This is a genomic window from Paenibacillus sp. S150, assembly GCF_019352175.1.
Classification (GTDB): Bacteria; Bacillota; Bacilli; order Paenibacillales; family Paenibacillaceae; genus Paenibacillus_AQ.
This window is the reverse complement of record NZ_JACBYI010000049.1, coordinates 1-55677: the sequence shown is the minus strand read 5'-3', so window position 1 is coordinate 55677 and position 55677 is coordinate 1. Positions and strand designations below refer to the sequence as shown.

General features: G+C 54.1%; 51 protein-coding genes and 1 pseudogene. 39 read left to right on the top strand and 13 right to left on the bottom strand.

Features of this window, described 5'->3' with window-relative positions:
- Positions 1–468: 468 nt before the first annotated feature.
- On the bottom strand, positions 469–1248 hold the full coding sequence (locus tag HYD27_RS28025) for a carbon-nitrogen family hydrolase (RefSeq protein ID WP_219220848.1): 780 nt from the start codon (positions 1246–1248) through the stop codon (positions 469–471).
- A 174-nt stretch (positions 1249–1422) separates the two neighbouring features.
- On the opposite strand from HYD27_RS28025, the gene HYD27_RS28020 reads away from it, so the two are divergent.
- The 8 genes from HYD27_RS28020 (at position 1423) to HYD27_RS27985 (ending at position 8189) form a co-directional block, all read left to right on the top strand.
- Positions 1423–1851 carry a MarR family winged helix-turn-helix transcriptional regulator gene (locus HYD27_RS28020; RefSeq protein ID WP_219220847.1) on the top strand — a complete coding sequence of 143 codons (429 nt, stop codon included), beginning with the start codon at positions 1423–1425 and terminating at the stop codon, positions 1849–1851.
- Positions 1852–1893: 42 nt separating this feature from the next.
- A complete protein-coding gene (locus HYD27_RS28015) occupies positions 1894–2529 on the top strand; it encodes a nitroreductase family protein (RefSeq protein ID WP_219220846.1) in 636 nt (211 codons plus the stop codon).
- A 169-nt stretch (positions 2530–2698) separates the two neighbouring features.
- Positions 2699–2995: a putative quinol monooxygenase gene (locus tag HYD27_RS28010; RefSeq protein WP_219220845.1), complete on the top strand. Its 297-nt coding sequence runs from the start codon at positions 2699–2701 to the stop codon at positions 2993–2995.
- A gap of 28 nt (positions 2996–3023) precedes the next feature.
- Positions 3024–4208 carry a pyridoxal phosphate-dependent aminotransferase gene (locus HYD27_RS28005; protein WP_228745393.1) on the top strand — a complete coding sequence of 395 codons (1185 nt, stop codon included), beginning with the start codon at positions 3024–3026 and terminating at the stop codon, positions 4206–4208.
- 178 nt (positions 4209–4386) lie between these two features.
- A complete protein-coding gene (locus HYD27_RS28000) occupies positions 4387–4782 on the top strand; it encodes a hypothetical protein (protein ID WP_219220841.1) in 396 nt (131 codons plus the stop codon).
- A gap of 148 nt (positions 4783–4930) precedes the next feature.
- Complete coding sequence (locus HYD27_RS27995) at positions 4931–5257, top strand: ArsR/SmtB family transcription factor (protein WP_219220840.1); 327 nt, start codon at positions 4931–4933, stop codon at positions 5255–5257.
- Between the two features lie 107 nt (positions 5258–5364).
- Positions 5365–7140 carry a SulP family inorganic anion transporter gene (locus HYD27_RS27990; protein ID WP_219220838.1) on the top strand — a complete coding sequence of 592 codons (1776 nt, stop codon included), beginning with the start codon at positions 5365–5367 and terminating at the stop codon, positions 7138–7140.
- A 347-nt stretch (positions 7141–7487) separates the two neighbouring features.
- Positions 7488–8189, top strand: a complete 702-nt coding sequence (locus HYD27_RS27985) for a DUF1361 domain-containing protein (RefSeq protein ID WP_219220837.1) — start codon at positions 7488–7490, stop codon at positions 8187–8189.
- Here the strand turns inward: HYD27_RS27985 and HYD27_RS27980 are convergent.
- Positions 8165–8503 (bottom strand): MGMT family protein, encoded by a 339-nt coding sequence (locus HYD27_RS27980; protein ID WP_219220834.1) that lies wholly within the window; start codon positions 8501–8503, stop codon positions 8165–8167. The two genes, HYD27_RS27985 and HYD27_RS27980, sit on opposite strands and share 25 nt — an antisense overlap.
- A gap of 314 nt (positions 8504–8817) precedes the next feature.
- Here HYD27_RS27980 and HYD27_RS27975 point away from each other — a divergent pair, with 314 nt between their 5' ends.
- From HYD27_RS27975 to galU, 9 genes are all read left to right on the top strand, one after another.
- Positions 8818–10368, top strand: coding sequence for a spore germination protein (locus HYD27_RS27975; protein ID WP_219220828.1), 1551 nt, complete (start codon positions 8818–8820; stop codon positions 10366–10368).
- On the top strand, positions 10365–11519 hold the full coding sequence (locus HYD27_RS27970; RefSeq protein ID WP_219220827.1) for a Ger(x)C family spore germination protein: 1155 nt from the start codon (positions 10365–10367) through the stop codon (positions 11517–11519). The genes HYD27_RS27975 and HYD27_RS27970 overlap by 4 nt, the downstream gene beginning before the upstream one ends.
- Before the next feature lie 7 nt (positions 11520–11526).
- Entirely contained in the window at positions 11527–11730 is a 204-nt protein-coding gene (locus HYD27_RS27965) for a hypothetical protein (protein WP_219220825.1), read from the top strand.
- A 27-nt stretch (positions 11731–11757) separates the two neighbouring features.
- Positions 11758–12864 (top strand): GerAB/ArcD/ProY family transporter, encoded by a 1107-nt coding sequence (locus HYD27_RS27960; RefSeq protein ID WP_219220823.1) that lies wholly within the window; start codon positions 11758–11760, stop codon positions 12862–12864.
- A 229-nt stretch (positions 12865–13093) separates the two neighbouring features.
- A complete protein-coding gene (locus HYD27_RS27955) occupies positions 13094–13720 on the top strand; it encodes a hypothetical protein (RefSeq protein WP_219220822.1) in 627 nt (208 codons plus the stop codon).
- 47 nt (positions 13721–13767) lie between these two features.
- On the top strand, positions 13768–14589 hold the full coding sequence (locus HYD27_RS27950) for a phosphotransferase family protein (RefSeq protein ID WP_219220820.1): 822 nt from the start codon (positions 13768–13770) through the stop codon (positions 14587–14589).
- Between the two features lie 264 nt (positions 14590–14853).
- Positions 14854–16959 carry a glycosyltransferase family 39 protein gene (locus tag HYD27_RS27945; RefSeq protein ID WP_219220818.1) on the top strand — a complete coding sequence of 702 codons (2106 nt, stop codon included), beginning with the start codon at positions 14854–14856 and terminating at the stop codon, positions 16957–16959.
- Positions 16960–16990: 31 nt separating this feature from the next.
- On the top strand, positions 16991–17974 hold the full coding sequence (locus HYD27_RS27940; RefSeq protein WP_219220816.1) for a glycosyltransferase family 2 protein: 984 nt from the start codon (positions 16991–16993) through the stop codon (positions 17972–17974).
- A 23-nt stretch (positions 17975–17997) separates the two neighbouring features.
- Positions 17998–18927 (top strand): UTP--glucose-1-phosphate uridylyltransferase GalU, encoded by a 930-nt coding sequence (gene galU / locus HYD27_RS27935; protein WP_219220814.1) that lies wholly within the window; start codon positions 17998–18000, stop codon positions 18925–18927.
- Between the two features lie 175 nt (positions 18928–19102).
- On the opposite strand, the gene HYD27_RS27930 is transcribed toward galU, so the two are convergent.
- The 3 genes from HYD27_RS27930 to HYD27_RS27920 form a co-directional block, all read right to left on the bottom strand.
- Positions 19103–19669: an FAD-dependent oxidoreductase gene (locus HYD27_RS27930; RefSeq protein WP_219220813.1), complete on the bottom strand. Its 567-nt coding sequence runs from the start codon at positions 19667–19669 to the stop codon at positions 19103–19105.
- Positions 19670–19760: 91 nt separating this feature from the next.
- Positions 19761–21497 (bottom strand): sensor histidine kinase, encoded by a 1737-nt coding sequence (locus HYD27_RS27925; RefSeq protein WP_219220812.1) that lies wholly within the window; start codon positions 21495–21497, stop codon positions 19761–19763.
- Positions 21494–22180 carry a response regulator transcription factor gene (locus tag HYD27_RS27920; RefSeq protein ID WP_219220811.1) on the bottom strand — a complete coding sequence of 229 codons (687 nt, stop codon included), beginning with the start codon at positions 22178–22180 and terminating at the stop codon, positions 21494–21496. Before HYD27_RS27920 ends, HYD27_RS27925 begins: the two co-directional genes overlap by 4 nt.
- A 473-nt stretch (positions 22181–22653) precedes the next feature.
- On the opposite strand from HYD27_RS27920, the gene HYD27_RS27915 reads away from it, so the two are divergent.
- From HYD27_RS27915 to HYD27_RS27905, 3 genes are read left to right on the top strand one after another with little or no spacing between them, the layout of a single operon-like run.
- Entirely contained in the window at positions 22654–23817 is a 1164-nt protein-coding gene (locus tag HYD27_RS27915) for a glucose-1-phosphate adenylyltransferase (protein WP_219220809.1), read from the top strand.
- Positions 23818–23840: 23 nt separating this feature from the next.
- Entirely contained in the window at positions 23841–24944 is a 1104-nt protein-coding gene (glgD, locus tag HYD27_RS27910) for a glucose-1-phosphate adenylyltransferase subunit GlgD (RefSeq protein WP_219220807.1), read from the top strand.
- A 45-nt stretch (positions 24945–24989) separates the two neighbouring features.
- The gene (locus HYD27_RS27905) at positions 24990–27422 is read left to right on the top strand and encodes a glycogen/starch/alpha-glucan phosphorylase (RefSeq protein ID WP_219220806.1); all 2433 of its coding nucleotides are present in this window, start codon (positions 24990–24992) and stop codon (positions 27420–27422) included.
- Positions 27423–27511: 89 nt separating this feature from the next.
- Here the strand turns inward: HYD27_RS27905 and HYD27_RS27900 are convergent, their stop codons facing one another.
- Entirely contained in the window at positions 27512–27994 is a 483-nt protein-coding gene (locus HYD27_RS27900; protein WP_219220805.1) for a GAF domain-containing protein, read from the bottom strand.
- Between the two features lie 231 nt (positions 27995–28225).
- Here HYD27_RS27900 and HYD27_RS27895 point away from each other — a divergent pair, with 231 nt between their 5' ends.
- The 3 genes from HYD27_RS27895 (at position 28226) to HYD27_RS27885 (ending at position 30804) form a co-directional block, all read left to right on the top strand.
- Positions 28226–28525, top strand: a complete 300-nt coding sequence (locus tag HYD27_RS27895) for a hypothetical protein (protein WP_219220804.1) — start codon at positions 28226–28228, stop codon at positions 28523–28525.
- Between the two features lie 205 nt (positions 28526–28730).
- Complete coding sequence (locus tag HYD27_RS27890; protein ID WP_219220802.1) at positions 28731–29324, top strand: GNAT family N-acetyltransferase; 594 nt, start codon at positions 28731–28733, stop codon at positions 29322–29324.
- Complete coding sequence (locus HYD27_RS27885; RefSeq protein WP_228745392.1) at positions 29296–30804, top strand: MDR family MFS transporter; 1509 nt, start codon at positions 29296–29298, stop codon at positions 30802–30804. The genes HYD27_RS27890 and HYD27_RS27885 overlap by 29 nt, the downstream gene beginning before the upstream one ends.
- Before the next feature lie 785 nt (positions 30805–31589).
- Here the strand turns inward: HYD27_RS27885 and HYD27_RS27880 are convergent.
- Positions 31590–32057, bottom strand: a complete 468-nt coding sequence (locus HYD27_RS27880) for a MarR family winged helix-turn-helix transcriptional regulator (protein ID WP_189028719.1) — start codon at positions 32055–32057, stop codon at positions 31590–31592.
- Between the two features lie 374 nt (positions 32058–32431).
- Between HYD27_RS27880 and HYD27_RS27875 the strand changes: the two genes are divergently transcribed.
- The 3 genes from HYD27_RS27875 to HYD27_RS27865 all read left to right on the top strand — a co-directional run bounded on the left by HYD27_RS27875 (position 32432) and on the right by HYD27_RS27865 (position 34667).
- A complete protein-coding gene (locus HYD27_RS27875; protein ID WP_375373951.1) occupies positions 32432–33160 on the top strand; it encodes an ABC transporter ATP-binding protein in 729 nt (242 codons plus the stop codon).
- Positions 33139–34407 carry an ABC transporter permease gene (locus tag HYD27_RS27870; RefSeq protein WP_219220796.1) on the top strand — a complete coding sequence of 423 codons (1269 nt, stop codon included), beginning with the start codon at positions 33139–33141 and terminating at the stop codon, positions 34405–34407. The genes HYD27_RS27875 and HYD27_RS27870 overlap by 22 nt, the downstream gene beginning before the upstream one ends.
- 74 nt (positions 34408–34481) lie before the next feature.
- Positions 34482–34667: a hypothetical protein gene (locus HYD27_RS27865; RefSeq protein WP_219220792.1), complete on the top strand. Its 186-nt coding sequence runs from the start codon at positions 34482–34484 to the stop codon at positions 34665–34667.
- Positions 34668–34795: 128 nt separating this feature from the next.
- Here HYD27_RS27865 and HYD27_RS27860 read toward each other — a convergent pair whose 3' ends face one another.
- Complete coding sequence (locus HYD27_RS27860; protein ID WP_219220789.1) at positions 34796–36067, bottom strand: BaiN/RdsA family NAD(P)/FAD-dependent oxidoreductase; 1272 nt, start codon at positions 36065–36067, stop codon at positions 34796–34798.
- Between the two features lie 218 nt (positions 36068–36285).
- Here HYD27_RS27860 and HYD27_RS27855 point away from each other — a divergent pair, with 218 nt between their 5' ends.
- The 3 genes from HYD27_RS27855 (at position 36286) to nadE (ending at position 39558) form a co-directional block, all read left to right on the top strand.
- Positions 36286–37965, top strand: a complete 1680-nt coding sequence (locus HYD27_RS27855; protein ID WP_228745391.1) for a two-component system sensor histidine kinase NtrB — start codon at positions 36286–36288, stop codon at positions 37963–37965.
- Positions 37966–38103: 138 nt separating this feature from the next.
- Positions 38104–38538, top strand: a complete 435-nt coding sequence (locus HYD27_RS27850) for a BrxA/BrxB family bacilliredoxin (RefSeq protein WP_219220786.1) — start codon at positions 38104–38106, stop codon at positions 38536–38538.
- Between the two features lie 210 nt (positions 38539–38748).
- Entirely contained in the window at positions 38749–39558 is an 810-nt protein-coding gene (gene nadE / locus HYD27_RS27845; protein WP_219220783.1) for an ammonia-dependent NAD(+) synthetase, read from the top strand.
- A gap of 139 nt (positions 39559–39697) precedes the next feature.
- On the opposite strand, the gene HYD27_RS27840 is transcribed toward nadE, so the two are convergent.
- Complete coding sequence (locus HYD27_RS27840) at positions 39698–40516, bottom strand: alpha/beta hydrolase family protein (protein WP_219220781.1); 819 nt, start codon at positions 40514–40516, stop codon at positions 39698–39700.
- 420 nt (positions 40517–40936) lie between these two features.
- Between HYD27_RS27840 and acpS the strand changes: the two genes are divergently transcribed.
- Both acpS and mutY read left to right on the top strand, forming a co-directional pair.
- On the top strand, positions 40937–41335 hold the full coding sequence (gene acpS, locus HYD27_RS27835) for a holo-ACP synthase (RefSeq protein WP_219220780.1): 399 nt from the start codon (positions 40937–40939) through the stop codon (positions 41333–41335).
- 133 nt (positions 41336–41468) lie between these two features.
- Positions 41469–42782: an A/G-specific adenine glycosylase gene (gene mutY / locus HYD27_RS27830; RefSeq protein ID WP_219220778.1), complete on the top strand. Its 1314-nt coding sequence runs from the start codon at positions 41469–41471 to the stop codon at positions 42780–42782.
- Between the two features lie 214 nt (positions 42783–42996).
- Here the strand turns inward: mutY and HYD27_RS27825 are convergent, their stop codons facing one another.
- A complete protein-coding gene (locus tag HYD27_RS27825) occupies positions 42997–43605 on the bottom strand; it encodes a superoxide dismutase (protein WP_219220777.1) in 609 nt (202 codons plus the stop codon).
- A 590-nt stretch (positions 43606–44195) separates the two neighbouring features.
- Between HYD27_RS27825 and HYD27_RS27820 the strand changes: the two genes are divergently transcribed.
- The 5 genes and pseudogenes from HYD27_RS27820 to folE all read left to right on the top strand — a co-directional run bounded on the left by HYD27_RS27820 (position 44196) and on the right by folE (position 48283).
- Positions 44196–44615, top strand: a complete 420-nt coding sequence (locus HYD27_RS27820; RefSeq protein ID WP_219220776.1) for a GNAT family N-acetyltransferase — start codon at positions 44196–44198, stop codon at positions 44613–44615.
- 243 nt (positions 44616–44858) lie between these two features.
- Positions 44859–45476, top strand: coding sequence for a signal peptidase I (gene lepB, locus HYD27_RS27815; protein ID WP_219220774.1), 618 nt, complete (start codon positions 44859–44861; stop codon positions 45474–45476).
- 18 nt (positions 45477–45494) lie between these two features.
- A pseudogene (gene queG / locus HYD27_RS27810) lies at positions 45495–47260 on the top strand (tRNA epoxyqueuosine(34) reductase QueG).
- Positions 47261–47386: 126 nt separating this feature from the next.
- The gene (locus HYD27_RS27800; RefSeq protein ID WP_074086825.1) at positions 47387–47638 is read left to right on the top strand and encodes a YneF family protein; all 252 of its coding nucleotides are present in this window, start codon (positions 47387–47389) and stop codon (positions 47636–47638) included.
- A gap of 51 nt (positions 47639–47689) precedes the next feature.
- The gene (gene folE, locus HYD27_RS27795; protein WP_219220770.1) at positions 47690–48283 is read left to right on the top strand and encodes a GTP cyclohydrolase I FolE; all 594 of its coding nucleotides are present in this window, start codon (positions 47690–47692) and stop codon (positions 48281–48283) included.
- Positions 48284–48433: 150 nt separating this feature from the next.
- On the opposite strand, the gene HYD27_RS27790 is transcribed toward folE, so the two are convergent.
- Together HYD27_RS27790 and HYD27_RS27785 are read right to left on the bottom strand one after the other, a co-directional pair.
- On the bottom strand, positions 48434–49615 hold the full coding sequence (locus HYD27_RS27790; RefSeq protein ID WP_219220769.1) for a Fe-Mn family superoxide dismutase: 1182 nt from the start codon (positions 49613–49615) through the stop codon (positions 48434–48436).
- Positions 49616–49820: 205 nt separating this feature from the next.
- Positions 49821–50861, bottom strand: a complete 1041-nt coding sequence (locus tag HYD27_RS27785; protein WP_219220765.1) for an alpha/beta hydrolase — start codon at positions 50859–50861, stop codon at positions 49821–49823.
- Positions 50862–51191: 330 nt separating this feature from the next.
- On the opposite strand from HYD27_RS27785, the gene HYD27_RS27780 reads away from it, so the two are divergent.
- Positions 51192–51935: an IclR family transcriptional regulator gene (locus tag HYD27_RS27780; protein WP_219220762.1), complete on the top strand. Its 744-nt coding sequence runs from the start codon at positions 51192–51194 to the stop codon at positions 51933–51935.
- A gap of 101 nt (positions 51936–52036) precedes the next feature.
- On the top strand, positions 52037–52216 hold the full coding sequence (locus HYD27_RS32565) for a hypothetical protein (RefSeq protein ID WP_219220851.1): 180 nt from the start codon (positions 52037–52039) through the stop codon (positions 52214–52216).
- Positions 52217–52435: 219 nt separating this feature from the next.
- Here HYD27_RS32565 and acnA read toward each other — a convergent pair whose 3' ends face one another.
- Positions 52436–55180 carry an aconitate hydratase AcnA gene (acnA, locus tag HYD27_RS27770; RefSeq protein WP_219220760.1) on the bottom strand — a complete coding sequence of 915 codons (2745 nt, stop codon included), beginning with the start codon at positions 55178–55180 and terminating at the stop codon, positions 52436–52438.
- 316 nt (positions 55181–55496) lie between these two features.
- Between acnA and HYD27_RS27765 the strand changes: the two genes are divergently transcribed.
- Positions 55497–55677: hypothetical protein (locus tag HYD27_RS27765; protein WP_219220758.1), on the top strand; the 181-nt coding region annotated here is incomplete at its 3' end.

Genomic DNA, 55677 nt, shown 5'->3' with positions numbered 1-55677 from the left:
TTTTGTTGTATACTGGTCATTGAGTAGGGCTCCTTTTCTTGGTGACTTTGCAATCCCAAGGATACCCTACTTTTTTGTCGTTTACTAGACTCCCCGATCCTTACACATACTATTTTACGCCATCCCATACGGCTGATTTCGGCCGACTTAGTTGTACTTTTTCCCACTAAGGATGATCCGGAATCCGAATGCGCTGGATTAGTGTTCCTTTTTACCACTAAGGCTGGCTGCCCTTTTTATTAATGTTTCAAGTTCAGCTTATTTAGGGCTGGTTTGGTGGGCAAATGACCCGGAGCAGGTTTGCTTTTCCACTTCGGCCCTCGGAATTGGAAGTCCAGGCCACTTCCCGCAGGGAAAGGCCAGTAACCCATGTAAGACTAAGGATATACACTGGAAAAGCCCTGCTTGACACCTGCCCGCCCCAACACCTGCCCGCCCCAACACCTGCCCGCCCCAACAGCCGGCGGATTACAGATACAGCTCCGGTCTCCGGTCGGAGAAGATCGGAATCTGCACCCGGACCTCGCGCACCTTCTGCAAATCGATCTCGCCGGTCAGAATTTCCTCGCTTCCCGATGCTTCGCAGACCACCTCTCCCCAGGGATCAATAATCATGGAATGGCCGGCAAAGATATTCGCCGGGTCCTTGCCCGCACGGTTGCATGCTGCGACATAGCATTGATTCTCGATGGCCCGGCTGATCAGCAGCGCACGCCAGTGGGCAAGGCGCGGCAGCGGCCATTCGGCACTGATGAACAGCACCTCGGCCCCGAGCGCCGTATGGGCGCGGACCCATTCGGGGAAGCGGATATCGTAGCAGATCAGCCCGGCGCAGCTTGCCCCGTCCAGCGTGAACAGCCCTTTGGCTGCGCCAGGCTTCAGGTACAGATGCTCATCCATCAGCCGGAACAGATGCAGCTTGCTGTACTCGCCGGCGAGCTCTCCGGTACGGTTGAACACATACATGCTGTTGGTGATGCCGCTGACATGCCTGCTGGCGACGGAGCCGGCCACAATATGGATGCCCAGCTCACGGGCCAGGCCTGACATCACAGCCTTGGTCGTGCTGCCCTCAGCATCGGCAATTTCCGCAAGCCTGGTTAAATCGTATCCGGTCGTCCACAGCTCGGGAAGAATTACACATTCCGTGCCTTCAGCTGCCGCCTCGCGGATTTTTCGTTCTGCGGCAGCATAATTCACCGCTGGATTGCCAAAGGCTATGTCGAGCTGAAGCAGGGAGATTTTCATGAACGGGCCTCCTTAGGTTGTGAGCCAAACTATACTTTGATTGTACGGGCAAGCATCCGCCCCGGCAAGGAAATCAATAGAGCGGAATTATTAGTTGACGGGTCAATGATAAAGGTGTAAAGTGATGCTTGTCAAAAGAATTTTGTGCAATCTATTTGTGTTAGGGGGTTAATCTTGACTGAACATTTGCCTGGGGAAGAACGCATCTTTGAACGGCTGCAGGCGCTGAACAAGGCGATTACGCCGACCTTCGAGCGCTGTGCGGGCATTAGTCCCACCCGTCTCCGTCTGCTCCACGAGTTGTTCCAGGGTACTGAGATCAGCCAAAGCTCGCTGCAAAAGCAAATCGATATTGATGCCGCCGCTGTCACCCGCCACCTGAAGGGGCTGGAGGAGAACGGCATGATTTCCCGCCGCAACAATCCCGCCGACAACAGAGTGACGCTGGTCTCCCTTACCGTACAGGGAAGAGAGAGAATCCGCTCTTACAAGGAAGAGAAGAGCCGGTTCATCGGCAGCCTGCTCTCCGGTTTTGATGAGCAGGAGCGTGCAGCGCTCGCAGAGCTGCTTGCCCGGCTGCAGTATAATATCAATTTACTGTAGCTATAACCTATAATCAAACTATAATGAAGGAGTTAACCATTCATGAACACTGTCAAAACCAATGATTTCAACAGCATTATCACAGGACGCCGCTCGATCCGCAAATATGACACCTCCGTCAAAATCAGCCAAGAGGAAATGACAGAGATTCTTACCGAAGCCACATTGGCGCCCTCATCGGTGAACATGCAGCCTTGGCGTTTTCTGGTGATTGAGAGTGCAGAAGGCAAAGCCAAGCTGGCGCCGCTCGCCAAATTCAACCAGCAGCAGGTAGAGACCTCTGCGGCTGTGATTGCGGTTTTTGCAGATATGAACAATTTCGATTATGCCGAAGAAATTTATGGTGCGGCTGTTGAACGCGGACTGATGCCTGCTGAAGTCAAGGAAAGACAGCTGGCTGTTCTGGGAGCACATTTTGCTGCGCTGCCGGCTGATGTCAACAGAGAAACAATTATGATTGACGGCGGACTGGTCTCCATGCAGCTGATGCTGGCCGCCCGTGCCCATGGCTACGATACCAATCCTATCGGCGGCTTCGAAAAGGACCAGATTGCCGAAGCCTTCGGCATGGACAAGGAGCGCTATGTTCCGGTCATGCTGATCTCCATCGGCCAAGCCGCAGATGCTGGCTATGCATCCGTACGTCTGCCTATCGACACCATTGCACAGTGGAGATAGGAGCCCTGGCTGGCTCACAAAACTTAAGCGAATGCCTTCCGAAGGAAGCTTGTACGAAGTTTAATCAGAATAGCAATCCTAACAAGCTGGGCCGATGCTTCCGAAGCGGGTTTTGTAGGAAGCAACCCCAGGCTGTTTAACCTTTACAAAACTTTGAGGAGGACTAGAAATGATCATTATTCATGCCGTAATGCAGGTGAATCCCGAATTCAAGGAGAAATTCCTGGCTGAGGCCAGTCAGCTGCTGGCCGCAACGCATAAGGAAGAAGGCAATCTCTCTTACGAGTTGTACAATCATTTCGAGCAGGAAAACACGTATATCATGGTGGAAACCTGGCGCGATTCGGAGTCGGTATCCAGCCACAATGCAAGCCCCCACTTTACCGGGTTTGCGGCCAAAGCGCCTGAATTCCTGACTGCTCCGCTTGATGTCAAGGTATTCAACGGCGAGCCGGTCAGCAAATAACGTTCAGCCGGAGAGGATGAGTTCTGAATTGAATCATTTTGAGCCTTCTGCCTTGCTGCAGTCTTTGCCCAAGCAGTTTTTTGCCGCCCTTGTCGCCAGAGCCGGCAGCGCTTCGGCGGCGGGGCATGATGTGATCAATCTGGGACAAGGCAATCCCGATATGCCTACGCCGGATCATATTGTCCAGGCGCTGCAGGCGGCAGCGGCCAATCCTCAGAACCACAAATATCCGCCGTTCCGCGGTGACCGTTACCTCAAAGAGGCGGCAGCCATGTTCTACAAGCGGGAATACGGAGTGGTGCTGGAGCCGGACAGTGAGGTTGCGATTCTGTTCGGCGGCAAAACCGGGCTGGTCGAGGTGGTCCAGTGTCTGCTGAACCCGGGCGATACGGCGCTTGTGCCCGATCCCGGATATCCCGATTACTGGTCAGGCATTGAGCTGGCCCGGGCAATCATGGAGAAGCTGCCGCTTACTGCGGATCGGGGATTCCTGCCCGATTATGCGGGCATTTCCCCTGAAGCTGCGGCTGCAGCCAAGCTGATGTTCCTTAATTATCCCAACAATCCGACCGGAGCGGTGGCTACGGAGGCCTTCTTCCGTGAAACAGTGCAGTTTGCGGAGCAGCACAACATTTGCGTAGTGCATGATTTTGCCTATGCCGCGATCGGCTATGACGGACGGCGTCCGCGCAGCTATCTTCAGACGCCGGGAGCGAAGGACAATGGCATTGAAATTTACACCCTTTCCAAAACCTACAACATGGCCGGCTGGCGCGTAGCATTTGCTGCCGGCAATGCCAGTGTCGTCGAGAGCCTGAATCTGCTTCAGGATCATATGTATGTCAGTCTGTTCGGAGCGGTTCAGGAAGCGGCCGCGGCCGCATTGTCGGGGCCGCAGGCCTGCGTTCAGCAGAACCTGGACCGTTATGAAGCGCGGCGGAATATTCTGATCGGCGGACTGCGTAAGCTCGGCTGGAAGGTGGAGGCACCGGGAGGCTCTTTCTTTGCCTGGCTTCCGGTTCCGGCCGGCTATACCTCGCAGAGCTTTGCCGATCTGCTGCTGGATGAGGCGCATGTGGTGGTGGCGCCAGGGACCGGCTTCGGCGAATACGGCGAAGGCTATGTGCGGGCAGGCCTGGTAAGCGATGAAGCCCGGCTGGCGGAAGCTGTGAACCGGATTGCAGGGCTGCAGCTCTTTGCTCCGGAACGGTGATAAGCGGCTGGACGTAATAATAAGATTTCACTCAGCAGGGGGAGTATCCGGAGCCGGAGAGGCTCCGGATACTCCCCCTGCTTGTCTTGTGCAGCCTCCGTGAATTATACCTGATCGCATAATGGGCTGGATGTCATGTATAATAAGCAGTAAATCTTAGCAAATGGAGCACAAAGTGATGAAGATCAAGATCTTGAAGACAGGCCTGAAAAGGGACGAGGTGTTTTTCGAGGCGGATGCCGGTGAAGGCAGGGGCATCTGGTGCGGGCCTCCCTTGAAGCCGGGCGACGAAGCTGCGGTGGAATTCGAAATTCCGGCTCTGCTTATGCGCTGGGTGGACATCGTTCCGGCAGGGGGAGCCGGGCATGGCATCCGTATGGATGGTCATGATGTGGTCTTGACGGGCGTGCTGGACAATATAGAAGAAGACGGAACAGGCTGTCTGCAGCTGGACGGGGAGCCGATATTATTTGAATGCCTCGGCGAGCCGATGGCGCTGGGCAGCCTGGTGGAAATCCGTACCCGCGAAATCCGGCTGTATCCATTCTTGCTGCAGGCTGCTTCTCACACCTGACTCCAATTTCCTCTGTTAACCGGAGGTGCGCTATCCCGCACAGTGTCCGGCTGTACCTGACAGTTTCCCCTATCGGCATAGCCACTCCCGGCTAAATAAGCTAAGATAAACTAGAAACAAGAAGTAAGCTATGAGGAGCAGAGGTTCAATGAACAGCGATATTCAGCAATTCAAGACGGAATTTTTTAAGGCGCTGGCTCATCCGATGCGGATTCGTATTCTGGAGCTGCTGAGCGAAGGCGAGAAGAATGTGAACGAGCTGCAGGCCATACTTGGGTCCGAGGGGTCTGCCGTATCCCAGCAGCTTGCCGTGCTCCGCGCCAAAAATGTGGTAGCCAGTGTAAAAGAAGGCACAACGGTGATTTACTCGCTGCGTGATCCTCTGATCAAGGACCTTCTGGGAGTCGCCAAACAAATATTCGACAACCATCTGGTGAACGCCATCTCCCTTCTGGAGGGAATCCGCAGCGAATAACCCCGGGGTCTCCCGGGGTGGATTTCCCGTTGACAAGAGAGGCTTGCAGGAGTAATGTTGCTCTTATATTCAAATAATCAGATATTTAGAGAAAAGAAGGTTAAAGGATGATAGGGTGGGGCCGTTTTAAAGGCTATAATATTGCTTCGCTGCGCAAGGATCTCATCTCAGGGGTAATCGTCGGCGTTATTGCCATCCCTTTGGGGATGGCGTTTGCCATTGCTTCGGGCGTGAAGCCGGAGTACGGAATTTATACAACCATAGTCGCGGGGATTCTAATTTCTTTGTTCGGCGGTTCAAAATTTCAAATTGGCGGGCCTACGGGTGCGTTTATTCCTATTTTGTTCGCCATTGCCATGGAGTATGGCTATGAGAACCTGCTGCTTGCCGGGATGATGGCCGGAGTAATTCTCGTGCTCATGGGCCTGCTGCGGCTGGGGGTGCTGATCAAGTTTATTCCCAAGCCCGTAACGATCGGATTTACTGCAGGCATTGCCGTTATTATCTTCAGCGGACAGATTGCCAATTTCCTCGGCCTGAAGGATATGAAGCGGCATGAAAGCTTCATAGACAACATGAAGGAGATCGACCTGCATATTTCAACGATTAATCTGTACAGCATACTTACGGCGGCGATTTGTCTGGCTGTGCTTGTACTCGGTATGCGGTTTGCGCCAAAAGTGCCCGGGGCACTGGTCGGACTGCTCTGCGCAACCATCATAGCCGCGCTGTTCTTCAGCGGCAAGGTGACTACGATTGGCTCCGCCTACGGGGACATCCCCAACACGCTGCCGAGCTTCCATTTCCCGGTCATCACCTGGGACCGGATTAAGCTGCTGCTTCGTCCGGCTTTTGTCATCGCTATGCTGGGAGCGATTGAGTCGCTCTTGTCCGCAGTTGTAGCGGACGGGATGGCTGGCGGCCGCCACAACAGCAACCGTGAGCTGATCGGGCAGGGGGTTGCCAATATAGCCGCTCCTCTGTTTGGCGGGATTCCTGCTACCGGAGCGATTGCCAGAACCGCCACCAATATCAAGAGCGGAGCCGCTTCTCCCTTGTCGGGTGTGATCCACGGTGTTGTGGTATTTCTGATTCTGCTGCTGTTTGCCCCTTATGCATCAAGTATTCCGCTCGCCGCGATGGCGCCAATCCTGATGGTGGTGGCGTGGAACATGAGCGAGCGCAAGGAATTCCTTCATCTGCTTAAGCTGAAGACCGGAGATTCGCTGGTGCTGTTTATTACCTTTCTGCTGACTGTCTTTGCCGATCTGACAGTGGCGGTGGAGGTTGGACTGGTGCTGGCAGTGGTCTTGTTCGTCAAACGGATGGGTGAGGTGCATCTGGTGTCCAAGGTATTGCCTGATCCCTCTTCGGTAAAGGTAGAAGCGCATATGGTTACGGACAGCCACGATTGTCCGCAGATCGGCATTTATAATGTGGAGGGACCGCTGTTCTTCGGAGCGGCCTACCGGTTCGAGGATACCATGCCGGGATTTGGGCCGGATCAGCCGAAGGTCATTCTGCTGCGGATGGGGAAGGTGCCCTTTATCGATACTACCGGCGAAGCCAATCTGGCGGAACTGGTGAAGGAGCTGCATGAGGACGGAGGCCGGCTGATGATCTCCGGGATTCAATCCCAGCCGCTGGAGCTGCTCAAGAAGACCGGGCTGTACGACAGAATTGGGGCTGCGCAGTTTTATGAGCACACCGGTGAGGCAATCAATGATGCACTCAAGGTTATCAACTACAATAAATGCCTGGGCTGCCGGCATGCCGCCTTCAGGGAATGCGGAGCCTTTTCCGGACTGGATGAGGCCGTTGGACGCAATGCCTTCAAGGGGCGAGTGCCCGCAGTGGCACGTAAGCTGAGCGGTGAATTGTAGCCGCTGAACAGTGTGTTTGAATCATTCCTGACATCGGCGGCATCCTGCGACAGCGAGGCCTTCTCTTCGTTCCGCAGCCAGCAGCAGCCAGCAAAGCAGCGATTTTCCCGTTACTTGGAGAATCGCTGCTTTGTGTTTGCGCCCCTTTTCCGCTTGCTACTGCCTTTGAATCCGCACCGCGAGTGCGCCTGCGCCTATGATTCCGCCTGCTGCACTTCAATCCCTTTGTCCCAATCCGGCGCCGGAACAAGCTCATGGCGGCCCTGTTTGTACAAGGCACAGAAATATTTGTACAATTACAGGGAGAGAATCGACGAATTCATACCGATAAGGAGATTAACACGCTTATGAAGGAATTGAATTACATTAAGGTATTTCTGCTGTTGGCAGGATTGTCCCTGGCAACGCTTGCGGTCTACGGCGTTGTATCGCAGCGGACGGATACGTTCTACAAGTTTCTAATCTGGAATTTGTTTCTGGCCTGGCTCCCATTCGTCTTCTCCATGGCTGCCCATGAGCTGGATAAACGAAAAATCGGCGGGCTGCTGATGCTGCCGCTTGGCATAGCCTGGCTGCTGTTTTTTCCGAACGCGCCCTATATTATGACGGATCTGGTGCACCTCACCATCCGCAAAAATCTCTACTTCGTCGGCGGAACGATCCAGAGCCGCTATTGGTATGATCTGATTACGCTGCTGCTGTTCACCTGGAGCGGCTGGCTGACCGGATTTTTCTCCCTGTACCAGTTCCAGGCCGTTATTTACCGCAAAACCAATCTGCTGCTCTCCTGGATCTTCGTGCTGTCCGCCTGCGCGCTCGGGGGTTATGGCGTACTGCTCGGCAGGGTCTACCGGCTGAACAGCTGGGATGTGCTCACCGACAGGCATCAGCTGTACCAGCTGGTTGCCGACAGCCTGAACTGGCAGTCGGTCTTCTTCAGCCTGTTCATTGCCTTTGTGCTGCTGGCTATTTATGCGACGATGTACTGTCTGCTGAATGTGCTGGGCAGAGGGAACGAACGAGCCTATTCTACTGGCGGCAGAAGATAATCCTCTCCGTCCGGATGATACTGGTAGCGCTGAAGATCAATCGTTCCCTTTGCATCAAAAACGATGCCTTCCCCCAGCAGATATAATCGCTGCAGCGAGCCGGATTCGTCATCGGTCAGGGCGATTTCCCCTTTGACATTCACCACTCTGTGCCAGGGCAGCTTGTATTTGCGGCTCATGGAATGAAGAATGCGCACTACCTGCCGGGCCCCTCTGGGGCTTCCTGCGGCGCGGGCGATGCCTCCGTAGGTCATAACATAGCCTTCAGGAATTGAGCGGATGACGGCGATGACCTTTTGTGTAAATGGCGTCATGAACTGTACTCCTTTTTCCATGAATAGGATTTATATTTTGTACACTATCGTCATTCTTATAACTGAATTATATCAGAAGTCATCTGCGGAATAACTGAAGATAACACTAAGATTAACCCCGCTTATGGCGGGGTTATTTGGCCTTGAACCGGATATCTGAAATTGGCTTCCCGTCCGGCTGCCGGCAGAGGCAGCCGCTCCTGCGCAGAACGGCGCAGGCGCTTCCAGCTTCCTGCTAAGTATAATTCTGGCGAATAGAAGAAGCGCAGTCAGGGGATAATCAGATCAAAACAATTGTGACAGGAGTGACTGCTGTGAAGAATACAGACGCTGCCAAGAGCGGCGGCCAGGATCCCCGCAAGATATCCTCTTCTCAGCCGCTAAGTCCCTCGCTGGACGAAACTGTGGCTTTGTTCCAGCAGGTCTTCAGCAACGATGGGACTCTGCGGGTGCGGGTCATTGAGAATAACCATGGAACACCGGTGCGCTGCGGCCTGATCTATGTGGACGGAATGATTGACAGAGATCTCATACAGAATGGGATTACCCGGCCGGTAATGACTTATCCCTTCAGGGAGGAAGACCATGGCAGCCCGGCTAAGCTGATGGAGAAAATCCGCACGGAGATTATAAATATCAGTGACATTATGATTTCTACGGAGCTGGATGAATTAGTAGGGGCGGTCGTAGGCGGCAAAACAGTATTTCTGTTAGACGGATATGCAGGGGCGCTGAATATTAATGCGCAGGGCTGGGAGACGCGGGCCATCGAAGAGCCTTTGACGGAAAAAGCGGTTAGGGGTCCAAGGGAAGGCTTCAACGAGTCGCTGCTGGTGAATTTGACTCTGATTCGCCGCCGAGTGCAAAATCCCGACCTGAAGTTTGTATTCAGAGATATCGGAACCCGTTCCAAGACGCAGATTTGCATCTGTTATATGGAAAGCCTGGCTTCACCGGATATTTTGAAGGAGCTGGAGGGCAGACTGGACCGGGTGGAAATCGACCATATTCTGGATAGCGGTTATCTGGCTGAGCTGATCCGCGATGAGCCCTATTCGCCCTTTGAGATGATTGGCAACACCGAAAGGCCCGATTCCCTGGTCGGCAAAATTATGGAGGGGAGAATCGCCCTGCTGATTGAGGGCAGCCCCTTTGCGCTCACACTGCCATATGTGTTCGTGGAGAATTTCCAGGCCAGCGAGGATTATTACATTAATTTTTATTTCGCCTCTTTCAACCGTCTGTTAAGAGTAATAGGCGCTTTCATGTCAGTCAGTATACCTGCTGCCTATATTGCACTGGTCACCTATGCCCAGGAAATGGTTCCTACGCTGCTGCTGCTCAGCATTGCCACCGCGAGATTGTCCGTTCCTTTTCCGACGGTTGTCGAGGCGCTGCTCATGCTGACAATCTTCGAGATTCTGCGGGAAGCCGGGGCGCGGATTCCGACCTCAATCGGGCAGGCGGTAAGCATAGTAGGCGCACTGGTGCTGGGGCAGGCGGCGGTCGATGCGCGGATTGTCAGTGCGCCGATGGTAATTGTCGTAGGGCTGACCGGCATCACGACCTTATTGAATCCCCGGCTCACCGGCCCTTTGATTATAGTCCGGCTGGGGTTGCTGATCAGTACCTTTTTCCTCGGCATATACGGCTATTTCTTCGGGCTGCTTGGCCTGGTGATTCATCTGATGGGACTCCGCTCCTTCGGGGTTCCCTATATGCTGGGGGTGGGGTCCATCCGTCCGCAGGATATTAAGGATACGGCCATCCGGGCTCCCTGGTGGGATATGTATCTGCGTCCGGCGATTATCGGTGCGCGCAATATGAAGCGGAAGCCGCCCAAGAAGCCGGCTAAACGGGCATGAGAGGATTCCGCAAACTGATGTTTGTCCTGATCTCCGCGCTGTTGCTGCCCGGACTTTCCGGCTGCTGGAATTATGCCGAGGTCGATGATATGTCCATCGTGGCCGGTGTGGCAATTGACAAGGATGGTGATGAAGGCAAAATCCAGCTTACGACGGAGATGGTGGACAACAAAGGAGGGCTCGACCAGAATCAGGCTGGCTTCAAAATGCTGAGTCTCAGCGGAGATACCATGTTTGAAATTGTACGGGATATGATCTCGCTGACCGGCAAAAAGCTGTTTTGGAGCCATGCGAAAGCGATCATCTTCAGCGAGGAAATTGCCCGGGACGGATTAACCAAAGTTATCGACTGGTACAGCAGGGATACAGAAACAAGATCGGATGTGTTTATCTTTGTGTCCGATGAGAAAACAGCCAGAGAAGTTCTTAATCTGAACAGTACTACAGAAGCGATCATGTCGTTTGAACTGGCACAAATGATGCGTGACGAACAGTTTACCAACAAAGCTCCTGTAGTTGAAATATGGGATTTTATCGACAAACTGGAAACTTCAGGAAACAATGCGATAGCGCCGCTGATTAGCCTTCATGAGAAAAACGGACAGAAAAATGAACGTGTTGACGGGACGGCGGTATTTGTAAAGGACAAAATGGTGGGTAAACTGGATGGAGAAGAAACCCAAAGCATGCTGTTTGCCAAAGACAAAATTCGCGGAGGTGTGCTTGAGGTGAACAATGCGCATGAAGTTCCTTCCTATTCGCTTGAAATTTTGGAGAGCAGGACCAAAGTCAAGCCTAAGCTGGTGGACGGCAGAATCCGTCTGCAGCTTAATATAGTCACGCATACCGGACTGGATGAGGTTATGACCTCCAACGGATTTTCGGAAGAAGAAAGTATAAAGGCCATTGAGCAGAGGGCTGGCGAGGCTTTGGAACAGAAGGTTCTCTCGGTCATCCATAAGGTACAGGAGAAATATCAGGCCGACATATTTGGCTTCGGCGAGGCCGTTCATAGGAGCTTGCCCAAAACATGGTCCGGAATCAAAAAAAAATGGCCTGAAGAATTCACCCGTCTGGAAGTAGACGTACACACCAAAGTGATCATTCAGAGCACCGCCAAAACGTCGCGGGCCATCAAGCTGGGAGATTGATTCGGACATGGTCATTTACGTTGTGCTTGTTTATGCTTTTGTTGTTATCATAGATCCCTATGGGCTGCGTAAGCAAGGCCTGAAGCGGGATTTCTATGTATGCTCTGTTCTTTGCCTGGTATCCTTTTCCCTGGCTTTTGCCCTGGCCATGCATTGGGAGATTCCCAGTCCTTCTCCGCTGATTGTTAATTTAGTCAAGGCGTTATTCTAAAGCTGCATTTGTGAAGGGGGAGGAAGGATGAGCAAAGAAATAGTACCGGCGGGGCAGTCTATCAGTATAGTTGTCCTGTTTATTATCGGCACTTCACTGTTCATGGGAGTTTCTAGTCAATCCGGCAACAGCAGCTGGATTGCTCTCATCTTTGCCATCCTAATGGCGATTCCGCTGATGTTCATTTACGCACGGCTGCATGTGCTTTTTCCGGGCAAGGATCTCTATGATATGCTGATTGCCGTGTTCGGCGCTGTCTTTGGCAGGATGCTCTCTTGTCTGTACATATGGTATGCCCTGCATTTGGGTGCGCTTGTGCTGCGGAACTTCGGGGAATTCAGCAAGACGGTGGCCTTAACCTCCACACCGATGCTTGCCCCAATGCTGGTGATAGGGCTGCTGTGTGTGTGGGTGGTGAAGGGAGGACTGGAAGTGCTGGGGAGAAGCGCCAAGTTCCTGCTGCTGTTTACACTTGTAGTGATTGCAGCGATACAGCTGCTCTCGGTGCCCAAGTTTCAATATGAGCATTTATTTCCTTTTTTAGATAATGGATGGAAGTCTGTTTTTGCAGATGCGATCGGCTCCTTCACCTTTCCGTTTGCCGAAATTGTGATTTTCCTCGGTGCGTTCAGCGCGCTGCCCAAAAAGGGTTCAGCGGCACGGGTGCTGGTTAGCGGCACGTTGATTGCCGGGGGGATTATTATTTTTGTCACCTTTCGCAATTTGCTGATGCTGGGGCAGGAAATTCTATCAAGTCTGTACTTTCCCTCCTATGTGGCGGTAAGCAGAATCAATATCGGGGATTTCCTGACCCGGATCGAAGGCTCGGCAGCAATTATATTTGTAACGGCGCTTTTTATTAAAGTGAGCCTATGTTTGTATGTGGCCTGCAACGGGGTGGGCAAGGTATTCAAGCTGAACAGCTACCGCTCGGTAGTACTCCAGATGGGGCTGATCATGGTCTATCTGGCGGAATTCATTTATAAGGATATTATGCAAATGGAGTATTTTGCCTATCATATCTACAAGATTTATGCCTTTCCGTTTCAGGTGATTATTCCTGTACTTCTGTGGATTACCGCTGAGATTATGGCCCGGAGGAAAAGGAACAGACAGTCGGCTGCGCAGCAGTAAGAACATTGCCGCGCCTTTGGGCTTCCCGTGAATATAAGCGGGGAGTTTTTTTAAAGATAATTTATATGTTTCACGCTATAAATCAGCCTTATCTTTCCCGCTGAAACGGATACCGTCCTTATAAGGACGGCGAAGCCGTTTCCACTTGTTGTCAACATTTGAGGAAGATAGCTATAATGAGAGGCAGGGAGACAGAAAATAAAAAGCGGAATTTAAGGAGGAAGCGCTGGTGAGTGCGTCAAGCATCGTCATGTCCTCACATTGGGGCAGGGAAGTCAGACATAAATATATTACACAGGAATCCAAGGCGCTCGTGGTAGTCTTTCCTGGCAAGAGCTATTCCGCCGAACGTTCGCTGCTGGATTATGCGGCCAAGCTGGCCCGCGAATACGGCTGCGATATCCTGCTGCTGGAATATGGTTATCAGAGCGCACGGGCAGAGCTTAAACGCGAGGAGATAGATATTGTAGCAGAAGAATGCAAAGCGGCTGTTGCGTCACTCCCGGATTATGGGCAGCTGCTCTTTGTGAGCAAAAGCATGGGGGCAATCATTGCCGGAACAGTGGCGGCAGAAATGAATCTTCAGCAGAAAACCTCTCATTTGTACTTAACGCCCGTTGCAGATTCGCTCCCGCTGCTGCGTAAAAGCCGGGGCAGCATCATCTATGGCGGAAGCGACCCGACATTCACGGAGCATCATGCCGCTGAGCTCGGCGGGCTGAAGAATCTTCGGGTGTACCGTATCGATGACGCCAATCATGCGCTTGAAGTGGGCAGCGTCAATGAATCGCTGGCGGTGCTGCTGGTTATTATTAATTTTTATCATGAGTTTTTCCGCGATGCTTTGCCGGGATGAGAGCATCTGACTATAACAATTAGTCTGGATAGACGGGGGAAAGAGGCATGCAGGGGAAACGGATTGGGGAAGGCAGAACGGCCGAGGTTTGGGAGCATGGAGCCGGGAAGATTCTGAAGCTGTACCGTGAGGATATTCCGGCGCACGATGCGGAGCGCGAATATGAAATCAGTAAATATGCCTTTGGGCAGAACCTTCAGACTCCCCGGCCTTTTGAGCTGGTTGCGGATCAGGAGCGCAAGGGCATTGTATTTCAGCAGGTTTTTGGACGCTCCATGCTGGGGCTGATCGGGAAGAAGCCGTGGAAGCTTGGCGAGTACGCCGGGCAGCTGGCGGCACTCCATTACGATCTGCACAAGCTCCAAGGTCCGGACGCATCCGGAAGGCAGAAGGAGAGCCTGAAGAGCAGTATTATTGCCGCACCCATGCTGTTAATGGAGGAGAAAACGGCCATACTGGCTAAGCTGGAACCGCTGCCAGCGGGAGACCGGCTCTTGCATGGGGATTTCCACCCGGACAATGTGCTGATGGATGGGCAGGCATGGATTATCGACTGGATGAACGGGACCGCCGGCAATCCGGTGGGGGACGCGGCCCGCACTGTGGTGCTGCTCAGCATGGGAACATTGCCGCCCGGGGCATCATTATCCACCAGGTTCGTTACGGGTTTTATCAGACAGAGGCTGACGAAAGGCTACATCCGGGAATATCTCAGGCTCTCGGGTTTGGCATACTCCGAGGTGAACGCCTGGGTGCTGCCTGTGGCGGCGGCCCGGCTCACAGAGGGCATACCGCTGGCCGAGAAGGAACAGCTTGTCCGTGAAATCCGCAGACGTCTAAGGCCGGAATCCTTCCGGTCGGGACATTAAGGGAAGAAGGTGCACTTTGACTACATATATTGCGCTGCTGCGCGGCGGGAGAGAAAAGTGAGGTCCGCATAGGACCCGGAATATGTTTAAATGCAAGGCCCCGCGCTGCGGGGCTATTTTTGTTGTAATGGTTTCAGCAAACATTCAGTTTGATTTCATTATGAGTTAAGGTAGGGATGCCATACTACATCTAAGCAAAGCTGTACCGGGGGGATAGAGCACTGCCGGAATAATATACGGATAGTTCGATGGGAGCGGAGATAAATGAATCGGATAAAAAAACTGAGTTCCGATGTCGTGCTGCTGGGGATTCTGCTGCTTGCAGCGTTTCTGTACAGTTATGGAATCTGGAATGATCAATACGTAAATACGTATTATACAACCGCAGTAGGAAGCATGCTCCAGAGCTTCCACAATTTCTTCTTCGCTTCGCTGGATTCGGCGGGCTCGGTAACGGTCGATAAACCGCCTGTGACGTTCTGGATTCAGACGGTCAGCGCGTTGATCTTCGGACTGCACGGCTGGAGCGTGATTCTGCCGCAGGCACTTGGGGGCGTCGGCTCGGTGCTGCTGGTGTACCTGCTGGTGAAGCCGACCTTCGGCCGCACGGCCGCACGGCTGGCCGCGTTGGCAATGGCAACAACACCAGTAGCTGCCGCTGTCAGCAGAACGAACAATATTGATGCCATGCTGGTATTTACACTTTTGCTGGCGGCCTGGTTTCTCTTCAAGGGTACAAAGCACAATAAAATTGGCAGTCTTCTCGCCGCATTTGCTTTGATAGGCGTAGGCTTCAATGAGAAGATGCTGCAGGCATATATGGTACTTCCGGCATTTTACCTCTTCTATATTCTGGCAGCCAGGGTGAACTGGAAGAAAAAAACCGGAGTACTGGCCGCCTGCACTGCAGTGCTGCTGGCAGTTTCGCTGTCCTGGGCGGTTATTGTGGATTCGATCCCGGCAAGCAAACGCCCGTATATAGGCAGCAGCGGCACCAACTCTGTGCTGAATCTGGCCTTTGGCTATAACGGGGTTTCGCGCTTAACAGGTGACCGCAGCACTGGAGGCAGCGGCGGCGGCTTTCCTGGCGGCGGAGGCGGGATGGCCGGCAGCAACGGCGAAATGCCCTCATGGAACGGCGCTGAAATGCCGGCCATGGACGGAACTGGCGGCCAAGGCGGTCAAGGAATGATGAGCGGGGCAGAGGGTCAGGCGCCGGGCGGTACGGATGAAGGCACAGCCCCTGGCGGTCAGGCCGGAGAGGATGGCGGAAGACAAGGCTTTGGCAACCGGACGGATGGGGAAGGCCGCCAGTTTGGCGGCGGAGGCCAGGGCGGCCCCGGCGGAATGAACGGCGGCGGAGGAATGTTCAATACTGGTACTGCAGGTCCGCTGCGTTTGTTCCAGCCGGCGCTGTCGGGCCAGGCCAGCTGGCTGCTTCCGTTCCTGCTCTTCGGGTGCATCGGAATCTTTGCCGGCCTGCGCAGACGGAATTTCACACAGAAGCATAAAGAAGCATTATTCTGGCTGGCCTGGCTGGTGCCGGTTATGGGCTTCTTCAGCATCGCCGGCTTCTTTCACCAATACTATCTGATCATGATGGCACCTCCGATTGCAGCACTGGCCGGTGCAGGCTGGGTGCAGCTTGGGACCTATTATAAGGAGCGTTCGGCCTGGCTGTCGTGGCTGCTTCCGGCGGCTACGCTCGCTACAGCGTTTTTCCAGTGGTACATTATTCATCCTTATGACGATATGATCGGCAGCGGCTGGTCCATCGGTGTACTTGCAGGAGGAATTGCGGTTACCCTGCTGCTGCTCATACTGCGGATAATGAAAGGCCGGGAGAAGCCGTTCGTGCATGCAGCAGCGGTGCTTGGTTTGCTGGTGCTGCTGATCGGACCGCTGTACTGGGCATTCACGCCGATCATTTACGGCTCCAGCAGCATGACTCCGGCGGCGGGCCCGGACAGCAGCAGCGGCATGGGCGGCAGAAACAGCGGCACAGGTGTCAACGGGAATCTGCTGGCCTATCTGAAGGAGCATAATACCGGTGAGAAATATCTGTTTGCGGCGATGGATTACGGAACGGCCGGTCCTTATATTATCGACGAGAATGAACCGGTAGTAATTCTAAACGGCTTCAACAGTTCGGATGTGCCCTATACCACCGGTACGCTGAAGGCGCTTGTGGCAAGCGGCAAAGTGAAATATTTTCTCGTCACTACCGGAGGCATGGGCGGCGGACGCGGCGGCAATTCTGAAATTACCGCATGGATTACGGAGAACGGGACTGTAGTTCCGGCTGAAGAATGGCAGGGCACAGAGTCAGGCAACAATGCGGGAACCTTGTATGAGGTCACCGTTCAATAGGACATTACTTAAATTTAAGGAGGAGCTGCTCATGAGTACACACGTGCGCTATTCCGTAATTATACCGATGTATAACGAAGAGGCGGTCATTCAGGAGACGTACCGGCGGATCAAAAAGGTAATGGGATCGACAGGAGAGGCTTACGAGCTGCTGTTCGTCAATGACGGGAGCACCGACAACTGCGCGCAGATGATTGAGGAATACAGCTACTGGGATGAGAGTGTGAAGCTGATTGATCTGTCCCGGAATTTCGGCCATCAGATCGCCATTACCGCCGGTATGGATTATTCGCTGGGCGATGCAGTGGTTATCATTGATGCCGATCTGCAGGACCCGCCGGAGCTGATTCTCGAGATGATCAAAGAATGGAAGAACGGCTACGAGGTCGTATATGCCAAACGCGTCAAGCGGCGCGGGGAATCGCTGTTCAAAAAATGGACAGCAAGCCTCTTCTACCGGGTGCTGCGTTATTCCACAGACATTTCCATTCCGGTGGATACCGGCGATTTCCGCCTGATTGACCGCAAAGTATGCGAGGAGCTGAAACGGCTGCCGGAGAAAAACCGTTTTGTACGCGGACTGGTCAGCTGGATCGGCTTCCGCCAGAAAGCGGTCGAATATGAACGCGATGAACGGCTGGCCGGAGAAACCAAATATCCGCTTAAGCGCATGATCAAGCTGTCGCTGGACGGAATCACCTCTTTTTCCTACAAGCCGCTGAAGCTGGCGGGCTATCTGGGGGGCGTGCTGTCCGCAGCCGGCTTTCTGTACCTTATGTATGTGCTGTACCTGGCGCTGTTTACGGACGCGGCCGTTAAGGGCTGGGCGTCGATGATCGGCATTACCCTGACCTTCAACGGATTTGTGCTGATCATGCTGGGCATTCTGGGTGAATATGTCGGCCGGATCTATGACGAGACGAAGAGACGCCCGCTCTATATTGTCCAGGAATTTTACAGCGGCAAGAAGCGGCAAAGCGTCAGCGAGCAGAGAATGGCACAGCTTAACAAATAATTCTAGCCCGGGAGTGGTCCATCGTGAAAATCAGAAAAGCCGTGATACCCGCCGCCGGCCTGGGCACGCGTTTCCTGCCTGCGACCAAGGCCCAGCCGAAGGAGATGCTGCCCATCGTCGACAAGCCGGCGATCCAGTATATCGTGGAGGAAGCGGTCCGCTCCGGTATTGAGAGCATCATTATCGTGACCGGACGCAATAAGAAGTCGATCGAGGATCATTTTGACAAGTCGGTGGAGCTGGAGCAGACCCTGCTGGAAAAGGGAAAGCTTGATCTGTTAAGCGAGGTTCAGGCCATCAGCGGACTGGCCAGCATTCATTACATCCGGCAAAAAGAGCCGCTTGGCCTGGGGCATGCCATCCTGTGCGCGGAGCAGTTTATCGGCGGCGAGCCGTTTGCGGTGCTGCTTGGTGATGACATCATGGTCTCCGAGCCTCCAGCGCTCTCGCAGATGATGAAGCTGTACGAGCATTCAGAGCAGACGCTTGTCGGTGTGCAGCAGGTGCCGAGGTCAGAGGTGAACAAGTACGGAATCATTGACTCCGGCGGTGCGGTGAAGGGTGTGCATGCCGTAAGCGGACTGGTCGAAAAGCCGGCGCCGCAGGCTGCGCCTTCGACAAATGCGATTATGGGGCGCTATATCCTCAAGCCCTCCATCTTCTCGGTGCTGGGCAAGCTGGAGCGCGGAGCCGGGGGGGAATACCAGCTGACAGACGCGCTGCATGAGGTATGCCGGGACGAGGGGCTGCTGGCCCTTGATCTGAAGGGCAAACGCTATGACATCGGCGACAAATTCGGCTACATTCAGGCTACGCTGGAGATGGGTCTGCAGCGTGAAGAACTGCGGCCGCTGCTCCTTGCGTACCTGAGGGAACTGCTTGGAAGCCCCGGAGAAGGCACGGAAGCCTTGTCCGCCCTGCAGTTCCCGGGCGCAAGCGCACGGAGGGGCTGATGGCAGGACTTAAGCTGAGGCAATCTCACCCCAATGAAGCTGTTCCGGATGATCGTGGCTGATAGCGGACTCTCTTGCAAAAAGGCCAACCCCTAAACCCGGTTGACCTTTTTGCAAGCCTGCTGCTTGTGACTCAGAAGCACTCTCTCTGGCCGCAGTCCTGAACAGTAGAGGGTTAAGCCTTCAGCAAATCATGATCGACATATCTTGCGCCGTTCAGTTCACTGATAATATTTATGGCGACCTTTGCACCGTCTCCGGCGGTGATAATCGCATGTACGCTTACTCCAGCCACGGTTCCAGCTGCCCAGATACCGTCGACATTGGTTTTGCCTTCCGCGTTCACGGCTACAACCGTCTTAATTCTTGGCTCAGTGCCGTCCTTTGTTTCCACACCTGCTTTGGCCGCCAGATCCGTGAGTACACCAGTAGCCAGAATCACATGCTTTGCTTCATAAGTGGCGCCGCTCTCGCTCTCAATGGCGAAGCCTTCACCCGTTGCCGTCAGGTTCACCGCTTGTTCGGCCACTAATTCGGCACCGAAGTTAACGGCCTGCTGATGGCCGGTTTCCACAAGCTCCGGTCCGCCGATTTCGGCAATCCCGTAGTAGTTCTTATACCAGCCTCTGCGCGTCATGCCTTTGTCGTTGTCAATCAGCAGCGTTTTTTTGCCCGCCTTGGCGGCGAACAGGGCTGCGCTTGCACCGGCAGGGCCGGCTCCAATGATGGCGATTTCATACATACGATTAACCTCCTGATAGTTTGATAGGATTGCTTCACAGATTATTATAACGTTAATGATTCTTAATTGGCTAATCAAGATCTTTGAAGCGCTAATTCAACAGGCGGGGAAGGGTAACTATGAAGGTGGTGCCTTCTCCGGGACGGCTCTTAACACGGATATCCCCGTGATGCGCCTCTACGATCGATTTCGTAATGGACAGGCCAAGGCCTGAGCCGCCGTATTTGCGTGTGCGCGAAGAATCGCTGCGGTAAAATCTTTCAAATACGTGGGGGATATGCTCGGCGGAGATGCCGGAACCATTATCCGTTACGGCCAGTACCGCTTCCTTCCCCCGGGTGGACAGCCCCACATGAATAATTCCCTTTTCGTTATCGGTATGTTGTACCGCATTATGGAATAGATTAAGAATCACCTGCTTCAGCCTGTCGGGATCATACATGCCGCGGATGCCGCGGGAGATATCGAAGGTAACCCTGCGCTCTCCTGCCAGCACCAGGAGCTGGGGCTGCATCTCGGCAATGACATCCCCCAGCAGCATGTTCCTGATGCTTAGCTGCGGCGCTCCGTCCATGCGCGCCAGCAGGAGCAGATCCTCCACCAGCTTGTTGATCCGTTTCGATTCTCCGTGCATGCTTCTCAGCGCACTCATGAGCTGCTCCTTATTATCCGCAGCTCCGCGCAGCAGCACCTCCAGGAAGCCGTGAATCGAGGTCAGCGGAGTTCTCAGCTCATGGGAAGCATCGGCGGCGAAGCGGCGCATCTGCTCCTTGGCTTCACGTTCATTGTGAAAAGAAACCTCCAGCCGTTCCAGCATTCCGTTGAACGACCCGGACAGCTTGTCAATCTCCGTCTGCCCCTGATCCACAGGAAACCGTATGCCCAGATTGCCCGCATCGATGCTCTGTGCCGCTTCGCCCATCTTGGATAAAGGGACCAGCGTTTTGCGCAGGGCGGGCAGATACAGAAACAGTCCAGCCAGCAGGGCGGCCAGCGACAGGGCGGCAAAAATCATCAGCTGCTGCATGATTACATCCTTCAGCGGGCCCGTGCTTATACTCATCTGAAGCAGCAGCCTGACATCCTGCGGCCTGCCGAGATTCATGAATACGGCAAGATGCTCGCTGCCGTCTGCTGCTGTAATGAGCCGGTAGCTGCCGGTAGCCTTGTCGGTGGTATGCTTCAGCAGATCATTGTATTCCGCATCGGATAATCTTGGAGCGGGAGAATCGGACAGCGTTTCTTCCTGGAAATCCTTGAATCCCCCATCCGAGCTGTAAATGGCGAGGGTTGCATGGGCATCGAGCAGAAGCGGGCGCCTATTCACGGAGCTGCGCATATTGCCGGGCGGGACAGCTTCACTGCCGCCCGGCGATCCGCTGGCGCCGGTGCTTCCGTCCATAGGCGGCAGCCCGTAGGCACGCGTGCCTGGAGTGCTGCCGGCTGCTTCACCGTTGCCTTCCGGTCCGGCAGCGCCAGAACCGTCCGGACTCAAGCCGGAGCCGTCCGAGTCGCCCGGCGGAATGCCCCGGCCGGTGCCTCCTGTCTCACCGTTGCCGGTCTCTCCGCCGCTTGTCCCGGCCGCGTTCTCGCCATATGGGCCATAAGCCAGGGAGTTGGAAAAAATCTCGCGCGGCACGGAGCGGATCTGGGTCTCCATGGACTCCGCCCTGTTGTTGTAAGTGAAGTCACGCATCAGTACATATTGCAGCACACCAATTAAGAACAGCAGCCCGGAGAGAATCAGCAGCGAGGTCACCAGCAGCTGCTTGCGCAGGGAACGTGGTGCCGGAAGTTTGCCCAAGAGGCCTTTGACACGGGCAATCATACCAGATCCACACGGTATCCGGCACCGCGCAGCGTACGTATGATGCGGTGCTCTTTATCGCCCAGCTTTTCACGGAGGGAGCGGATGTACACCTCGACGATATTTTCCTCGCCTCCGAAGTCATAGCCCCATACCTTATCCAGAATCATCGGCTTGCTCAGCACCAGTCCGTGGTTGATTACCAGATACTGCAGCAGCTCATACTCGGTAGGAGACAGCTCCAGCACCTCGCCCCTGTGGCGGATTTCCTTGCGCCGTCCATCGATCCGGAACGGGCCGCAGCGCACTTCGCCGAGCAGTCCGGGGAACTGGTTGCGCAGCCGCGCCTGAATCCGGGCCAGCAGCTCGTCGAAGCTGAATGGCTTGACCATATAGTCATCGGCCCCGAGAGACAAACCTTTGACGCGGTCGTCCACTTCGTCTTTGGCGGTAAGCATAATGACAGCAAGCTCCGTTTCTTCCGAACGGAGGTAGCGGCAGAGCTCGAAGCCGTCCATTCCCGGCATCATCACATCCAGGATAGCCACATGGGGCTTGAAATCGGCAGCAGCAGCAATGGCGCTGGTTCCGTCGGGTGCCGTTCTTACCTCGAATCCCTCATTGATCAGACCCAGCTCCAGGAACTGGAGAATATGGGGCTCGTCATCCACGAGCAGCAGTCTTACACCTTGGGCAGCCTTCATCGGCGGTTCCTCCAAATCGGTAATAGTTAGTACCATTATGACATATCAGGATGAATTTTTGCTGAAGATGGAACATTAATTTAACGAAAGGATTCGAAATTGCCTTTCAGGGTTAATCATAATGGTTAATCATATTATACGGAGATTTTAATGCTGTTAATTAAGATATTCAGTCGGAATTCAAAAGTCTTGAGATGAGGCAATAAAGGGTTTTGACGGCGGCCATAGAACACTTTACAATAAAGGATACGAACCGGTTTTTGAGACCCTTCCCAAACTCCGGAAGCCTATTCCGATTCTCTGAATTCCCCCGTTCTTACCTTGTCATTTTTCCTGTCAAGCACTTCTCTTTCGCTACACTTCTTTCTGGAATTTCTGTTTCTGCACCTGGGTTAAATCTACGCCGCACTATTCATTATCCAACCTTATTTTTATTGCATGCTTCATTACCCATAAGTCAAGGAGGCTCTTCCATGAAGAAAAAAGAAATGGTAGCCATGCTATTGGCGGGAGGCCAAGGGAAAAGGTTGAAGGGATTGACCAAGTCGCTTGCGAAGCCCGCTGTTTATTTTGGAGGAACCTACAGGATTATCGACTTTCCCTTGAGCAATTGCTCCAACTCGGGTATCGATACAGTCGGCGTATTGACGCAGTATGAGCCGCTGGTGCTTCATTCATACATCGGAGTGGGCAGCGACTGGGATTTAAACCGCAAGAATGGCGGGGTATTTGTATTGCCTCCGCATGAACGGGAGAACGGGAGCAGCTGGTACCGGGGAACGGCGGATGCGATTTACCGCAACCTCAAATTTGTAGACCAGTTCGATCCGGAGCATGTGCTGATCCTGTCCGGCGATCATATCTACAAGATGGACTATAATGCGATGCTGCAGTACCACAAGGCCAGAAATGCCGACTGCACCATATCGGTCATCGATGTTCCGCTGGAGGAAGCCAGCCGCTTTGGCATACTCAATACGGAGGATGACCTGAAGATTTACGAATTTGACGAAAAGCCTTCTAAGCCCAAGAGTACGCTTGCATCCATGGGCGTTTATATTTTCAAATGGGAGGTTCTCCGCAAGCATCTGCTTGAAGACGGTGAGAACGCCGGCTCCTCCCATGATTTCGGCAAGGACATCATTCCCCTTATGCTCAAGGACGGCAAATCTCTCTACGCTTATCCGTTTGAAGGGTACTGGAGAGATGTGGGTACGGTAACCAGTCTGTGGGAGGCCAATATGGACCTGCTGAGCGATAATCCGCCGCTCAATCTGAATGATCCCGGCTGGCGCATCTTTACCCGCAATCCAAACCAGCCGGCACAATATGTGGCACCCGGCGCCAGGGTATCGGGCTGCATCATTAATGAAGGCTGCATCGTGCACGGAGAGGTGAAGCATTCGGTGCTCTTCTACGGGGTGGAAGTGGGTGAAGGCAGTGTGATTACCGACTCTGTGATTATGCCGAAGGTCAAGATCGGCAGGAATGTAAGAATTCACAAAGCCATCATCAGTGAAAATACGGTGATCGAGGATTATATGGAGATCGGCATCGAGCGGGAGAATGAGGATGAAATTCTGCTGATCGACAATCGAAGCAAAAAACGCAAATCCGTTGCAGCCAAAACCATATAACCAGCAGAGGACGGGGGATTCCAATGAAAGAACTCATGGGTGTGATTAATCTTGACCATGAACTGGACAAATTAAATGAGCTGACCTATTTCCGCTGCGGAGCGGCCGTGCCTTTTGCCAGCCGGTACCGGCTGATCGATTTTGTTCTTTCCAATATGATGCGCGCGGAATTGGAGAGTGTGGGGCTGTTCGTCCGCCGCAAATACCGCTCGCTTATGGACCATCTTGGCGACGGCAAATCCTGGGACATGAACCGCAAGCACGGAGGATTGTTTATTCTGCCGCCTGACTGGAATGATCCGACGGATACTTCGCTGGGGGATTTGCAGCATTATCACAATAACCTGGATTTCTTCAATCGGGCATCCGCCAAATATATCGTGTTCTCCGGCAGCCAGCATATCAATACCGCAGACCTTCAGGAAGTATACCAGTATCATCTGGAAAAGGAAGCCGATGTAACGCTTGTCTACAAAAAAATCGACCAGCTTAAGCCTGAGCATGATCCCTGCCTGCGGGTTGAAGTGGATGAGGACAGCAATGTGACGGAGATTCATCAGGAGAAGGATCACCACAATGTGTATCTGGATATTTTTATTATGGAGAAGAAGCTGTTCCTGGAGCAGGTGGCATACTGCATTGCACATGGAGAAAGCTATTTCTTCCGTGATGCAATCCAGAAGAACCGCCACAAATTCAAAATCGCCGCTTATGAATATACAGGCTATCATGCCGTGATCAATTCGCTGGAGAGCTACTACAAGAACAGTCTGGAGCTGCTTCAGCAGGATAATTACTTCGGACTCTTCAAAGAGGCCCCGATTCAGACGAAAATAAAATATGAAGCCCCCACCCGCTATCTGGACAGCGCGGAGGTCAGCAACTCACTGGTGGCCAATGGCTGCATCATCGCCGGAGCCGTGGAGAACAGCGTGATTTTCCGGGGGGTGCAGATCCGCAAGGGCGCGCGCGTCGTCAACTCTGTGATCATGCAGAAATGCGTTATCGAAGAGAATGCCGTGATTGAGAATGTCATCATGGATAAAGACGTGCATCTGAGCAAGGACCGGATACTTGTCGGGGACAGCAAACGTCCGTTTGTAATTGCCAAGAGCAGCAAGATCTAACCACAGGCCTTATATCAAAAAGCATTTGTCAGGAGGAACCTGCTGTTGTTCAACGATAAAGAGACTTTTAAACAAGTGTTCCGCGAAACACTCATCGGGAAATTGGGCAAGCCGCTGGAGGAAGCATCGAACGCCGATATCTATAACATTCTCGGCAACATGATCCGCGAAAATGCGGGCAAAAACTGGGCGGATACCAACCAGAAGTTCAAGGCCGATAAGGATAAGCAGGTATACTATTTTTCCATGGAGTTTCTGATCGGCAGACTTCTCGGCAATAACCTCCTAAATATGGGTGTGCTCGAGGTTGTGCAGGGCGGACTTGAGGATTTGGGATTCTCTCTGCGTGAGGTGGAAGAGGAGGAAGCGGATGCGGGCCTCGGCAATGGCGGTCTCGGCCGTCTGGCGGCCTGCTTCCTGGATTCACTGGCTTCCCTGCAATATGCGGGGCATGGCTGCGGCATACGTTATAAATACGGCCTGTTCGAGCAGAAAATCGTTGACGGGTATCAGGTGGAGCTGCCCGATTACTGGCTGCAGAATAATAACGTATGGGAAGTGAGACGGGAAGACAAGCAGGTGGAGGTACGGTTCTGGGGCCATATCGAGACCCGTGAGGAGAACGGCGAGCTGTTCTTCGAGCATAAGGATTATGAAGCGGTTCGTGCGGTTCCTTATGATGTTCCAATCATCGGGGCAGACCGCAGGCATGTGAACACGCTGCGCAACTGGAGCGCGGAGTCCATCACCCAGCCTTCACGGATGTTCGGCTCTCTGGCAGGAAGTGATTACCACAAATTTCTGGAATACAAGCGTTCTGTGGAGTCGATCTCGGAGTTCCTTTATCCGGATGATTCGCAATATGAGGGCAAGCTTCTCCGCTTGAAGCAGCAATACTTCCTGTGCAGCGCGGGACTGCAGAGCATTCTGAGGACCTACAGCAAGACGGGGCTCGGAATTGAATCCCTGCCGGACAAAGTGGCCCTGCATATCAATGATACGCATCCTACGCTGGTTATCCCCGAGCTGATGCGGATTCTGATGGATGTGCACGAACTGGGCTGGGATCAGGCCTGGAGCATGACCACCCGAATGGTCTCCTACACCAACCATACCATTCTCAGCGAAGCGCTGGAGAAATGGCCGATCGGGATGGTGCGGGAGCTGCTGCCGCGTATCTTCCTTATTATTGAAGAGATCAATGCCCGCTTCTGCGGCGAGCTGATGAGCAAATATCCGGGCGACCAGAACCGGATTAATCAGATGGCCATCATACATGACGACCAGGTGCGCATGGCCCATCTGGCGATTGTTGCCAGCCATAGCGTCAACGGTGTCGCTGCGCTGCATACGGAAATTCTGCAAAAGCGTGAAATGCGCCTGTTCAATGAGATGTATCCGCACCGCTTCAATAACAAAACTAACGGCATCACCCACCGGCGGTGGCTGCTGCACGCCAATCCTGAGCTGGCAGGACTGATTAATGAATCCATCGGCACCCGCTGGGTTCATCATCCCCAGGAGATGATCGGCCTGATCAAATACAGCGAGGATGCGTCCTTCCAGGAACAGGTGGCTGGCATCAAGCGCCGCAACAAGCTGCGCCTCTCGGAGTATATCTTCAGCAAGCACGGGGTTAAGGTAGATCCCGACTCCATCTTTGATGTGCAGGTCAAGCGTCTGCATGCCTACAAGCGACAGCTGCTGAACGTGCTCCATATCATGCATCTCTACAATCAGCTTAAGGATAACCCATCCATGGATATCGTACCGCGCACCTTTATCTTCGGTGCCAAAGCCGCGCCAAGCTACCATCTGGCGAAGCGGATCATCAAGCTGATCAACACCGTAGCCGATGCCGTCAACAAGGACCCTGAGATCAAGGGCAAAATCCGGATTTTCTTCCTTGAGAATTATTCGGTGTCCCTGGCGGAGAAGATTATCCCGGCTGCCGATGTCAGCGAGCAGATCTCTACAGCGAGCAAGGAAGCCTCCGGTACCGGCAATATGAAGTTTATGATGAACGGTGCGCTGACCATCGGTACGATGGATGGGGCGAATGTGGAAATGCATGAGATGGTTGGGGATAACAATATGTTCCTGTTTGGCCTGCGTGCGGAGCAGGTCATGGATTTCTACCAGTACGGCGGCTATCATGCACGTGATATTTACAATGGCGACAGCCGTGTGAAGGAAGTGCTGGATCAACTGGTTACGCCGGGGCCCGTCTGCTGCAATACCCAGGAATTCGATACACTGTATCAATCGCTGCTCGACAATAATGACGAATTCTTCGTGCTGAAGGACTTCGCTTCTTATGTTGAGACCCATGTCAACATTGATCTGGCCTACCGGAATCAGAAGGAATGGCTGAAGAAATCTATTATCAATATTGGACATTCCGGCAAATTCTCCAGCGACAATACCATTGCCCGCTATGCATCCGAGATCTGGAACATCAGTCCGGTGCTGCGTTAGGCTGCCCGCCGGAGCTTTATTTTCCCTTCAAAAAAGACCTTCACCGGCGCAGATTCATCTGCAGCCGGTGAAGGTCTTTTTTGAAGGGATTATCGGATAATGCCGGCCACCAGGGCGGCGAAACGCTCCAGGAAGCGGCGTTCCTCATCATCAAAGCGGTGCTTGATCGGGCTGTCAATATCGAGCACACCGAGCAGGCGGTCGCCTTGAACCAGCGGAACGACGATCTCGCTGTTCGAGGCTACGTCACAGGCAATATGTCCAGGAAAGGTGTGCACGTCGCCAACGACCAGAGTGCGTCGCTGGCTGGCAGCCGTGCCGCATACGCCCTTGCCCAGCGGAATGCGGATGCAGGCCGGCAATCCCTGGAATGGTCCGAGCACCAGCTCTTTGCCGTCGAATAAATAGAAACCGGCCCAATTGGTATCCGGCAGGGAGAACTTAAGCAGTGCGGAGGCGTTGGCCAGATTGGCAATAGTATTCGGCTCGCCTTCCATCAGTGCGCCGAGCTGGCTTAGAACCGATTCAAACCGCTCGCTGCGCGTGCCGTCATAGGGCATGGCTTGAAACATGAAGCATCACCTTCCTGTACGATAAATCAGCATAATCCATAACTGTAACTAACAACATAGTACAGCGTGGCGGGATCGTCAAGTATTCCGGGGATTTTAACAAATTGTTTATTTTTTACACAAGGGGTTGACGGGGCTTGCCTTCCAGAACTGGCTGGTGTTTCCGAAATCCCTCCGCAGGGTAATGCAGTTATATAATACCGAAGGCTTCCGGGCCGGAAGGAGTGGAATATGCGCGCCGATGTACAAAACCTGTTCATAGGAATTCATATGCTGTATTGTGCACACGAGAAGGATCTGACACTGTCGGAAATGTTGCCTGAGCTGGAGAATTTAGGGTACCGGGTGGCGGAACGCGAAGTGAAGCAGGAGCTGGAACGGCTCTCACAGGAGAATTTCCTGACTGCCCACGGAGAGGCATACAGTATTACCGGAACTGGAATTGAGGAGTTCAAGGATATCCAGCAGAAGCTTCAGGTGCTGTGCACCGAGGTGCTTAAACCAGCCAAGACAGCGGGTGCTTCCGGATAGTCCCGGAAGCCGCGTTAGAATAGCAGCAGCGTCTGTACCAGGCGGCGGTCAAACCGCTCGGGCAGGCTTGAAGAAACGGAGGCCGCCTCTTTCAGAGGTTGGCAAAGCCGTTTTTTTTTGTGCTGGCCGGCCTTGAAGGCGGACTTTACTTCAGCGAAGGCTTACATATGATGTATACTAATAAAGTTGAAAGGGGACGAGTGCGTTGTATGTATGTGGTGGAGTGACACCCGTACTTGCGGGGAAAAGAATTGAGCTGCGTGCGATGGAGGCACGGCATGCACCTGCGCTGTACAAGGTATGGTCCCATCCGCAGGTAGCCAGCCTGCTGGCTGCGCCTCCGTTGTCTTCCCCGCAGGCTGCGGAGCAGCTGATTGCGCTTCTCACGCAAATGTCCCGCGAAGAAGAGAGCCTGCGCTGGAGTATCCTCGGTCCTGGCGGCGATGTGATCGGCAGCTGCGGCTACAACAGCTGGCAGCTGCAAGGAGCTTACCGGGGAGAAATCGGCTGTGAGCTGCTGCCTGACTGCTGGGGGCAAGGGTATATGCGGGAGGCGCTGGAGCTGGTGCTGGAGTTTGGCTTCACGGTGATGGGCCTCAACCGGATTGAAGGGCTGACCCATCCGGATAACGTCCGGGCGGAGCGCCTGTTCCAAGCACTCGGGTTTCAGCGGGAAGGGCTGCTGCGTGAATATCGGCATACGGAGGCTGGATTTCAGGACGTTGTTCTGTATGCACTCCTGCGCGGCCGCGAGAGAGGATTTGGATTCATTGATATCACCGGGAAGAACAGAACGTAAGCTTATTTTAACAGGGGTGCTGCTGGCCACCTTCTTGGCAGCGATTGAAGGGACGGTAACCGGACCGGCCGGACCCGCCATTGTGGGCGATTTCCAGGGGATGCAGTGGCTGAGCTGGATCTTTACAGCCTATTTGCTGGCGATGGCGGTTACGACGCCCATCTTCGGCAAGCTCAGCGATCTGATTGGCCGGAAGCCGGTGTTTATCGGCGGAGCGGCTGTTTTTCTCCTGGGCTCGCTGCTGTGCGGCCTTTCACAGAGTATGGAGCAGCTGATATTGTTTCGCGGATTACAGGGGATTGGAGCGGGTGCGCTGATTCCGATGACTTTTACGATTATAGGAGATATTTACAGCATTCAGGAACGGGCCAAAACCCAAGGGCTGCTGAGCTCCGTCTGGGGGATTTCCTCACTGGTTGGCCCGCTGCTTGGCGGTTATGTAGTGGATTATCTGAGCTGGCGCTGGGTTTTCGTGTTTAACCTGCCCTTTGGACTGTTGTCGATTGTATTCATCTCCCGTTTCCTGAAAGAAGAGAGCGTGCGGCGCAAGGCGAAGCTTGATCTGCCGGGGGTGCTGCTGTTCGCGGCGGGGATGGGCGCACTTCTCTTCGGCCTTACAACGGGTGGGCAGAGCCTGCCGTGGACTTCTCCATGGCTGCTGTTTCTGCTGGCCGCTTCCGCCGCTCTTCTGGTAGTCTTCTGGTTTGTAGAGCGCCGTGCTCCTGAGCCGATGCTGCCGCTGGGGCTGTTCTCGATCCGCAATATCGCCGTGTCTACCGGGGCCAATCTGCTTGTCAGCACTTTGATTATCGGGCTAACCACGTATGTGCCCTTATGGGTGCAGGGAGTCTCCGGTAAAAGCGCGGCCCTCTCGGGACTGCTGCTGGCGCCGATGTCGGTAGGCTGGATGCTCGGCTCAATCGCCGGCGGAAGAATGATCCTCCGCTCCGGCTCGCGGCGTACGGGTATGCTGGGACTGGCATTAATTGCACTGGGTGCTGTAGGTCTGGTGTTCATGACATCGTATTCCTCACAGCTGCTGCTTCCCGGTCTGATGCTCTCGTGCGGAGTGGGTTTTGGCTATGCCTCTATCGTGTTCACAATTATCGCCCAGTCCTCCGTGTTACACAGCCAGCGGGGGGCCTCTACAGCGCTGAATGCCTTCACCCGTTCACTCGGACAGACGGTAGGGGTGGCGATTTTTGGCTCCTGGCTGAACTTTAATATCGACAGGCAGCTGGCTGATGGGCCAGGCTCAGCCTCGGCTGGCGCCGACATCAATCAACTGCTTCATCCGGAGGGCGGCAGCACACTGCCGGCCGAAGCCTGGAGCAGCCTGAAAAACGCGCTGGAGGGCGGCCTGCATTCGCTTTTCATCGTGATGGCGGTGTTCGCTGTCTTGTCGCTGCTGGTAGCCTCCGGGCTGCGCAAAGGCCTGCCTTCGGTGAAGGAGGAGCCCGGCGTCTTGAAGGAAGTCTAATTTAAAAGATCAGAATTTATCCTGAATTTCGAAAGTAAGTATCCACAAATCATCTAAAAAGCTCGATTCGAAGGGATTTCTTGCTATAAACAGCTTGCACCCAATGGGTGAAGGAAAAAGAGGAGTTATCCCTTGTCCGATCTGGATGGGTTCCATTCACTTCCGGAATTCAGGATGAATTGAAACGGAGAGCCTGAACAAGCTGATGAAAAGCAAGGAGATTCATAAGGAACGAAAGCGAAGTGGAAAAAGTAACACTAATGGGCTGGAATTCTGGCTTGAACGGGCTTTAGTGGGATTTTGTACACCTAATGGAGGCCATCTCCCCCCATATGCCTGATTTCAGCCGAATTAGGTGTACTTTTTCCCACTAGGGATGATCCAGGAGCCGAATGCGGTGAATTAGTTATCCTTTTTACCACTAAAATGGCTGCCCTTTGGATGAATGGTTCAAGTTCCATCTTAATGCAGGCGAATTTCTCTGCAAGGAGAGAACCGGATCGATTAGGGTTCCTTTTTTCCCGCTAAGACCTTGCGAAATAGCGGCTGGGGGAATATGAAGTGACCGTTTCCGCCTGGCTGCCAGCCTTACACCTGAATTGCAAACAGCTGCGCTGCCCGGCCCGGTCAAGGAAGGCGTAGCCGTTTCCACTTGTTGTGTCCGGAAGCTGTCTTAAGTGCACAAAACCGGCTGCACTCTCCCTGAACAGGAAGGGCACAGCCGGCAGTTGTGTGAAATCAGGCCGAAGAACGTGAATCGATTCACAACCTCTGCGGCTTTAATTCTACTTGCGCGGGAGCGGGGACAGCTTTTCGGCCTGCAGGCCCATCTTCTTGAGGAGGATAATCATCTGTTCCTTCTCTTCATCGCTCAGCCCGCTGAAAGCAAGATGCAGGCGTTCCGAATATTTGGGGTACATCTCGTTCATCAGCCGTTCGCCCTCTGCGGTGAGTTCTGCAAAGATCACCCGGCGGTCGCTTGGGCAGGGCTTGCGCTGCAAATAACCGCGTTCCTCCAGCTTGTCGATTACATAAGTAACGTTGCCGCTCTGCAGCAGAAGCTTGGCGCCGATCTGCTGAATAGGCTGTGGACCCTTGTAGTAGAGGACCTCCATGACAGCAAAAGCTGTAGGATTGAAGCCTTCAATCTTGCTGCCGGTTACAGCATGCTCGTTAATGCTCTTGAAGGACTTGGCAAAAACCCGGTACAAATGCAGTGTCAGTTGAGTATCGCGTTCATAGGATTGTATCATGCTTCTCCACCTCTATTGTTAATCGTGCGGGTTTGCCCGCACGGTTTGGAATCTTGCTTCGTTGATCTATTTTTACAATACGTCAAAGAATAAATAATGAACATGTGATTTGTCACAATGAGCACACTTTTAACTATTAAAAATCAAACAATTTTTTGAGTGTGACTAAAAGTTGTGAAAATTCCGGATCTGCCCCTTATCCAGGCTCTGGAGGGAGCAGGAATCCAGCCCCCTGGCACAGTCCGGCTGCGGGTGATATGATCGGATTACCGGAATTTATCCGGCATGCTATACGAAATGCAATTATTGTTAGGAGATGGAGCAGCATGGAAGAGACGGAAGCGCCGCCGGAACTGTTGGAAGCCGGGGAGAAGATAGAGGACGTACAGGAAGCTGGAAATGAAGAGGTTGTACTGGATGCCTTCATAGAAGAAGCGGGTTATGAAGCCGGCGATAAACGGATAACCAATATCTCCTTTCAGGTAAGGCGAGGCCAGCTGCTGGGCTTAATTGGCCCCAACGGAGCGGGGAAGAGCACTACGATTAAGACACTGCTGGGACTGCTGAAGCATGCCAGAGCCCAGGTGAAGCTCGGCGGAGAGAGCAAGTCCTACGCTTACGTGCCGGAGCAGCCCGTATTCTATGAGGATCTGACGCTGTGGGAGCATCTGGATCTGGCCGCAGCAGCTTACGGCTTGTCCTATGATACCTTTGAGGCTACAGCAGAAGAGCTTCTGCTCCAGTTCGGCATGGAGCATGTGCGCAATGATCTTCCGGCAGGCTTCTCCAAAGGCATGAAGCAAAAAATGATGCTGATGCTGGGGTTTCTGGTCCAGCCTGATGTCTATATTGTGGACGAGCCGTTCATCGGGCTTGATCCGCGTGCAACCAAGGACTTCCTGCGGCTGCTGGAGGCGGAGCGGAGGCGCGGAGCCGGGGTGCTGATGTCCACGCATGTGCTGGACACAGCTGAGAAAATCTGCGACAGCTTCGTATTGATCTCCGGAGGAAGAATGACGGCTGCAGGTACGCTGGAGGACATCCGCGCCCAGGCGGGCTTGCCGGAGGGGTCGTTGTTTGATTGCTTCGACGAATTGACATGAGCAGAGGCTTATTTGCCTTTCCCGCTGCACCGAAGCTGTTCAAGCGCAGGCTGTTCTCACATTTCCGTGAGCAATCCGCGATTATCCGCACGGCTGCGGACTGGACGGTGCTGCTGTATATAATTATTCCCGGAGGCCTGCTGGGCGGGCGTTTTTATTATGGCTTCTGGAACCATGAGCTGCCTTCCTGGACGGCTGATTTGCCCTTTGCAATGATTCCGTCGCTGCTGGCTGTCCTGCTGTTGACCGGAGGGATGGTTCTGCTGCTGCAGGAAGGCGACCTGCTGTTCCTCCGGCAGAGGGAGAACTGGATCAGGAGCATTGTGCGGCGGGGAATGATCTACAGCCTCATCGTCACAGCACTGAAGACGGCAGCTGTGTATGCCGTTCTGCTGCCGTTCATTGTCCGGGGCTACAGTGTCAGCACGGGGGCGGCCTGGGCATTGCTTGTCCTGACTCTTGCCTGCAGCTGGTGCGTCAAGCTGCTGGGGCATATTGTCAAGGTTCAGCGCCAGGGCTTCCGCCGCTGGCTATGGCTGATTCCTTCGGTTACCGTGCCCTGTGCCCTCTACATCCGGGCTGCGCTGTATTGGAGGGATAGCCCGCTGCTTCTGCTGCTGGCCGCCGCCGGCTTTGCAGCTGTAACGGCCCGGGCCTTCCATTACCGGTTGCGGCTGCGCGGCACCTTCATGAGTGATGTGCGCGAAGACTACAAGCAGCGGATGAGAATCGCAGCGCTCCTGCTGCGCGGAGTGCTCGACAAACCGCGCCCTACACGGTACAAGCCGTGGATCTTCCGCAAATCTCCGCCGCTGCTGAAGTCCAGACAGCCGGAGAGCCGGTTCGCGGCGGCGGCAATCAAGGCCCTGGTGCGCAACCCTGCTCATTTGAAGCTCTATCTGCAGTTTACCGGAGTGGGGCTTGCAGCGGTATTTATAGTGCCTTCTGTGCTGAAATGGCTGGTCTTCGCGCTCCTGATCGCTCTAATGTCCTATTGGCTGTCTTCCTTCTGGCTGCTGTTTGCCGGGGATGATTATATCGGAATTCTGCCGTTCACCAAAGAGCAGAAGGCGGAGGCTGGCTCCAAGGCGCTGCCGATTATGCTGATGCCGTTTGCCGTGCTGTGCTCGGCTGTTATCTGTCTGCCGCTGTACGGATGGTTTGGGCTGGTGCTGTTTATTCCTGTTGGCGCTGTGGCCGGATACCTGGTTGCCAATATGTTCAGCGCATTCCGTTTTGCCAAATAAATATAGCCGGAGGCGGAATTCTTTCCGGGAAAAAGAAAAGCGCCGGAACTTTCTGTCTTCCGGGGAACAGCGCAATGTATTATACCTTTGAGCCACAGGGCTACGATACCGCGGCGATTACACTTGGGCCGGATGGGCCGGGTGAGCAGCCGCGCGGACCGTTATCCTTGCAGGGATTGAAGGGTAACGGCTCAACTGATCACAATCCCAAAAAAGCCAGCCTCCAATTCAAGATGGAGGCTGGCTTTTTTGAAAGATAAGAACTTATATGTTTCACGCTATAGATTAGCCTGATCTTTCTCGCTGAAACGGATACCGTCCTGTAAGGACGGCGCAGCCGTTTCCACTTGGGTCCGGGATCAAGGCGGCAGGTGTAAACAGCTGTCTCTTATTCCTGCCGCGCTCCGGCGGCATGCTTGCCGGCCGTATATCCCGTAGAGAAGGCGGCGGTAATATTGTACCCGCCGGTGTAGCCGTGAATATCAAGCACTTCGCCGCAGAAGAAAAGGCCCTGCATCAGCTTCGATTCCATCGTCCGGGGATCGACCTCCTTCAGGTTGACACCGCCTCCGGTGACAAAGGCTTCCGCCAGGGAGCGGGTGCCATGCACCTGAACCGGCATCCGCTTCAGGATTGCCGCGAGGGCCTGCAGCCCGCTTTTGGGCAGATGATGCCCGGTGGAATCGCCGTCCAGTCCCGCCTTGGCAAGCAGCAGGGGGATCAACCGTTCCGGCAGCAGCCCCTTCAGCGAGTTGCGGATGGCCTTCTTGGGTTCCGCCTCCAGCTTGTTCTGCAGCTGCTCTTCCATCTCCAGCGGATTCAAACCGGGGAAGAGGTCGATGGACAGTTCCACGGTGTCGGTTCCCGATTTCCGCTGGACCTGGCGCAGGAACTGGCTGCAGCGCAGCGCGATGGGCCCGGAGAGGCCGAAATGGGTGAAGATCATATCCCCCCGGTGGGCGATAACCCGTTTGCCTTTGGGATTCCAGACGGTGAGTGTTACATCGCGCAGGGACAAGCCCTGAAGCTCCCCTGATTGGATCCACGCCTCCCGCGACAGGATGGGTACCTCGGTGGGATACAGCTCCGTGATCGTGTGACCGGCGGCCTCAGCCCACGGGTAGCCATCACCGGTGGAGCCGGTCTGCGGGACGGATTTGCCGCCGGTGGCGATAACCACGGCGCTGGCGGCAAGCTTTTTGCCCGAGGACAGGCGAACGCCCTCCACACTGCCGTTTCTGTACAAAACCTCTGCCACCGGACTGTCCGTTATAATCTGCACCCCAAGGCTGCGCACTTTGCCGACCAGTGCCGAAACCACGCTGGAGGCTTTATCGGATACGGGGAACATCCGCCCGTTATCTTCTTCCTTCAGGGCAATGCCCAAATCCTCAAAAAATTCGATAATATCCAGGTTGTTAAAATGATCAAATGCGCTGTACAAAAAGCGCCCGTTGCCCGGAATATGGGATATCAGCTCGGAGGTTTCCTTGACGTTGGTGACGTTGCAGCGTCCGCCGCCGGAAATGCCGAGCTTGCGGCCAAGCCTGGAACCTTTATCTATCAGCAGTACCGAGGCCCCGTGCTCGGCTGCCGCCACGCCGGCCATCAGCCCTGAAGGCCCTCCTCCGATGATAATCACATCATAGTTGCTGCTCATAAATCTGCTCCTTTGCATGTTAAGGCACGGTGCAATCTGTGCACCCTAACCGAATCATACCATTATGGGACCGGCGGGGCCAGAGGCACGGACCGGCTAAGCGTTTTACATTGTCAGGACAGCGCGGGTATGCTTTAATCTAAGGAAACAGGGTAATTTGTCCAAATTGGGGAGTGATTTCAATTCTTTATGCGGTAAAGGATATTTTATTGCAAATAATGTCTGCTTGTTCCTTTCTGTTCATATTCCAGTGGTGGCTCAATCAGAGCCATATGGTCCGCAAGAACGGCAAATTTCCGGATGACCAGTCCTTTTTGATTCTCAGCTGTGCGCTGAGCATTGTCTGCTGTATGGTTCTGTCCACTACCCTGTTTGATGCGGTCTACCTGAATTTAGCTATTATACCGGCTTACATCGGTATTCTATATGCCAGCTTCCGCCCGGGAATCAGTCTGGCCGTTTTTTTTGTGCTGTGCACTGTATTATTCTCGGAGCCTCCCGGCTTCAGCAATCTGGTGCTGAATACAGGCGTGCTGATGTATCCGCTGCTGTTCGGCATGGTCAAGTCTTTCAAGAACGGTGAATTAATGGATAAAATATCCATGCTCTGTGGGGTTCTGTTTCCGAGCATGCTGTTTATCGTGCTTGTGCCCACAATGTATGGGCCCAGCCCGTATGATACGAACCCGCAGGAAATGTTTCTGGTAGCCCTCTACCTGTTTATCGCGGTTATCCTGGGCGGGAGCTTTATATATTTTATTGAAACCGCGTGGGACCGGGTGCAGATTCAAGAGCAGCTGAAGGGGATTTCCGAAAAATTCGAATGGCAATCGGAGAGGCTGCAGCAGATTACCAATGTGGTACCGGTCAGTATTATGTCACTGGACGATGAAGGCTATGTAACCGAGCTTAATGAATATATGCTTGACCTCTTCCGGCAGCATGATCCGCAAATTACAAGAGAGGCTATTGTGGGCCAGAAGGCAGAACGGCTGATCCGCAAGGATATTGATGGTCAGATCATAAAGCGCATGGCGGACAGTGCAATCCATAAGCAGCGGTACAACGAGAAGTTCTTGTATGATTCCAGGACTTATCATGTGTTCTCTGCGCCTTTGCAGCAAGAATTGGGCGGCTCGCCTGGCGGCAGAGTGCTGGTTGTTCAGGATCTGACCGAGGAAGAGAAATTCCGCAGCGAGCTGGATAATGTGGAGCGGCTGACTCTGGTCGGGCAGATGGCGGCGGGGATCACGCATGAAATCCGCAACCCCATGGCGGTGGTACGCGGATTTCTGCAGCTTATGCGGGAGAAGAGCCCGGGTGAGATGGATTCGTATTATCAGATTGTAATGGAGGAGCTTGACCGGGCCAACGGGATTATCAATGATTTTCTCTCACTTGCGCAGAGCCGTGTATCGAACAAGGAAACCATCCAGCTGCACCATATTATTGAAGAGCTGTCCCCGCTTCTTTGGGCGGACGCCAATCTCCGCGGCCAAAGCGTGGAGCTGAGATTATGTCCGTCCCTCCCGCTGCTTCAGCTCAATCCCCGGGAGATCAAGCAGCTTATCCTTAACCTGGCCCGCAATGGCATGGAAGCGATGGAGCCCAAGGGAGTGCTGCTTCTGGAGACGCGCATCAATGAGGACAAGGCGGAGCTGATTATACGGGATACGGGCAGCGGGATTCCGCAGAGTCAGCTGGATAATTTATTTGTGCCTTTTTTCACAACTAAAAGCCAGGGGACAGGCCTCGGACTGCCGCTGTGCCTAAGCATTGCCGAGCGGCATAACGGAGGAATTACGGTGGAGTCACAAGAAGGGGAGGGCACTGCTTTTACCGTTTCTTTTCCTTGCGGGCAGGAGGGCGGGGAGGAAGCCGCTGCTGCGAAGGAATAACATAAAGGCTAACCCTTCCGGGATGGCCGGAGCAGGCGTTTATGCTTGCTTTCACAGAGTATGTATGTATAATAAAGTTAGTAAATCCTGCTGCAACGTGGTGTGACAAATATTTAAGGATAAAGGAGAGTGGCAAGAATGTCCATGTCATTTAATCAATATATGAAGGATTCCATCCAGCCCATGCGCGATGACCTGACAAGCATCGGGTTTCGGGAGCTGTTGACTCCGGAAGAGGTGGAAGCAACTCTTCCCGCCTCCAAAGGAACCTCGCTTGTTGTTGTCAATTCGGTCTGCGGCTGTGCCGCCGGTCAATGCCGTCCGGGTGTAGCCCAGGCGCTGCAGAATGAGATCCTGCCGGATCACTTGTACACCGTGTTCGCCGGTCAGGAGAAGGAAGCTACCGCCAAAGCGCGTGAATACTTTGCGCCATATCCGCCCTCTTCGCCCTCCATCGCCCTGATGAAGGATGGGGAGCTTGTCCACTTCATTGAGCGTCATGCGGTCGAAGACCGTTCGGCTGCTGAAATTGCTGCTGAACTGAAGGATGTATTCAACCGTTTGTGCCAATAAAGCAGTGCGTTGTTACCGGGCCCGCAGGCCGCCGGATGCCCGGTTGTCTGCGGGATTTTTTCAAAGATAAGAATGTTATAGGCTTGCCTTGAAAATGATCTCTATCTTTCTGGGGAAACGGAAGCCGCCTCTTTCAGAGGACGGCGAAGCCGTTTCTTCTTATTTTTCGAAGGTGGAAGATGTATATAAGCTGCGAAACGGGGTGTACGCATGAGTATGCAGGAAGAGATTATTGCCGCCCTTGGGGTTAGGCCGTCCATTGATGTGGAGGCTGAGGTGCGCAAGCGGGTGGATTTTTTGAAGGCGTATGTGCTGGAAGCAGGGGCAAAAGGGCTCTTGATCGCGATCAGCGGCGGGGTGGACAGCGCGGCGGCCGCAGGTCTGTGCAAACGGGCGACGGATGAGCTTACTGCCGAGGAAGGCAAAGAGTATATCACCCTCGGTGTTTTCCAGCCGTATGGCGAGCAGGAGGATATCGGGCACAGTTATGAGGTTGCCGGGGCCTTTGATTTGACGTACAGGGTAGAGACCAACATAGAGGAAGCGGTCAACGAGATTGCCCTTGAGGTGGAGCACAGCCTGAAATCGATCGGGCAGCACCGCCATATCACCCGCCAGGGCAAAGGCAACGTGAAGGCGAGAACACGCATGGTGATGCAGTATGCGCTAGCCTTCGAGAACAATCTGCTGGTAGTGGGGACAGACCATGCCTCGGAAGCCATAACCGGCTTCTATACGAAGTGGGGCGACGGGGCGGTGGACATTGCGCCGCTGACGTCCCTGAACAAGCGTCAGGTGCGCCAGCTGGCTGCTTACCTCGGAGTGCCTGCGGATATTGTAACCAAGGTACCCACAGCAGGCTTGTGGCCGGGGCAGACGGATGAGGCGGAGCTTGGCATTACCTATGATGAGAACAGCGATTACCTGGAGGGCAAGACGGTCAGTCCCGGTGCGGCAAAAAAGCTTGAGAGCCTCTACAGGAGAACCGCGCATAAGCGCAATGTGATTCCGGGAATCTAAAGGATGGACCGTACCCGAAACCGCCGTCAGCTGCATCATCCGCGGCAGCTCCGGCGGTTCTTCGTTTACGCACAGTCCTTCAGCAGAAGGAGAGCTGTATCGTTGCTTCTGTCAGAGGGCAGGCAGGCTGGCTCCCGGATTATTTATCCAGAATACGGCTGATGAACTCCAGGGTTGCAGCGATGGCCTGCTCCAGCTGCGGAGTGGCGCCGGCAAAAGGATGAACGGTGCCGAAGGTATGATCGCCGCCCGGAATTTGCACCCAGTCAATGTCTGGCCGCAGCCGGGTCAATTGCTCTGAGCCGCGGCGCAGCCGCTCGCCATCCTCGCTTCCCTGAATCAGAACGACGGGGAAGCTTGCCTGCTTCATCCGTTCCAGGATATTGTAGCGTTCGGCCTGCTGCTCCAGGTCTTCTATAATTATTGCATCCAGCGGCATCTGCTGGCCGGTGCGCCCATTGAGCACATGGGTGCGGCCCTTTTCTCTCATTTCACGCTTCTGCTCTTCCGTGAACAAGTCCAGGTTGGTCGTTCCGTTCCAGGAGATGACTCCGGCGGCTTCATGGGGATGGTCCAGCGCATATAACAGACAATCGCCGCCTCCCCGGCTGTGTCCCAGCAGGAAGACAGGCAGACTTCCGAACTTGTGGTGCTGGCTCAAATAGGAGAGCAGAATTTCCATATCCCTGATCTCGCGCTGATAGGTGTTGCGGGCGAATTTTTCAAGCTCGGTGAAATTCTGCAAATCCTCGCCGATCCCGGCATGAGAGAAGTTAAAGCTGATGACCTCGTGCTCTTTACTGAGCGCCGCTGCGGCATACGGGAACATCCCCCAATCCTTGAAGCCCTTATAGCCGTGCGCCACGACAATAAGGCTTTTGGCTTGGCCTTGGGCCGGGAAATGTGAGCAGCGCAGGACGGCATCCCCTCCTGCAGGCAATTCGAAATTACGGGTCATAAGGAAATCTCCCTTTCTTTGATAGTAGAATATCCAATGCTGGTTTTGAGATCGAATTCATATATTGTGTTGAAGGGCTATGGCAAGCCGACTGTGCCTGAAAATGGACTTCGGCGCTTTTTTCTTTTAAGATAGCAGAAAGCTGCTGCTAAGACTATAATTTATATTATTTAAAAAAGATGTCTGATGACATTTCTAAAAAGATAAGAATTTATATGTTTCACGCTATAAAATAGCCTTATCTTTCTCGCTGAAACGGATACCTTCCTTATAAAGACGGCGCAGCCGTTTCCACTTGATACAAGGATTTGTATATTCTATAGACTTTATATAGGAGGATCATACCATTATTTACACTGCTAAAGATAGAAGGCAATTTGCGGAGCTTAACGACTGTACAGCCATGAGGGGCGTGGAATTTTGATTTACGGAATCGGGCACGATGTGCTGGAGATCAAGCGGGTTGCGGATATAGCTGAGGGTAACCAGGGCGGCAGATTTATCCGCCGGATTCTTACCGGGCAGGAGCTTGTGCTGGCCAACAGCAGAGGCGGGAATACAGCGGAGTTCATAGCAGGGCGATTTTCGGGCAAGGAAGCGGTAGTTAAGGCACTTGGATGCGGAATCGGCCATGCTGTGGGTTTTCTGGATATCGAAATTCTGCCGGATGCCCAGGGCAAGCCGGTAGCTGCACTTTCGGCAGAGGCGTGGAACCGGCTGCTGCTGCCGGAGCATGAATATACCATCCATCTTACCATTACGCACAGCCGCGATTTGGCCTCGGCGTTCGCAGTGGTGGAGCGGCTGCCCGGATATTAGGCTCTGCCCGGAAGGCAGGGTGTTGCAGTGACGGCCGCATATTTGAGGAAATGCAAAGGCTCCGTCCAGTTAAGCGGAGCGTTGATTGTATATATCGGATGTACTGAATATTTGAGCGGCAAGGAGAATAACCATGACAACACATGAACAGCAGAGCGGGACACTGCAGGAAGCCAAGTTGTTCTTCAGCCGTTTCCTGCTGGAATGGTATCAGGGCCAGAAACGGGATCTGCCCTGGCGGCGCCACCGGAATCCATATTATATCTGGATCTCGGAAATTATGCTGCAGCAGACCCGGGTAGATACAGTAATTCCTTATTTCAACCGTTTCATTGAACGTTTTCCCACGGTAGAATCGCTGGCTGATGCACCGGAAGAGGAGGTGCTGAAGTGCTGGGAGGGACTGGGCTATTATTCACGCGCCCGGAATCTGCAGCATGCAGCCAGGCAGGTGAAAGAGCATTACGGCGGACAGGTCCCGAATGACCGCGACGCCGTATTCGGCCTCAAGGGTGTCGGCCCCTATACGGCGGGGGCTATCCTCAGCATTGCCTTCAACCGTCCGGAGCCGGCGGTGGACGGCAATGTGATGCGGGTGCTGTCCCGCTATTTCCTCATCGAGGATGATATCGCCAAGGGGCCCACCCGCGTGAAGATGGAGCGCCTGGCGGCAGAGCTGATCCCTGAAGGGGAAGCCTCGCATTTCAACCAGGCGCTGATGGAGCTTGGCGCGCTCGTCTGCACGCCGAAATCACCGCGCTGCCTTCCATGCCCGGTGATGGAGCACTGCGCCGCGCGGCTGGCGGGCTGCGAGACCTCGCTGCCCGTCAAGACCAAGGCCAAGCCGCCGCGCCCGGAGGAGCGGCTGGCGGCTCTGGTGGAGGGCCGCGGCGCGCACGCGGGCCGGGTGCTCATCCGGCAGCGGCCATCCAGCGGGCTTTTGGCCCGCATGTGGGAGCTGCCGCACTGGCCCGCGCCGCCTGCCGGGGGCGGCGCGCTGGGCGCGCTGCTGCCGGAGGCCGCGGCGCTGGACCGGCTGCGCCGGTCCCTGCTTCAGGCCGGGATTCCTGCCCGGCCTGAAGCGCACTGGATGGCTGCGGAACATACGTTCAGCCATATTGTGTGGACCCTGCAGGTGTACCGCTGCAGGGAAGAGGATGTCCGCGCGCTGCCGCTGGCTGCGGAAGGGCGCACGGCGTACGCCGCCGGCGGTGCTGCGGCGCAAATATCCGGCGGCGGCCTGCCGGACTTGTTCACCGCCGGAGGCTCCTCCCCCGGATTATTCACTGGGGACGGAGGAGCGGCTGAGCCGTTTGCGGACGGAAGCGGAAATCCGGAGGATGGCGGTGCTGTGCGGTGGATCAACCGCGGGGAGATGGCGAATTACGCCTTTCCGAATGTGTTTTTGAAGCTGCTGAACAGCTATTTTGATGAAAAAGACAGCTGATTTCAAGGTGTTTACCGGAGCTGCTTCGCATATAGCTGCACAGCCTGCAGCTAAGGCAAAATAAACGGATTATTCATTGTCGGCATACTCATATATTATCGTTTTCTTCAAAAACAAAGCGGGTACCATCCTCAATTCAAGGACGGTACCCGCTTTGGCTTATTATGTGCAGCTCAGTGATGCGCTGCTGAAGCGGCACCGGGGCCGCTTTTGTTTATTTTGCGCTTTCGTAGCGTTTGCCGACTTCTTCCCAGTTGACTACATTCCAGAAGGCTTTGATGTAGTCAGGACGTTTGTTTTGGTAGTTCAGGTAATATGCATGCTCCCATACATCCAGGCCGAGGATTGGAGTGGCACCTTCGCTGATCGGGTTGTCCTGGTTCGGGGTGCTGGTAACTGCCAGCTTGCCGTCCTTAACCACCAGCCAGGCCCAGCCGCTGCCGAAACGGGTAGTTGCCGCTGCAGCGAAATCTTCTTTGAACTTGTCGAAGCCGCCAAGCTCGCTGTCAATCGCAGCTGCAAGTGCGCCTGTAGGTGCGCCGCCGCCGTCCGGTCCGATAACCTCCCAGAACAGGGTATGGTTGGCATGCCCGCCGCCATTGTTGCGGACAGCAGTGCGGATAGCTTCAGGTATTGCGTTCAGGTCGGTAAGCAGCTCTTCGATGCTCTTGTCCTGCAGTTCGGGTGCCTTTTCCAGAGCGGCGTTCAGATTCGTCACGTATGTGTTGTGGTGCCTGTCATGGTGAATCTCCATCGTCAGTGCGTCGATGTGCGGTTCGAGAGCGTTGTTCGGATAAGGAAGTGCCGGTAATTGAAATGCCATGGAAAAATCCCTCCTGAGTTTTATTGGAATTTGTATAGATAAAGAATTTTGGCGGTCTTGACGTCAAAACCCTTTATTTCCGATGAACCTTATGGGCTAAGTACCCGATAAGATACTATTATTAAACCGTATCTGGATCAAGAATGCAACACTAAACAAACATTAATGTTTAAAAAGTGTTCCGCTACGCAAATCTAACCGCAAGTGTTAACCCTTTGTTAAAATCATAAGGGGGCCGCCGGCATCAGTTTACACAGTTAATCCCCTATTTAAAAGTAATAATGTAATAATATTCTATGTAAACGCTTTAAATCAAACGCTTTCAAAAGAAAAATGGTGATATCGGCAGAAAAGTATGCTTTAATAGACTTAAAAGCAGGAATTCCTCGTTTTTTGAAGTTTAAAGAAGATATTGACTGTTTAACATTAGATTAATACTTCTTTAGTCGCAAGAAAAGAAACTACCCAAGATGGATTCAGCGACTTCTTCGAAAATTATCCGTTTTGCTATTCTTTTTTTCCTTTCCATGCTGTACGGGAACTCCTTCTTTTTGTTAAATTCTAAGCCATAGAAAAGGGAGATTTAAAGAATGCACGTTCGTTCCTTTCAATTAAGCGACGTTACCCCTGTGACTGAATTGCTGCAGACCGCATTATCGGAAGAATGTTTCGAGAGCACTATCGAGCCTTTCTCCAGGCAGCTTTCATGGGATTCCGATCTCATTGTTGTTGCCGAGGATGAAGGGGAGATTGTTGGTGCGCTGATTGGTACGATCGAGAAGAACCACGGCTGTTATTTCCGCATTGCCGTCCATCCGGATTACCGCCGCAGAGGAATCGGCAGAGGTCTTGTATCGGCAATGGAGCACAGGTTTCAGGCACGCAAGGTCAGCGGTATTTTTGTAGCCGTTGATGAGCATAATTCATTTGCTCTGCCGCTGTATGAAGCCATGGGATATGGCGAGAATCAAATCTTCAAGTCGGTAAGGAAGCTCAGCATTGTCGGATAGCATTCTTTCATCCCGGTGCTGCGTAAGCGGAAACATTTTCTAGAGCAGAGAACTATAGCGACTGGTACGCCTGCAATGATTATGAGTATTAGAAGTACATACTTTTAGTATTGAACGCGTGCTTGCATAGTCTGATTCATTATACTGAAGCATATCTTCCCGCAGTCCATTGCAAATGGCCGGGAGATATGCTTTTCTATTGTTATGGACTTGAATGACCAATGAGAAGCAAGAAGGTGGCCTATGAACCGGGAGCTTGAAGAAGATTTCATGCGGAGCCGCAAGCAGAGATACCGAGCCGTCACACACAGGAGAACCCATTCCTTATCGGGAAGAGGCTGGGTCCGCGATGTGCGGGATTGGGCAATAACTGCCGTAGTTGTATTCGCATTGATGTCGCTGCTCAATATATTTGTGTTCAATGTCTCAACTGTTATAGGCCAGTCCATGCAGCCGACGCTGTTTGAGGGCGAGAAACTGATTATTAACAAGCTTGCCTTAACCTTTAAAAGTCCCGGAAGAGGCGACGTGATTGTTCTGCATGACCCAAGCACCGGACCGGACCGGAAGGATTATCTGGTAAAACGGATTATCGGAATTCCCGGCGACAGGGTGGAAGTGCGGAACCACAGGCTGTATGTGAACGGCAAGCTGACGGTCGAGCCCTATGTGGATACGGAAATACAAGACCCGGATTTCGCCCAGCTTACTGTTGAAGAAGGAACCTATTTTGTGATGGGTGACAACCGGCATGCCGGGGCAAGCAAGGACAGCCGGTATTTCGGCAGTGTTCCGCAGTGCAGCATTGTCGGCAAGGCTGCGTATATCTGGTGGCCCCTCGGCAAGGCGAATGCATTATAAGTGAAGGAGAAGGCGGAAATGAACAATAAAATTCAGTCATCCTATGCTCCCCCGCCTTCGAAATGGGAAGGTCTCAAAGCTGAAATTAAGGCTGCCGCATCTGAACTCGGCATTGACGATATCGGGTTTGCATCTGCGGAGCCGTTCTTATATTTGAAGAACATTCTTCAGGAGCACCGTGACAACGGATATGATTCCGGTTTTGAGGAGCCGGATCTAGATAAGCGGACCATCCCCGCTCTGCAGTCAGGTGAACCGCCGCTGTCGATCATCGCCATCGCAGTGGCCTATCCCTCCAAAATGGAGAACCCGCCCAAGTCTGAGCCGGGCGCACGCCGTGGAATTCTGGCCCGGGCTTCCTGGGGCAGAGATTATCACCAGGTGCTGCGCGAAGCGCTGGCGAAGCTGGAGGGCTTCATCCGTGAGCGGGTGCCGGGTGCAGTACTGGAGAGCCAGGTGGATACAGGGGTGCTGGTGGACCGGGCGGTAGCTGAACGGGCAGGGATTGGCTTCAGCGCCAAAAACTGCAGCATCATCTCTCCCAAATGGGGCTCATGGATCTATCTCGGGGAGATGGTGACGAATATTCCCTTTCCCCCGGATACGCAGATAGATGAGGGCTGCGGAGACTGCACGAAGTGTATCGACGCTTGCCCGACCGGGGCGCTTGTTGGTCCCGGGCAGCTGAACGCCCAGGCCTGTATTTCGTATCTGACACAGACCAAGGGCTTTTTGAGTGATGAATATATGACCAAGATCGGCAACCGGCTGTATGGCTGTGATACCTGTCAGATTGTCTGTCCCAAGAACCGGGGGAAGAACTGGGATCACCGCCCGGAGCTGCTGCCGGATCCGGAGATTGTCAAACCGCTGCTGCTGCCGATTCTGGAACTCAGCAACCGCGGGTTCAAGGAGCAGTTCGGCAGCAGCTCGGCAGCCTGGCGGGGCAAGAAGCCGATTCAGCGCAATGCTGTGATTGCGCTTGGCAATTTCAAGGAGACGGCGGCCGTGCCGAAGCTGGCCGGGATTGTACTGAAGGAGACCCGTCCGGAGATGCGCGGAAGTGCGGCCTGGGCGCTTGGGCGCATCGGCGGCGCAGAAGCGCTGGCGGCGGTAAACCTGGCGCTGCCGGGGGAAGAAGACGCGACGGTCCGGGAAATGCTGGAGCGGGCGCAGGACAAGCTGCAGCGGGAGGAGACGGAAAGGGCATGATTAATTCAGAGGAAACCGCGGCGAACATGGAGACAGCCGTATATTATGGGGAAATGGATTCCCTTATCGGTCCGCTGACGCTTTGTGCAACGGAACAGGGGCTTTGTCTTGTGAAGTTTGGCTCATTCGTGAAGAATGCGGGGGATATCGGGCAATGGCTCAAGGAGCAAATGGGCCTAGCGAAGCTGTATAAGGATTCGGCAAAATTATCCGGGGCCGTACAGCAGCTGGAGGCATATTTCTCCGGAGAGCTGAGGGAGTTCTCGCTGCCGCTGGATATGCGCGGTACCGTGTTCCAGCGGCAGGTATGGGAAGCGCTGTGTACCGTGCCCTACGGAGAAGCGGCCTCATATAAGGATATAGCGGTCCTGATCGGCAATCCCAAGGCGGTCCGCGCAGTCGGCGGAGCCAATAACCGCAACCCCGTGCCGGTTATTGTGCCCTGCCACAGAATCATCGGAGCGGGAGGAGCTCTTGTCGGCTATGCCGGAGGTTTGGGGATTAAGAGCACCCTGCTTCAGCTCGAGGCGGAGCATGGACTGCCGGACAGAACCGGGGCCTACCTCTTTTAGCGCCGTCTCCTTCACATCGCGGAGGCTCATTGGATTTGCCAATTGCTGTCCACTTCCCGAAATGCTATGATAGATTCGCGTGCCTACAGGGTATTGCAGACAATTTAGTACAGAGGTGGACTTTGGATGAACATTGCATTGCCCATTATTACGCTTGTCGTAGGTCTGATCGGTGGATTCTTCATTGGAGTGTATTATCTGCGCAGACAAATGACAACGATGCAGAATGACCCTGAAATGCTGCAGAAGGTTGCCAAACAGATGGGTTATAATTTGAACGGAAAGCAGATGCAGCGGGCCCAGCAGATGATGAAGAACAACAATCAGCCGGGACGCGCGCCCGCGGCAGGCAAAAGACAAGGCCGCAAGGGCAAGTAAACCGGTTCCGGATAAATGGAATTAGATACGGGTACGGAAGGGGGAGGGTTCATGGGGGGCTTCAAGGATTACATGAACGGCAAGGTTGCTGCGAACCGTGAGCAAATCGAGTACCACGTAGAGAAAATATTGGAATTGATCGGTGAAGACACCGGCCGCGAAGGGCTGCTGGAAACACCGGCCAGAGTTACACGGATGTACGAGGAAATATTCGGCGGTTATTCGATCGATCCCCGTGAGGCGCTTGGCGTGACCTTTGATGAGTCTCACGAAGAGCTGGTGATCGTTAAGGATATCGTCTACTATAGCCAGTGCGAGCATCACATGGCCCCTTTCTTCGGCAAGGTGCACATCGGATATGTTCCCAGCGGACGGATAGCCGGACTCAGCAAGCTGGCCCGTCTGGTGGAGGCGGTCAGCCGCCGTCTGCAGGTTCAGGAACGCATTACGGCACAGATTGCCGACATTATGACAGAGGTGCTGAATCCGCATGGGGTGATGGTCGTTGTGGAAGGGGAGCATCTGTGCATGTGTTCACGCGGGGTGAAGAAGCCCGGCAGCAAAACAGTAACTATGTCAACACGGGGAACCTTCCGGGAGGATGCACCGGCACGGGCGGAATTTCTGGCCTTGATCAAGGAATAGAAGACGGGGCTATGCCCAATTTGTGTATATGATAAAGAGCCCTCCGTCACTTCACAGTGATGGAAGGGCTCTTTATTTAGGTATAAGAACCGGAACCGCGAAGCTGCTTCTGGCTTGGCGCCGGCCGGAGCAGGGCTGCTTGCCATGCCTTCAATAAGGCTGCCAGACTAGCTTGCGGGCGGCGGTGAACCGTTCGGAGACATACGGCCAGTTCACAACCTTCCACCAGTCCCTGATATAATCGGCCCGGACATTCTGGTGCTTGAGGTAATAGGCGTGCTCCCATACATCCAGGGTCAGCAGCGGCACCACATCCCACTGGGAGAGATTCTGGTGTTTCTCCGCCGTCAGGATTTCCAGCCTGCGGGAGCGCGGGCTCCAGACCAGAATGGCCCAGCCTCCGCCCTCGACCTTATTCGCCGCTTCGGTGAACTGCTCCTTGAAGGAGTCGTAGCTGCCGAAGCTGCGTTCAATGGCGTCCAGCAGCGCACCGGTAGGACGGCCGCCGCCTTGTGGAGACATGACATTCCAAAAGATTGTATGCAGGTAATGGCCTGCCCCGTTGAAGGCGAGCTCCCGCTCCCAATGCTTCACGAGATCAAAATCCTTGGTTGTGCGGGCCTCGGCCAGCTTGTTTTCCGCTTTGTTTAGCCCCTCTACATAGCTTTGATGATGCTTGTCATGATGAATTCTCATTGTCTTTTCATCGATATAAGGCTCGAGCGCATTATAGGCATAGGGAAGCGGAGGCAAGGTGTGCCCCCCTATGGGGACTGACCCAAGCTCCCGGCTATCCGAGAGCGGGACAATGAGGGGAGGCTCGGCATTGTGCTCCGCCGCCGGATTGTCCCGGCCGCCGGAATCTTCCGGAGTGGCTGTGCCTTGCCCGGATTCCTCGCGCTTCCATGCCGGAGCCTGCCCGGAGGAGGCCAGCGAGTCCAGAACGCCCAGGAAATACTCTGACTCCCGCACAATATGCTGCAGCACGGTTCCAGCCAGCGGCTGCGCCTTCACCGCGGCGCTTCCCTCCATAAGGGCATACAACTGGCGGCTGAACTCTCTGGACTGGGAGCAGGCTGCCTGGAGCAGCTGTTCCGTTCCGGCGGCAAGCTCTGCCGGGCTGCAGCCCGGTGAGGCCTCAAGCAGCCGGCGCGCCGCCTGCCCGGTGGCCTCAAACACTATGGCCCATTCGTCCAGCAATTTAACATAAGGCTCCTCTAGCTGAGGGACAAGCGCTTTGATTACAAGCGTATGCTCCTGCTCTTGTTTTTTCCAGAATACGATTTCTTCGAGAATGCGCACTGGCAGCTGTGGCCCGTATACCTCTAGCATTGCATGCAGTCCTCCCCGTCATAAGTCTTCATCAGTTCATTCTATGAACGGAATCAGCAGCTTATGTGGGTCAGGAGGATTGTTTGCAGCCGGACAAAGAGCAAGAAGTGTTTCCCATTAAAACAGCGTACGCGGATGTAAGAGAATAGGCATCCGGTACGCTGTTCAAGTGAAGCACACTTCGGGCTCGCCGCCCCCCAGCAGATTATTCATTTGTCGCCAGAGTACTCTTGTCCTGCTGGACCTTGGCTAATTGCACATTGCCGAGAAAAGCGGACACCCGCCGCAAATACTCGCGCGGATGCTCACGGAACAGCAGCTCATGATGGCTGTCCTGCACAATCCAGGAATCCGAATACGGATTGCTCTGGTTGGCCGCAAGCTCTTCGGCAATCGGATAAGGCGCCTTGTCATCACTCGTCCCATGCAGGAAGAGTGTGGGAAAAGGATAATCCTCCGCTTTTACCTTGGAATAGGGAATCTGGTTCAGCCCTGTTCCGTTAAGCACCGGGAAGAGCAGCTCCATAATCTCCAGGGATGGCTGGCGGGGCAGATCAATATTCTGCCTGATGTTATGATACAGCGTATCCGGCTCCAGCAGGAAGGTGCTGTCCAGAATCATCGCATCGACATCCTTGGTGACAAGACCCGCCTGCAGAGCGGTGCCTGCACCCATTGAGAAGCCCCAGACCACAATCTCCTTGGCTCCATGCTCCTTGGCGTACTTAATGGCTCCGAGTAGCTGCTGGGATTCTTTTTTGCCGCCGGTAGCGATATCCTTGCTGGTCTTGGAGGCGAAGCCGTAATCAAACATCACTACGTTGAAATTGAGGCTGTGCGCATAATGGGCCAGATCATACATCGGCACCCAGGTTTCCTCGCGGTTGGCGCCATAGCCGTGGCTGAACACGATCGTCTTGGTTGAGCCTTCGGATGGAATGTACCAGCCCTGCATCGTGCGGCTGCCATCCAGCGCCGGAAAAGAGATGTCCTCATAATTCAGCCCCTTGGCCAGTGACGGGTTGGAATACAGCGGAGCCACTGTGGGGTTGGACAGCACCCAGGCGATATAGCCATGCAGCGCGATGAAGCAGAAGACAAAAAAGAAAAAAACCGACAGGAGCAAAGCGACAATAATATGTTTAACGCGAATCATCCGCAATGAAAGCTTGGGTGCAGCACTTGGGTTGTGCTCATCGGGCTTACGGGAGACCGGCGTGCCGGTATGCGTGGTTGCTAAGTCCATAGGGTCCCCTCCTATATTAGTCCGGAATTTACAATGTATGCGGCAGCAATCGGGAGCAAAGGTTTTCGATGTTAGAACGTAATCATGGGAATGTTGCCACTTCATGCCCAAGATTATCTTAATATAGTTCATATATTTAATCGTATGATTATGACCTTGCAAAGTCAATGAATTCGCCGCTTTTGTAACCTAACTGTAAAGTGCGGCCCAGTCTTTTCCGCTCTCTGGAACTGCTGGACTTTCCCGGGGGATTTGCACTAAGATAGAGTTGGTTATCTTAATTAATGTAACCGGGTTTCATTTGGTGAAACAGTTGGAGGGGGGATCACTGTGGAGGACCGGAAATTAACGGTACGCGCCGTGGAACGTGCGCTGGATATATTGCTGTGCTTTACGCAGGAGAGTGACTTGAGCCTGACGGAGATTTCCTCGAAAATCAGCCTGCACAAAAGCACGGTGCACCGGCTGCTGACTACGCTGGAGGAAAAGGGGTTCCTCCTGCGCAATGAAGCGACGGAGAAATATCGTCTGGGCATCCGCATCTGGGAGCTGTCCACGCATCTGCCGACGCTGGATGAGCCCGCAGCGCTGCTGCTCCCGGCGATGGAGCGGCTGCGCGACCGGCTGGGGGAGACGGTCAGCCTGTACCTGCGCGACGATCTGGAGCGTGTGCGCATACAGGCGGTGCAGAGCCGGCAGGCGATCCGCCGGGTGGCCCAGATTGGCGCCCGGCTGCCGCTTTCGGTAGGCGCATCGAGCAAGGTGCTGGCAGCCTATGCCCCGCATGAGGTGCAGGCCCGTCTGCTGGCCGATCCGAACTGGCCGGAGGCTGTGGACAGAAGCACCTATTTGGAGCAGCTGCAGGACATTACCCGCCGCGGCTATGCGACAAGCTTCGAGGAACGGGAGCCGGGGGCGGCGGCAGTGGCGGTGCCCATTGTGGGACGCAGCGGCAAGGTGGTTGCCGCGCTATCGCTGTCGGGGCCTGTCAGCCGCCTCTCCCGGGAGACACTGGAGGATTATGCAGTGATTTTGGCCGAAAATGCCGCGGAAATGGGTTTGATGATGGGTTAATAAATCTTATTTCCATTAAATATCCGAATTAGGGGGTAACTAGTAAGTGGAGGCGAAACGATCATGTTCTATAGGCTATCATGGTTAGCTCGGGGTCTGGGATGATAGGACGGGAATTGCAGTACCCGTTTCCAGTATGGCTTATGATTTTGCCCGTTGCGCAGCCGGTCAAGCTGCTGAACAATGCGGCTCTCAAATCGCCGAAGGAAGAGTGGGGCATCTCGCCCCGCGAAGAAGAAGTGCTGGAACTGATTATCCTAAGCAAGCCAATAAGGAAATAGCTGCGGCGTTGTTCATCAGCGAGCATACCGTCAAGAACCATTTAAGCCGCATTTTCACTAAAATGAACGTGGCCGACCGCTCGCAGATCATTGCCCTTGTCTATAAAAGGATTCAACAGCCCCCAATCAATCCCGCAGGGAGAGACCGGAGGCTGTTTGTGGTTTGGCAAGACCCGAGTTCCGGCTGCGATATGCGGATACCGGGTCTTGCCGCACGATTTATTCTACCGGCAGTGCAGAGTCTGAAGTGGCGGCATCGGCCAGCATCTGGCGGAGCACGGTCTGCAGAATCCCGCCATTGCGGTAGTAGTCAATGTCAACGGTGCTGTCGAGCCGGGCAATGACCGGGAACTCGAACTGGGTGCCGTCTTCTCGGGTGGCGGTGACGGTCAGCTCCTGACCGGGTACTACATCGTTTCCGAGTCCGGTGATATTGAAGATCTCGCGTCCGGTCAGTCCCATGCTGCTCCAACCATGGCCTTCCTGAAATTGCAGCGGCAGCACGCCCATACCGACCAGATTGCTGCGGTGAATCCGCTCAAAGCTCTCAGCGATGACGGCCTTGACGCCCAGCAGGAGTGTGCCTTTGGCTGCCCAGTCCCGCGAGCTGCCGGTGCCGTATTCCTTGCCTGCGATCACAATCAGATTCTGTCCGGCGGATTGATACAGCATGGACGCATCATAGATCGACATCACTTCTTCGCTTGGAAGGAAGGTGGTTACCCCGCCCTCCGTTCCCGGAGCAACCGCATTGCGGATGCGGATGTTCGCGAAGGTGCCGCGCATCATTACTTCATGGTTCCCGCGGCGCGAGCCGTAGGAGTTGAAGTCTGCCCGCTCCACGCCATGGCTGCGGAGATATTCACCGGCAGGACCGGAGGTGGAGATATTGCCGGCCGGCGAGATGTGGTCGGTGGTAACGGAATCGGCAAGCAACGCGAGTACGCGGGCATTGCGGATATCCTTAATATCGCCGACGCCGTCTGACAGATGCTCAAAGAACGGCGGGTTCTGGATATACGTAGAATTGTCATCCCATTCGTACAGCTCGCCTTCCGGCACAGGAATGGAATTCCAGCGTTCGTTGGCCGTGAATACATTCTCGTATTTGCGGCGGAACATCTCCGGACTCAGTGAGAGGCTGATAGCTTCGCGGATTTCCGCAGAGGTCGGCCAGATGTCGGCAAGGAATACAGGCTCGCCTTGCGGATCATAGCCCAGCGGCTCGGTCTTGAGATCAATATTGACGGTGCCTGCCAGCGCATAAGCGACGACAAGCGGCGGCGAAGCCAGGTAATTCGCTTTGACCTGGGCATGCACGCGGCCCTCAAAATTGCGGTTTCCGGATATTACGGCAGCTACCGTCATATCATTGTCTGTAATTGCCTGGCTGACTTCATCCGGCAGCGGGCCGGAGTTGCCGATACAGGTGGCACAGCCGTAACCGGCCAGATAGAAGCCCAGCGCTTCAAGCGGCTTAAGCAGATTGGCTTTTTCCAGATATTCGGTGACGACCAGAGAGCCTGGCGTGAGGCTGCTTTTTACGTATCCGGGTTTGGTCAGTCCGCGTTCTACCGCTTTCTTGGCCAGCAGGCCGGCTCCCAGCATTACGCTCGGATTGGAAGTGTTGGTACAGCTCGTAATGGCTGCGATCACAACCGCACCTGCACTGAGCTTGCTCGCAGTGCCATTCTTGTGCTGCACTTCCACAACCTCATTAATTTTCTCATCGCTGAGGCCATAGCCGCCCTTGTCCACCGGGGTGCGGATAATGCCTTCGAAGTTTTCCTTCATATGTGTCAGTTCGACCCGGTCCTGCGGACGTTTCGGTCCGGCAAGGCTCGGAACAACCGAAGCAAGGTCAAGCTCAATGATGTCGCTGAACTGCGGATCAGGCGTATCGGAGGTGCGGAACATTCCCTGTGCTTTGTAGTAGTCACGGGTAAGCTCCACAAGCTCATCCGGACGCCCGGTGCTCCGCAGATAGGCAAGCGTCTCGTCGTCCACAGGGAAGAAGCCGATGGTTGCCCCGTATTCAGGAGCCATATTCGCAACAGTTGCACGGTCCGCCAGTCTGATATTCGCCAGACCCGGTCCGTAGAATTCGACAAATTTGCCGACTACGCCTTTTTTGCGCAGCATTTGGGTGACGGTCAGTGCCAGATCGGTTGCCGTAGCCCCTTCTACCAGGCTGCCGGTAAGCTTGAAGCCCACAACATCCGGTGTCACAAAATAAAGCGGCTGCCCCAGCATTCCGGCTTCCGCCTCGATACCGCCTACGCCCCAGCCCACGACGCCTAGTCCGTTGATCATCGTGGTATGGGAATCGGTGCCGACCAGGGAATCCGGGAATACGACCGTTTCGCCGTCAATGGTCTTCGTGGTTGCCACGGAGGCAAGATACTCCAGGTTGACCTGGTGAACAATACCGGTTGCCGGCGGAACGGCGCGGAAATTGTTGAAGGCTGTCTGCGCCCAGCGCAGGAAGCGGTAGCGCTCTTCGTTGCGCTCAAACTCCACATTCATATTGTATTCAAGCGCATCGGCGGTGCCAAAGGCATCGACCATAACCGAGTGGTCAATAACCAGGTCAACCGGCACAAGCGGATTGATTTTTTTAGGGTCACCGCCGGCTTTTTTGACGGTATCGCGCATGGCTGCCAGATCGACAACCACCGGTACTCCGGTAAAATCCTGCAGCACGATCCGGGCCGGGATGAAGGGGATCTCTTTATTGCGGTCAATGCCGCCTGACCAATCGGCCAGCTGCTTCACGTGTTCTTCGGTAATTGCGTGTCCGTCATATTGGCGGACAGCCGCCTCAAGCAATACTTTGATGGAAAAAGGCAGGGAGGAAATATCGCCTGCGCCTTGTTCTTCTAGGGAGTTAAGATGATAGTAGCGATAGCTTTTGCCGCCTGACACCAGGGTACGGGCCAGCGAAAAATGGTCCTTGCTTGGCATATACGCGCCTCCTTGTTTCATCTGATGAAACTACATTTCAATATTTCGCATATCTCAAGTATAACGGTTACAAAGGGGGGAGTAAAGTTTTTTTTGCCGTTTAAACGCCCGGATTTAACAGCCGGATGTAAGGTTTTTACGTTTGGAAAAATGAGGTGGAGGCGGGAATAACGGCAGAAATGCCGTTAATGGGGCCCTGCAGGCGGGGCTAGGCGGGAATAACGGCAGAAATGCCGTTAATGGGGCCCTGCAGGCGGGGCTAGGCGGGAAAAACGGCAGAAATGCCGTTAATGGAACGCCGCAGGCGGAGCTAGGCGTGAATAACGGCAGAAATGCCGTTAATGGAGTCCCGCAGGCGGAGCTAGGCGGAAATAACGGCAGAAATGCCGTTAATGGGGCCCCGCGGTCGGAGCTAGGCGGAAATAACGGCAGAAATGCCGTTAATGGAGTCCCGCAGGCGGAGCTAGGCGGAAATAACGGCAGAAATGCCGTTAATG

Bases quoted from the DNA above. Each gene is read 5' to 3' on its own strand.
- HYD27_RS28025 (WP_219220848.1), bottom strand. From the start codon at position 1,248: ATGAAAATCTCCCTGCTTCAGCTCGACATAGCCTTTGGCAATCCAGCG.
- HYD27_RS28015 (WP_219220846.1), top strand. From the start codon at position 1,894: ATGAACACTGTCAAAACCAATGATTTCAACAGCATTATCACAGGACGC.
- HYD27_RS28010 (WP_219220845.1), top strand. From the start codon at position 2,699: ATGATCATTATTCATGCCGTAATGCAGGTGAATCCCGAATTCAAGGAG.
- HYD27_RS28000 (WP_219220841.1), top strand. From the start codon at position 4,387: ATGAAGATCAAGATCTTGAAGACAGGCCTGAAAAGGGACGAGGTGTTT.
- HYD27_RS27995 (WP_219220840.1), top strand. From the start codon at position 4,931: ATGAACAGCGATATTCAGCAATTCAAGACGGAATTTTTTAAGGCGCTG.
- HYD27_RS27990 (WP_219220838.1), top strand. From the start codon at position 5,365: ATGATAGGGTGGGGCCGTTTTAAAGGCTATAATATTGCTTCGCTGCGC.
- HYD27_RS27985 (WP_219220837.1), top strand. From the start codon at position 7,488: ATGAAGGAATTGAATTACATTAAGGTATTTCTGCTGTTGGCAGGATTG.
- HYD27_RS27980 (WP_219220834.1), bottom strand. From the start codon at position 8,503: ATGACGCCATTTACACAAAAGGTCATCGCCGTCATCCGCTCAATTCCT.
- HYD27_RS27970 (WP_219220827.1), top strand. From the start codon at position 10,365: ATGAGAGGATTCCGCAAACTGATGTTTGTCCTGATCTCCGCGCTGTTG.
- HYD27_RS27965 (WP_219220825.1), top strand. From the start codon at position 11,527: ATGGTCATTTACGTTGTGCTTGTTTATGCTTTTGTTGTTATCATAGAT.
- HYD27_RS27960 (WP_219220823.1), top strand. From the start codon at position 11,758: ATGAGCAAAGAAATAGTACCGGCGGGGCAGTCTATCAGTATAGTTGTC.
- HYD27_RS27950 (WP_219220820.1), top strand. From the start codon at position 13,768: ATGCAGGGGAAACGGATTGGGGAAGGCAGAACGGCCGAGGTTTGGGAG.
- HYD27_RS27945 (WP_219220818.1), top strand. From the start codon at position 14,854: ATGAATCGGATAAAAAAACTGAGTTCCGATGTCGTGCTGCTGGGGATT.
- HYD27_RS27940 (WP_219220816.1), top strand. From the start codon at position 16,991: ATGAGTACACACGTGCGCTATTCCGTAATTATACCGATGTATAACGAA.
- HYD27_RS27930 (WP_219220813.1), bottom strand. From the start codon at position 19,669: ATGTATGAAATCGCCATCATTGGAGCCGGCCCTGCCGGTGCAAGCGCA.
- HYD27_RS27925 (WP_219220812.1), bottom strand. From the start codon at position 21,497: ATGATTGCCCGTGTCAAAGGCCTCTTGGGCAAACTTCCGGCACCACGT.
- HYD27_RS27920 (WP_219220811.1), bottom strand. From the start codon at position 22,180: ATGAAGGCTGCCCAAGGTGTAAGACTGCTGCTCGTGGATGACGAGCCC.
- HYD27_RS27915 (WP_219220809.1), top strand. From the start codon at position 22,654: ATGAAGAAAAAAGAAATGGTAGCCATGCTATTGGCGGGAGGCCAAGGG.
- glgD (WP_219220807.1), top strand. From the start codon at position 23,841: ATGAAAGAACTCATGGGTGTGATTAATCTTGACCATGAACTGGACAAA.
- HYD27_RS27900 (WP_219220805.1), bottom strand. From the start codon at position 27,994: ATGTTTCAAGCCATGCCCTATGACGGCACGCGCAGCGAGCGGTTTGAA.
- HYD27_RS27895 (WP_219220804.1), top strand. From the start codon at position 28,226: ATGCGCGCCGATGTACAAAACCTGTTCATAGGAATTCATATGCTGTAT.
- HYD27_RS27880 (WP_189028719.1), bottom strand. From the start codon at position 32,057: ATGATACAATCCTATGAACGCGATACTCAACTGACACTGCATTTGTAC.
- HYD27_RS27865 (WP_219220792.1), top strand. From the start codon at position 34,482: ATGTATTATACCTTTGAGCCACAGGGCTACGATACCGCGGCGATTACA.
- HYD27_RS27860 (WP_219220789.1), bottom strand. From the start codon at position 36,067: ATGAGCAGCAACTATGATGTGATTATCATCGGAGGAGGGCCTTCAGGG.
- HYD27_RS27855 (WP_228745391.1), top strand. From the start codon at position 36,286: ATGTCTGCTTGTTCCTTTCTGTTCATATTCCAGTGGTGGCTCAATCAG.
- HYD27_RS27850 (WP_219220786.1), top strand. From the start codon at position 38,104: ATGTCCATGTCATTTAATCAATATATGAAGGATTCCATCCAGCCCATG.
- nadE (WP_219220783.1), top strand. From the start codon at position 38,749: ATGAGTATGCAGGAAGAGATTATTGCCGCCCTTGGGGTTAGGCCGTCC.
- HYD27_RS27840 (WP_219220781.1), bottom strand. From the start codon at position 40,516: ATGACCCGTAATTTCGAATTGCCTGCAGGAGGGGATGCCGTCCTGCGC.
- mutY (WP_219220778.1), top strand. From the start codon at position 41,469: ATGACAACACATGAACAGCAGAGCGGGACACTGCAGGAAGCCAAGTTG.
- HYD27_RS27825 (WP_219220777.1), bottom strand. From the start codon at position 43,605: ATGGCATTTCAATTACCGGCACTTCCTTATCCGAACAACGCTCTCGAA.
- HYD27_RS27820 (WP_219220776.1), top strand. From the start codon at position 44,196: ATGCACGTTCGTTCCTTTCAATTAAGCGACGTTACCCCTGTGACTGAA.
- lepB (WP_219220774.1), top strand. From the start codon at position 44,859: ATGAACCGGGAGCTTGAAGAAGATTTCATGCGGAGCCGCAAGCAGAGA.
- HYD27_RS27800 (WP_074086825.1), top strand. From the start codon at position 47,387: ATGAACATTGCATTGCCCATTATTACGCTTGTCGTAGGTCTGATCGGT.
- folE (WP_219220770.1), top strand. From the start codon at position 47,690: ATGGGGGGCTTCAAGGATTACATGAACGGCAAGGTTGCTGCGAACCGT.
- HYD27_RS27790 (WP_219220769.1), bottom strand. From the start codon at position 49,615: ATGCTAGAGGTATACGGGCCACAGCTGCCAGTGCGCATTCTCGAAGAA.
- HYD27_RS27785 (WP_219220765.1), bottom strand. From the start codon at position 50,861: ATGGACTTAGCAACCACGCATACCGGCACGCCGGTCTCCCGTAAGCCC.
- HYD27_RS32565 (WP_219220851.1), top strand. From the start codon at position 52,037: ATGATAGGACGGGAATTGCAGTACCCGTTTCCAGTATGGCTTATGATT.
- acnA (WP_219220760.1), bottom strand. From the start codon at position 55,180: ATGCCAAGCAAGGACCATTTTTCGCTGGCCCGTACCCTGGTGTCAGGC.